The 56,152-nt window shown below is 33.3% G+C and carries 48 protein-coding genes and 2 tRNA genes (1 of these 50 running past the window's edge); 19 read left to right on the top strand and 31 right to left on the bottom strand.

Annotated elements, in window-relative coordinates:
- From ACUSJC_RS10190 to ACUSJC_RS10180, 3 genes are all read right to left on the bottom strand, one after another.
- Window positions 1-984, bottom strand: a 984-nt coding sequence (locus ACUSJC_RS10190) for a hypothetical protein (protein WP_449269469.1), incomplete at its 3' end; no start/stop codon positions are given.
- A 73-nt stretch (window positions 985-1,057) separates the two neighbouring features.
- On the bottom strand, window positions 1,058-2,098 hold the full coding sequence (rlmN, locus tag ACUSJC_RS10185) for a 23S rRNA (adenine(2503)-C(2))-methyltransferase RlmN (RefSeq protein WP_449269468.1): 1,041 nt from the start codon (window positions 2,096-2,098) through the stop codon (window positions 1,058-1,060).
- 33 nt (window positions 2,099-2,131) lie between these two features.
- The gene (locus tag ACUSJC_RS10180) at window positions 2,132-3,715 is read right to left on the bottom strand and encodes an FMN-binding glutamate synthase family protein (protein ID WP_449269467.1); all 1,584 of its coding nucleotides are present in this window, start codon (window positions 3,713-3,715) and stop codon (window positions 2,132-2,134) included.
- A 94-nt stretch (window positions 3,716-3,809) separates the two neighbouring features.
- Here ACUSJC_RS10180 and ACUSJC_RS10175 point away from each other — a divergent pair, with 94 nt between their 5' ends.
- Window positions 3,810-4,451 carry an O-methyltransferase gene (locus ACUSJC_RS10175; protein WP_449269466.1) on the top strand — a complete coding sequence of 214 codons (642 nt, stop codon included), beginning with the start codon at window positions 3,810-3,812 and terminating at the stop codon, window positions 4,449-4,451.
- On the opposite strand, the gene ACUSJC_RS10170 is transcribed toward ACUSJC_RS10175, so the two are convergent.
- From ACUSJC_RS10170 to ACUSJC_RS10145, 6 genes are all read right to left on the bottom strand, one after another.
- Window positions 4,435-5,007 (bottom strand): phosphatase PAP2 family protein, encoded by a 573-nt coding sequence (locus tag ACUSJC_RS10170; RefSeq protein WP_449269465.1) that lies wholly within the window; start codon window positions 5,005-5,007, stop codon window positions 4,435-4,437. The two genes, ACUSJC_RS10175 and ACUSJC_RS10170, sit on opposite strands and share 17 nt — an antisense overlap.
- A 3-nt stretch (window positions 5,008-5,010) precedes the next feature.
- A complete protein-coding gene (locus tag ACUSJC_RS10165) occupies window positions 5,011-5,355 on the bottom strand; it encodes a Sec-independent protein translocase subunit TatA/TatB (RefSeq protein ID WP_449269464.1) in 345 nt (114 codons plus the stop codon).
- Between the two features lie 132 nt (window positions 5,356-5,487).
- Window positions 5,488-7,752, bottom strand: a complete 2,265-nt coding sequence (locus ACUSJC_RS10160) for a M1 family metallopeptidase (RefSeq protein WP_449269463.1) — start codon at window positions 7,750-7,752, stop codon at window positions 5,488-5,490.
- A 10-nt stretch (window positions 7,753-7,762) separates the two neighbouring features.
- Window positions 7,763-8,269, bottom strand: a complete 507-nt coding sequence (locus tag ACUSJC_RS10155; RefSeq protein WP_449269462.1) for a DUF6702 family protein — start codon at window positions 8,267-8,269, stop codon at window positions 7,763-7,765.
- Entirely contained in the window at window positions 8,256-9,107 is an 852-nt protein-coding gene (locus ACUSJC_RS10150; protein WP_449269461.1) for a carboxypeptidase-like regulatory domain-containing protein, read from the bottom strand. Before ACUSJC_RS10150 ends, ACUSJC_RS10155 begins: the two co-directional genes overlap by 14 nt.
- Window positions 9,107-9,844, bottom strand: coding sequence for a carboxypeptidase-like regulatory domain-containing protein (locus ACUSJC_RS10145; protein WP_449269460.1), 738 nt, complete (start codon window positions 9,842-9,844; stop codon window positions 9,107-9,109). Before ACUSJC_RS10145 ends, ACUSJC_RS10150 begins: the two co-directional genes overlap by 1 nt.
- Before the next feature lie 109 nt (window positions 9,845-9,953).
- On the opposite strand from ACUSJC_RS10145, the gene pepE reads away from it, so the two are divergent.
- Complete coding sequence (pepE, locus tag ACUSJC_RS10140; RefSeq protein ID WP_449269459.1) at window positions 9,954-10,661, top strand: dipeptidase PepE; 708 nt, start codon at window positions 9,954-9,956, stop codon at window positions 10,659-10,661.
- 39 nt (window positions 10,662-10,700) lie between these two features.
- Here the strand turns inward: pepE and ACUSJC_RS10135 are convergent.
- Window positions 10,701-10,773, bottom strand: a tRNA-Gly gene (locus tag ACUSJC_RS10135).
- 29 nt (window positions 10,774-10,802) lie between these two features.
- Window positions 10,803-10,875: transfer RNA gene (locus ACUSJC_RS10130), tRNA-Gly, on the bottom strand.
- A 153-nt stretch (window positions 10,876-11,028) separates the two neighbouring features.
- On the opposite strand from ACUSJC_RS10130, the gene ACUSJC_RS10125 reads away from it, so the two are divergent.
- A complete protein-coding gene (locus ACUSJC_RS10125; protein ID WP_449269458.1) occupies window positions 11,029-11,469 on the top strand; it encodes a GNAT family N-acetyltransferase in 441 nt (146 codons plus the stop codon).
- A gap of 3 nt (window positions 11,470-11,472) precedes the next feature.
- Complete coding sequence (locus ACUSJC_RS10120; protein ID WP_449269457.1) at window positions 11,473-13,065, top strand: L,D-transpeptidase family protein; 1,593 nt, start codon at window positions 11,473-11,475, stop codon at window positions 13,063-13,065.
- Here the strand turns inward: ACUSJC_RS10120 and ACUSJC_RS10115 are convergent.
- Window positions 13,062-13,817, bottom strand: a complete 756-nt coding sequence (locus ACUSJC_RS10115; RefSeq protein ID WP_449269456.1) for a murein L,D-transpeptidase catalytic domain family protein — start codon at window positions 13,815-13,817, stop codon at window positions 13,062-13,064. The two genes, ACUSJC_RS10120 and ACUSJC_RS10115, sit on opposite strands and share 4 nt — an antisense overlap.
- A gap of 389 nt (window positions 13,818-14,206) precedes the next feature.
- On the opposite strand from ACUSJC_RS10115, the gene gpmI reads away from it, so the two are divergent.
- From gpmI to ACUSJC_RS10085, 6 genes are all read left to right on the top strand, one after another.
- On the top strand, window positions 14,207-15,724 hold the full coding sequence (gene gpmI, locus ACUSJC_RS10110) for a 2,3-bisphosphoglycerate-independent phosphoglycerate mutase (protein ID WP_449269455.1): 1,518 nt from the start codon (window positions 14,207-14,209) through the stop codon (window positions 15,722-15,724).
- Window positions 15,725-15,733: 9 nt separating this feature from the next.
- Complete coding sequence (locus ACUSJC_RS10105) at window positions 15,734-17,923, top strand: T9SS type B sorting domain-containing protein (RefSeq protein ID WP_449269454.1); 2,190 nt, start codon at window positions 15,734-15,736, stop codon at window positions 17,921-17,923.
- Window positions 17,924-18,043: 120 nt separating this feature from the next.
- Window positions 18,044-18,715: a TetR/AcrR family transcriptional regulator gene (locus ACUSJC_RS10100; RefSeq protein ID WP_449269453.1), complete on the top strand. Its 672-nt coding sequence runs from the start codon at window positions 18,044-18,046 to the stop codon at window positions 18,713-18,715.
- Complete coding sequence (locus ACUSJC_RS10095) at window positions 18,712-20,367, top strand: peptidase domain-containing ABC transporter (RefSeq protein WP_449269452.1); 1,656 nt, start codon at window positions 18,712-18,714, stop codon at window positions 20,365-20,367. The genes ACUSJC_RS10100 and ACUSJC_RS10095 overlap by 4 nt, the downstream gene beginning before the upstream one ends.
- A 5-nt stretch (window positions 20,368-20,372) precedes the next feature.
- Window positions 20,373-21,725 (top strand): HlyD family secretion protein, encoded by a 1,353-nt coding sequence (locus ACUSJC_RS10090; protein ID WP_449269451.1) that lies wholly within the window; start codon window positions 20,373-20,375, stop codon window positions 21,723-21,725.
- A gap of 8 nt (window positions 21,726-21,733) precedes the next feature.
- Entirely contained in the window at window positions 21,734-23,113 is a 1,380-nt protein-coding gene (locus ACUSJC_RS10085; RefSeq protein ID WP_449269450.1) for a TolC family protein, read from the top strand.
- A gap of 40 nt (window positions 23,114-23,153) precedes the next feature.
- On the opposite strand, the gene ACUSJC_RS10080 is transcribed toward ACUSJC_RS10085, so the two are convergent.
- Together ACUSJC_RS10080 and ACUSJC_RS10075 are read right to left on the bottom strand one after the other, a co-directional pair.
- Window positions 23,154-23,516 carry an RNA recognition motif domain-containing protein gene (locus ACUSJC_RS10080; RefSeq protein ID WP_449269449.1) on the bottom strand — a complete coding sequence of 121 codons (363 nt, stop codon included), beginning with the start codon at window positions 23,514-23,516 and terminating at the stop codon, window positions 23,154-23,156.
- A gap of 93 nt (window positions 23,517-23,609) precedes the next feature.
- Entirely contained in the window at window positions 23,610-24,875 is a 1,266-nt protein-coding gene (locus tag ACUSJC_RS10075) for an acetyl-CoA hydrolase/transferase family protein (RefSeq protein ID WP_449269448.1), read from the bottom strand.
- 204 nt (window positions 24,876-25,079) lie between these two features.
- Between ACUSJC_RS10075 and map the strand changes: the two genes are divergently transcribed.
- From map to ACUSJC_RS10060, 3 genes are read left to right on the top strand one after another with little or no spacing between them, the layout of a single operon-like run.
- Window positions 25,080-25,898 (top strand): type I methionyl aminopeptidase, encoded by an 819-nt coding sequence (gene map / locus ACUSJC_RS10070; RefSeq protein ID WP_449269447.1) that lies wholly within the window; start codon window positions 25,080-25,082, stop codon window positions 25,896-25,898.
- Window positions 25,899-25,942: 44 nt separating this feature from the next.
- Window positions 25,943-26,320, top strand: a complete 378-nt coding sequence (locus ACUSJC_RS10065) for a GxxExxY protein (protein ID WP_449269446.1) — start codon at window positions 25,943-25,945, stop codon at window positions 26,318-26,320.
- A 43-nt stretch (window positions 26,321-26,363) separates the two neighbouring features.
- Complete coding sequence (locus ACUSJC_RS10060; protein ID WP_449269445.1) at window positions 26,364-27,134, top strand: class I SAM-dependent methyltransferase; 771 nt, start codon at window positions 26,364-26,366, stop codon at window positions 27,132-27,134.
- Window positions 27,135-27,205: 71 nt separating this feature from the next.
- Here ACUSJC_RS10060 and ACUSJC_RS10055 read toward each other — a convergent pair whose 3' ends face one another.
- From ACUSJC_RS10055 to ACUSJC_RS10010, 10 genes are all read right to left on the bottom strand, one after another.
- Window positions 27,206-28,222: an FAD:protein FMN transferase gene (locus ACUSJC_RS10055; RefSeq protein ID WP_449269444.1), complete on the bottom strand. Its 1,017-nt coding sequence runs from the start codon at window positions 28,220-28,222 to the stop codon at window positions 27,206-27,208.
- Window positions 28,197-28,577, bottom strand: a complete 381-nt coding sequence (locus ACUSJC_RS10050) for a Na(+)-translocating NADH-quinone reductase subunit F (RefSeq protein WP_449269443.1) — start codon at window positions 28,575-28,577, stop codon at window positions 28,197-28,199. The genes ACUSJC_RS10055 and ACUSJC_RS10050 overlap by 26 nt, the downstream gene beginning before the upstream one ends.
- On the bottom strand, window positions 28,574-29,194 hold the full coding sequence (locus tag ACUSJC_RS10045; protein WP_449269442.1) for a hypothetical protein: 621 nt from the start codon (window positions 29,192-29,194) through the stop codon (window positions 28,574-28,576). Before ACUSJC_RS10045 ends, ACUSJC_RS10050 begins: the two co-directional genes overlap by 4 nt.
- 562 nt (window positions 29,195-29,756) lie before the next feature.
- Window positions 29,757-30,227: a hypothetical protein gene (locus ACUSJC_RS10040; protein ID WP_449269441.1), complete on the bottom strand. Its 471-nt coding sequence runs from the start codon at window positions 30,225-30,227 to the stop codon at window positions 29,757-29,759.
- A gap of 197 nt (window positions 30,228-30,424) precedes the next feature.
- Window positions 30,425-34,246 (bottom strand): T9SS type B sorting domain-containing protein, encoded by a 3,822-nt coding sequence (locus tag ACUSJC_RS10035; RefSeq protein WP_449269440.1) that lies wholly within the window; start codon window positions 34,244-34,246, stop codon window positions 30,425-30,427.
- Between the two features lie 18 nt (window positions 34,247-34,264).
- Window positions 34,265-35,083: a hypothetical protein gene (locus ACUSJC_RS10030; RefSeq protein ID WP_449269439.1), complete on the bottom strand. Its 819-nt coding sequence runs from the start codon at window positions 35,081-35,083 to the stop codon at window positions 34,265-34,267.
- A 21-nt stretch (window positions 35,084-35,104) separates the two neighbouring features.
- Window positions 35,105-35,377, bottom strand: coding sequence for a hypothetical protein (locus tag ACUSJC_RS10025; RefSeq protein ID WP_449269438.1), 273 nt, complete (start codon window positions 35,375-35,377; stop codon window positions 35,105-35,107).
- 309 nt (window positions 35,378-35,686) lie between these two features.
- Window positions 35,687-36,043: a hypothetical protein gene (locus tag ACUSJC_RS10020; RefSeq protein WP_449269437.1), complete on the bottom strand. Its 357-nt coding sequence runs from the start codon at window positions 36,041-36,043 to the stop codon at window positions 35,687-35,689.
- A 15-nt stretch (window positions 36,044-36,058) separates the two neighbouring features.
- Window positions 36,059-42,976 (bottom strand): FG-GAP-like repeat-containing protein, encoded by a 6,918-nt coding sequence (locus tag ACUSJC_RS10015; RefSeq protein ID WP_449269436.1) that lies wholly within the window; start codon window positions 42,974-42,976, stop codon window positions 36,059-36,061.
- A 9-nt stretch (window positions 42,977-42,985) separates the two neighbouring features.
- The gene (locus ACUSJC_RS10010) at window positions 42,986-43,411 is read right to left on the bottom strand and encodes a T9SS type A sorting domain-containing protein (RefSeq protein WP_449269435.1); all 426 of its coding nucleotides are present in this window, start codon (window positions 43,409-43,411) and stop codon (window positions 42,986-42,988) included.
- 293 nt (window positions 43,412-43,704) lie between these two features.
- Between ACUSJC_RS10010 and ACUSJC_RS10005 the strand changes: the two genes are divergently transcribed.
- Together ACUSJC_RS10005 and ACUSJC_RS10000 are read left to right on the top strand one after the other, a co-directional pair.
- Window positions 43,705-44,211: a helix-turn-helix domain-containing protein gene (locus ACUSJC_RS10005; RefSeq protein ID WP_449269434.1), complete on the top strand. Its 507-nt coding sequence runs from the start codon at window positions 43,705-43,707 to the stop codon at window positions 44,209-44,211.
- A gap of 299 nt (window positions 44,212-44,510) precedes the next feature.
- On the top strand, window positions 44,511-44,756 hold the full coding sequence (locus tag ACUSJC_RS10000; protein ID WP_449269433.1) for a hypothetical protein: 246 nt from the start codon (window positions 44,511-44,513) through the stop codon (window positions 44,754-44,756).
- 65 nt (window positions 44,757-44,821) lie between these two features.
- On the opposite strand, the gene nqrF is transcribed toward ACUSJC_RS10000, so the two are convergent.
- The 6 genes from nqrF to ACUSJC_RS09970 are packed head-to-tail and all read right to left on the bottom strand — an operon-like array spanning window position 44,822 to window position 50,872.
- On the bottom strand, window positions 44,822-46,135 hold the full coding sequence (nqrF, locus tag ACUSJC_RS09995) for an NADH:ubiquinone reductase (Na(+)-transporting) subunit F (RefSeq protein ID WP_449269432.1): 1,314 nt from the start codon (window positions 46,133-46,135) through the stop codon (window positions 44,822-44,824).
- Between the two features lie 2 nt (window positions 46,136-46,137).
- A complete protein-coding gene (nqrE, locus tag ACUSJC_RS09990; protein WP_449269431.1) occupies window positions 46,138-46,887 on the bottom strand; it encodes an NADH:ubiquinone reductase (Na(+)-transporting) subunit E in 750 nt (249 codons plus the stop codon).
- Window positions 46,888-46,890: 3 nt separating this feature from the next.
- Complete coding sequence (locus tag ACUSJC_RS09985) at window positions 46,891-47,568, bottom strand: NADH:ubiquinone reductase (Na(+)-transporting) subunit D (RefSeq protein ID WP_449269430.1); 678 nt, start codon at window positions 47,566-47,568, stop codon at window positions 46,891-46,893.
- A 3-nt stretch (window positions 47,569-47,571) separates the two neighbouring features.
- Window positions 47,572-48,297 (bottom strand): NADH:ubiquinone reductase (Na(+)-transporting) subunit C, encoded by a 726-nt coding sequence (gene nqrC, locus ACUSJC_RS09980; RefSeq protein WP_449269429.1) that lies wholly within the window; start codon window positions 48,295-48,297, stop codon window positions 47,572-47,574.
- 3 nt (window positions 48,298-48,300) lie between these two features.
- Window positions 48,301-49,497 (bottom strand): NADH:ubiquinone reductase (Na(+)-transporting) subunit B, encoded by a 1,197-nt coding sequence (locus ACUSJC_RS09975; RefSeq protein ID WP_449269428.1) that lies wholly within the window; start codon window positions 49,495-49,497, stop codon window positions 48,301-48,303.
- 28 nt (window positions 49,498-49,525) lie between these two features.
- On the bottom strand, window positions 49,526-50,872 hold the full coding sequence (locus ACUSJC_RS09970; protein WP_449269427.1) for a Na(+)-translocating NADH-quinone reductase subunit A: 1,347 nt from the start codon (window positions 50,870-50,872) through the stop codon (window positions 49,526-49,528).
- 197 nt (window positions 50,873-51,069) lie between these two features.
- Between ACUSJC_RS09970 and ACUSJC_RS09965 the strand changes: the two genes are divergently transcribed.
- From ACUSJC_RS09965 to pruA, 4 genes are all read left to right on the top strand, one after another.
- The gene (locus ACUSJC_RS09965; RefSeq protein ID WP_449269426.1) at window positions 51,070-52,326 is read left to right on the top strand and encodes a type IX secretion system plug protein; all 1,257 of its coding nucleotides are present in this window, start codon (window positions 51,070-51,072) and stop codon (window positions 52,324-52,326) included.
- Window positions 52,327-52,328: 2 nt separating this feature from the next.
- Entirely contained in the window at window positions 52,329-53,378 is a 1,050-nt protein-coding gene (locus ACUSJC_RS09960) for a DUF3667 domain-containing protein (RefSeq protein ID WP_449269425.1), read from the top strand.
- The gene (gene apaG / locus ACUSJC_RS09955; protein WP_449269424.1) at window positions 53,379-53,765 is read left to right on the top strand and encodes a Co2+/Mg2+ efflux protein ApaG; all 387 of its coding nucleotides are present in this window, start codon (window positions 53,379-53,381) and stop codon (window positions 53,763-53,765) included.
- A 101-nt stretch (window positions 53,766-53,866) separates the two neighbouring features.
- Entirely contained in the window at window positions 53,867-55,492 is a 1,626-nt protein-coding gene (gene pruA / locus ACUSJC_RS09950; RefSeq protein WP_449269423.1) for an L-glutamate gamma-semialdehyde dehydrogenase, read from the top strand.
- A gap of 43 nt (window positions 55,493-55,535) precedes the next feature.
- Here pruA and rsmG read toward each other — a convergent pair whose 3' ends face one another.
- On the bottom strand, window positions 55,536-56,152 hold the 3' portion of the coding sequence (gene rsmG, locus ACUSJC_RS09945) for a 16S rRNA (guanine(527)-N(7))-methyltransferase RsmG (RefSeq protein ID WP_449269422.1). It continues 19 nt past the right edge of the window; the window shows 617 of its 636 coding nt (coding positions 20-636); the start codon falls outside the window, past its right edge — the gene reads right to left on this strand; the stop codon is at window positions 55,536-55,538.

The following is a 56,152-nucleotide window of genomic DNA, read 5'->3' as shown; positions in this document are numbered from 1 at the left end:
CGTCGGTAAAGTCGGGATTGTTCCGCTTGAACATAGAGTCCTAGCAAAACTAAATGTTGGAGTTACACTTGGCGTAATATTAACCGTAATGGTATCAAAAACAGTATTAGAACAATTTCCTGTTCCTGTTAAAGTCAACACTACACTTCCTGTTACTGAAGAATCCAAAGTATAGTCTGAAGTATAAGATGACGCATCAGAAAATGTTCCACTAGAAGCAGACCAATTTACCGATTGAACTCCTACTCCTGAGCCATCTAACGAAATTGTAGACCCTTGACACGCAGTAACTGAACTTGTACTTCCTCCTCCTGCATCAACAGAGATGACTTCAACTGGTGCTTGACAACCATAATTTACATAAGTTGCATCGCCCGCCGGATCAAAATTAACAGTAGCACCATCTGCTGCCACATTATTTCCTGATGCATCTACCAGCATTGTTCTATCATAAGTTACGGTATCTGAACATCCTCCAAAGTTTATCGTTAATGTTCTTAAACCTGGATTATTATTATAATTCCCAAAATGCCCCGAATTAGGATTTGTTGTATGATTTTGAAAAAGGATATAGATATTCTCAGTTATGGCTCCAAAATAATTAGCAGCAACCTCAAACTGATAACTTGTAACCAAAACTACAGTTGCATTAGCAGGTAAAACACCACCAGTAGGCTGAATAATAGTTCCGCAACCTCCTGATGCAAGTACTTGGGCATTTAACTGAGCAACACTTGAAATTGTAGTTGCATTTTGAATTAATCCTTCCCATGCATTATTGGGCCATACAACTGACATGTTACTCGTATTTAAAGCTGAAGATCCAACTTTAAAGCGAACCATTTCATTAAGTCCTTCGGTACCTGGACTACTACAAGCATCAACTAAAATACTCTCAATTTGAATACATTGAGCATAACTTTTTAAACTTAATAGGGAAAGGCATAGAAAAGCCATTACCCAATTTGAGATTTTTAACTTCATAAAATAAAATTAGGGCTCCAAAAGTAATAAGATTATCTTATGAAAGTATTAAAACAACGTAATAAAATGATTATTATGCCTTATTTGCCAGCTGTCCACAAGCTGCATCGATGTCTTTCCCCCGACTTCTTCGTACTTTTACTACAATATTGTTTTGTTCCAATATTTTTATGTAGTTTTCGATGGATTCGTTAGACGCTTGTTGAAATATTCCGTCATCGATAGGATTGTATTCTATTAGATTTACTTTACAAGGAACATATTTACAGAATTTCACTAAGGCGTCAATCGATTTTTTATCGTCGTTAATTCCTTTCCATACTACATATTCGTAAGTAACTTTACTTTTTGTTTTTCTGTACCAATACTCCAAAGCCTCTTTTAAATCGGTCAACGGAAAGTTTTTGGTAAATGGCATAATTTCATTTCGAATTTCTTCTATTGCCGAATGTAAAGAAACTGCCAACTTGAATTTCACTTCATCATCAGCCATTTTTTTAATCATTTTCGAAATCCCGGAAGTGGAAACGGTAATTCGTTTTGGTGACATCCCTAAGCCTTCTGGCGAAGTAATCTTATCAATTGCTTTTATAACGTTTGGATAATTCATCAAGGGCTCACCCATTCCCATAAAGACAATGTTAGACAGCGGATGTCCGTAATACAACCGGCTTTCAGTATCAATGGCAGCCACCTGATCGTAGATTTCGTCAGGATTCAAATTACGCATTCTTTTTAATTGAGCCGTTGCGCAAAAATTACAATCCAAACTACACCCCACTTGACTAGAAACGCAAGCTGTAGTTCTGGTTTCTGTTGGAATTAAAACCGATTCTACAATTAAATCATCATGCAAGCGAACTGCATTTTTAACTGTTCCGTCAGAACTACGCTGCATCGTATCTACCTTAATATGATTGATCACAAAATTAGTTTCTAGCATAGCACGCGTTTCTTTTGAAATATTCGTCATATCTTCAAAAGTATGCGCTTTCTTTTGCCATAGCCATTCGTAAACTTGGTTGCCACGAAAGGCTTTATCACCTTGTGACACAAAAAAATCACGCAATTGCTCTTTGGTCAGTGCCCGAATGTCTTTTTTATCTGTTTGCATGCTGCAAAGTTAATAAAGTCGTTACAGATTTTATCAAAATCTTTCGGCGCTTGCTTTTTTCCAAAAATAATACAGATTATTCGGTACCGTTTGAGGATTTAGTAAACAGCCTTCTTTTATTTCCGGAAAAGTTTCTGCAAAAGTTTCTACTTTATTGCGTTCTACTCTTGTACTCAATACATCTCGTGTTACTTCATCAGGATGATGTAATCCTGCAGAAGCCATTAATTCCAAAGCGCTATGAACGGTTTCTCTTTGATAATGTGCTACACGAACACTCTTTTCTTCAGGAACTAATCCTTTTACCAAATCCGGATCTTGTGTTGCTACGCCTGTCGGACAAGTATTGGCGTGACATTCTAACGCTTGAATACAACCCAAAGCCATCATCATTCCACGAGCAGAATTACATAAATCGGCACCTAAAGACAAAGATCTTATAATATCGAAGCCGGAAACTACTTTCCCACTGGCAATAATTTTAATCTCATTTTTTAATCCAAAACCTTTTAAACAGTCGTACACAAATGCAATGGCATCGCGAAGCGGCATTCCTACATGATCTGAATATTCAGGCGGTGCTGCTCCGGTTCCTCCTTCTCCGCCATCTACCGTAATGAAATCAAAATACGTGTGAGTTTGTACCATGGCTTTACAAATCGCTATAAATTCTGATTTATTCCCAACACACAACTTCATTCCTATTGGTTTACCTCCCGATTTTTCTCTTAATAACTTCACAAAATCCATTAATTCTAACGGATTTGAAAAAGCAGAATGTGTCGGTGGCGAAATCACATCATGTCCTTTAGTTACCAATCGAATATTAGCAATTTCATCGGTCACTTTTGATTTTGGCAAAATACCACCATGTCCTGGTTTAGCACCTTGTGAAAATTTAATCTCAATCATTTTTACATTGGGTAGCTTAGCTCTTTTTTCAAATTCTTCGACAGAAAACTTTCCATCCGCTGTTCTTGTACTAAAATACCCTGTTCCAATATTCCAAACCACATCACCTCCATTCTCCAAATGATAAGGAGAAAGTCCGCCTTCTCCTGTATTGTGATAGAAAGCACCTATTTTGGCTCCGGCATTCAAGGCTTGAATAGCATTCTTGCTGAGCGAACCATAACTCATCGCACTAATATTAAACATACTCGCCAAATACGGCTGTATACATTGTGAAGAACCGATTCGTACTCTTGGATTTTCAGCCAATTTATCAAACGGAAGTGCATTCATGCTGTGGTTAATCCATTCGTAACCTACATCGTAAACATCTAATTGCGTTCCAAAAGGTTTATTTGCCGAAACACTTTTACTTCGTTGGTATATCATTCCACGTTCTAAACGGTTGAAAGGTTTTCCTGCGGTATCGGTTTCTATAAAATATTGACGCATTTCGGGTCCAATCTCTTCTAATAAATAACGAATTCGGCCTAAAAGCGGAAAGTTATTTCGAATGCTGTGTTTAGATTGGTACATATCAAATAATCCCATCAAAATTAAGGGAACAAAGATGAGCAGTAACAATAAAAACTTTAGATTAACATAGCCTAAAATAGCAATTATGGACAAAGAAGTGATTGAAAAAACAAGAAAGGCTTTTCTCATTGTGCTGAATTTTAATTGAGTTTGAGTAAAAATATTAAAACTAAATGATGTAATGAAGGGGAATTTGTAATTTTGCCTTATAAATCTATTGAAAATGCATTTTATTTCGGAAGAATTAGAAAATTATGTTGCTCTACATTCAGAAAACGAACCTGAATTATTAGCAAAATTAAATAAGGAAACACATCAAAAAATCTTACAACCTAGGATGATCAGCGGGCATTTTCAAGGTCGGTTTTTAAGTATGTTTTCGAAAATTACTCGTCCGAAGCGCATTTTAGAAATAGGAACATATACCGGTTATGCTACACTTTGTTTAGCAGAAGGACTACCAAAAGACGGCACTTTAGACACTATTGATAACAATGAAGAATTGTATGATTTCCAAAAAAAGTACTTTGACGCTTCTGATTACAAAGGTCAAATCATACAGCATTTGGGCAATGCTTTAGAAATCATTCCGACTTTGAATAAAAAATTTGACTTGGTTTTCATTGATGCTGATAAACAAAATTACATCCATTATTTTCACGCCATTGTTCCAATGATGAACCAAGGAGGTATCATTTTAAGCGATAATGTATTGTGGAGCGGAAAAATTTTGGATGAAGTAAAAGCTAATGACAAATCAACGAATATTCTTTTAGAATACAACAAATTACTAAAAGAAGATCCAAGAGTGGAGACCGTTTTGTTACCTATCCGTGATGGATTAACAATTAGTCGGGTAATTTAAATTGCGGTTTTCTTTTTTGAAATAATTGATACAGTTTAAAAAATACTATACCAAAAGTTGCACCAAAGAAATAGCTAGTTAATATATCTCCCGGGAAATGAAGCCCTAAGTAAATACGGCTATACGCAAATATCAGCGGAAACAAGAACCATAGAAATGCATATTTATAGTATTTTCTTAAAATTAATACAACAAACATTGTACTAGCCATAGAACTGGCTGCATGACCAGAGAAAAAGCTATATGAACTTCTATGCACTATGATTCGGATAAAATCTTTGATTTCCGGATCATTGCAGGGACGTAATCGCTGAAAATGATTTTTGAATAAATTAGTTGTTTGGTCAGTAAATGTGATTAAAACAGCTAAAAACAGAACAATAATCCCTATGTTTTTCCACCCTACTTTGCGTTGTAATAAATAAAACATTAGCAAAAAAACGGGTGTCCAATAGAACTGCTTAGTGATTATTTTCCAAAATGGATCGAAGGCTTCTGAACCTAATCCGTTTAAGTACACAAAGAGTTCTTTGTCAAGAGATAAAATATGTTCCAATGATTATTGTCTTTTAATAGGTCCAGTCATGTTTTCAATATCTTCCTGAGCTTGCTGAAATGGTTTTTCAAGATCCGAAGTAATATTGTTCAAAGGATTAACCGAATTAGTAATTTCATTTTTAGCTTTTTGTATTTCATCAGAAATACCGCCTGTTAGCGAATTCATATCTAAACCGCTGTCTTTTGCGCCTTTTTGAATTTCACTTTTTATTTCGTTTGTAGCGTTTTTAATTTGTGCCATTCCTTTTCCTAAAGAACGTGCAAAATCAGGAATTTTGTCTGATCCAAAAAGCATTAGCACCACAAAAATGATAAAAATAAGTTCGCTACCGCCAATTCCAAACATTTTCTTTTCTTTTTTAGTAAAACAAATGTACAAAGAATAAATAACAAAATTGTGTTAAAAAAAAGTCATTCTAAAGGATTTACGAATTGTAAAACACCTTAGAATGACTCTTTATTTTTTTAAGATAAAAGATTATTTTTTATCTAATTCATCAAATTTTGATGGTAATTCTTCTTTTGGCCACATATTGTTTGAAACATCAATATCAGCTGTTTCTAATTTTGGATCCAATTGAATTTTTACAATCTTTTTATCGGTAGCAAAAACGCGTTTAGCAGTTTCGTTGTTCTTTCTCCAAATTTGAGCAGGGAATGTATGTACTTCTGTTGAACCATCTTCAAAATGTAATTCAGCAATAATTGGCATAATCATTCCTCCCGGTTTTTCAAACTCTACTTCATAGAAATATTTCGGTGCTTTTTTCAAAGTTGCTTTTTCTTCCACAGAGAAATTTTGATCTACATAATCCGATAAAATTTGAATATCTTCTACTTTAAAATCTTTTTTAGTAGCCGGATTGAATTCCTTATGTGTTTCGTCTACTAAATAAATGAAAGGTCCCATATCACGTAAAAATCTTCCTCTACGTGTTGCATAATTTTTCATTTCTTCCGTAGGTTCTAAAGTTACATAATATTGTTTTACGTCTTTAATTCCTAAATCTACGTAATCTGTAGAATAGAACCAACCTCTCCAGAACCAATCTAAGTCAACTGCTGATGCATCTTCCATTGTTCTGAAGAAATCTTCCGGGGTTGGGTGTTTGAATTTCCAACGGTTTGCATACGTTTTAAACGCATAATCAAACAATTCGTGTCCCATAATAGTTTCACGTAAGATGTTTAAACCTGTTGCCGGTTTTCCGTAAGCATTGTTTCCGAATTGGAAAATATTTTCAGAATTAGACATAATTGGTGAAATGAAATCTTGATTTCCTTTCATATAAGGAACAATTTTATCCGCCGGACCTCTATCTAAAGGAAAATTAGGGTCGAATGATTTTTCAGCTAAAAATTCTAAGAATGTGTTTAAACCTTCATCCATCCAAGTCCATTGTCTTTCATCAGAATTCACGATCATCGGGAAGAAATTATGTCCCACTTCGTGAATAATCACGCCTAACATTCCGTATTTTACTCTATCTGTATATTTTCCGTCTTTATCAGGGCGACCGAAATTCCAACAAATCATTGGATATTCCATTCCTTGATCTTGAGCAGAAACAGAAACAGCTTTTGGATAAGGATAATCAAAAGTGTAATGAGAATACGTTTTCAACGTATGTGCTACAGCTCTTGTTGAGTATTCTCCCCAAAGCGGATTTGCTTCTTTCGGATACAATGAAATTGCCATTGGTTTTGTAGTTTCCAATTGAACAGCCATGGCATCTAAAATAAATTTTCTTGACGTTGAAAAACCAAAATCGCGGACATTTTGCGCTTTAAACTTCCATGTTTTTTTCTTGTCCGAAAAACCTTTTTCTGCTTGTTCCGCTTCCTGTTGCGTCACAATAACTACAGGTCTATCGAAAGTATTTTGAGCTTGTTCCCAACGATTTAGTTGTTCTTTCGTAAATATCTCTTTGCGGTTTTGCAATTCTCCTGTTGCTTCCATCATGTGATCTGCAGGAACTGTAATATTTACTTCAAAATCTCCGAATGGCAATGCAAATTCTCCTCTTCCCCAAAACTGCATGTTTTGCCAACCTTCCACGTCGTTATAAACGGCCATTCTCGGGTAAAACTGAGCAATCACATACAATCTGTTACCATCTTCAAACTGCTCATATCCTGAACGTCCGCCGTCAATCTGGTAATTGTTGATGTTGTACCACCATTTGATTGAGAACACCATTTTATCACCAGCCTTCAAAGGTTGTGCTAAATTAATACGCATCATTGTTTGATTGATGGTATGGCTCATTGCATTCCCTTTAGCATCTTTTACATATTCCACATGAAAACCACCTTGAAATGGCTCTTCCATGAATTGTTTTGTAAATCCTTGAGGGGTTAATGCCGGTGACATTCTTTGACTTTCTACCAATGGCGTTTTAGATTCCGGAGCACGCATATTTTGATCTAACTGTACCCACAAATACTCTAAATTTTCCGGAGAATTGTTTTGATACGTAATTGTTTCTGTTCCAAAAAGCTTCGTGTTTTTATCATCTAATTCAACACTGATTTTGTAATCTGCTTTTTGTTGGTAATACGCTGGTCCCGGAGCACCAGAAGCTGTTCTGAACATGTTTGGCGTTGCCATTTCCTCATACATTTGACGAAATTTATTTTCGTTGTAATGTCCAGGCTTTCTTTCTCCTGTTTTGGTTTCTTGAGCAACAACAAAACTTGTCACTACAACCAAAGCAGCCGAAAACAAAAAGTTCTTTTTCATGTTTTTAAAATTAATATTCTATATGGGCTGTTTTATCACTCAACGTTAGGAGGAAACTTTTTTTGGTATTATTAATATTGGTATGCACAATATTTTGTTGTTCCGAATAAGCTTCCGTTAATAAATTGTTATAAATGTCGAAATTAATTATTTTTTTAGAATAATCTACCTTTAAATAACAGATTAATACATCGTCTTCATACTCTGAACCTAAAAAAACTAACTTCTGTTCTTTCCGGTTAATGATAACCGCTAATTTTTCTGTCACATACTGATTTACAAACTCTTTGGCTTTCGGATTTTCCTTTGGCGTTGCCAAATACATTTTTTGTTTGTATTTTTTTTCCAAAACATGTTCTAAATCATCGATAAAGATTCGGGAAGAAATCTCCACGCGTTCTTTCTTTTGATTATAATCTATTTGGGTCACCGAAACATAAAATTTGTGCAGTACTGAAAAAGACATGAGCAGTATTACAGCAAAAATTGAGGTTAAAATCAGTTTACTTCTTTTCATATTCCTCATTAGTAGCTTTTTTTTCTGTTTTGTTACGGTTGTATTCTTCTGATTTTTGAACTAAATATTCGACCAACGCCATTTCGTTTTCATATTTCATCAAATAAAACATTTTTTCATTGTCAGGTCTTGCAAAATCAGCAAATAAATGAATTTCATCCTGCGGAATTTTCAAATTCTGAACCATGAAATTTTGCGAATACCGACTCAATAATAAATCGTAAAACGAATGCGACAATAACTCTCTTTGCCTCTTTTTCTCTGCTTCTTCTTTTATTAAGTCTCGCTTTTTAGAATTCCCTGGGAAAATCATATCAAAAATTGCTAAAAAATTGACACCACTCAACGGGCTAAAACCTGAATACATAGCTTCATTTTTAACCGGACTGTATTTATCATCTGCAAAAACAAGTTTAGAATAATCAATTCCTGCCATATCCGGCGTATAAACTTTTAGTCGCTTAGTATCTTCCTTTAAATTACCTGTCAAACTGTAGGGCGTAACAATCACTTCGTCTAACTCATGGATTTTATAACGCAATCGGATTTCTAATTCTTCGATCCAAAAATCACTTTCTGTCAGTACATACGCTTTGGAAACAAAATTAACTGCTTTAAAATACAAGGTGTCTTTTTCTCGAGCTTTAATTGAAAATATTCCGTCAAAATCCGTAATTGCACCAACACCTGTAGTTTTATTGACAACCGTTACGTTTTCAACTTCCGTTGAATCGGAAATAATTCGTCCTTTAAGTACAGCTCTTTCTTTTTCCTGAGCCAATATTGTCAACGTTGAAAGAATAATCCATAATGTAAGTTTGAGTAGAATTTTTATCATTATTTTAATTTTTGAAGTTCCAAATACCGCACTGCTATTTTGCTGAGTACAAATTCGCAGGTTGTTTTGTTATCAGACTTATACGCTGCAATAAACTCCCTATCCTCAATCAAATAATACAAAAATCCTTCAGTTAATTCCTCTGGAATGTGGAGTCTATTTACCAAATATTCATTTGAATAGTCTAATTTTACATCTTCAAGAAGCAATTCTTTCTTCTCTACTTCCAACTCCTTTTTTAAGTTTTTTGTTCGTCCCGAAATACCATTTAGAATCGCATCAAAAGAGACACTAGAATTCAATCCATACCGATTACTTCCGCCGGTAGCTTGTTTTAATTTTCGTTCGGCCGGCGTGTATTTACGCATTCCGAGAGGAACTATACCTATAGATTCTGTGGTAATACTTTTGTATTCCGTCATGACCACTTCGTTCAATTGGTTAACCAAAACTTCCATAGGAATAAAAAGCAATTCTTTGTATTGGTCTTGTTCCGTTACAACATGCATCGTTCCTTTTAAATTAATGGCACTAAAAATAATAGTATCGTTTACTTTAGCCTGAATAGAAAAATACCCTCCTCGCTCAGTTGCCACACCAATATCTTGAGAAACATTAACCACATTTACGCCTTCTAACTGGTGCGATTGCGACACCACTTTGCCTTTCAAAATAAAATCTTGTTGTGCATACGTGAATTGCACCAAAAAAAGAAGAAAAGGTAATTTTTGTTTCATTTGATAATTTTTCAAGGTAAAGATACCTGATGCCCCTGCCAATTTATTCCTAACAACTTGATAAACTTATGTTAAACAAAATCGTAATTTTGAAGAAAATTTAATTTGAATGAAAAACTTAATCATAGCCAGCACCTCAACTTTACACAACGGAAGCTATTTGGATTATTTACTTCCCGAACTCAAAAAACATTTTGCGGCAACTGAAACCATACTTTTTATTCCTTTTGCCCGCCCTAGCGGAATTTCACATGAAGCTTATACTGAAAAAGTGAGTCAAGCTTTTGCTAAAATTGACAAAAAAGTAAAAGGCTTACATGAATTTGAAAATCCCGTTGAAGCCATCCAACAAGCTGAAGGGATCTTTACTGGCGGAGGAAACACTTTTCTATTGGTAAGCGAACTATACCGTGCCAAAGTAATTGATGCTATAGAGGAAAAACTAAAAACCGGAACCCCTTATTTAGGCACGAGCGCCGGCAGCAATATTTGCGGTTTAACGATGGGAACAACTAACGATATGCCTATTGTTTATCCGCCAAGTTTTAGAACTTTAGGAATGGTTCCGTTTAATATTAACCCCCATTATTTAGATCCGGACACCGATTCCACTCACATGGGTGAAACCAGAGAAACCAGAATTAATGAATTTCATCAATTTAATCCGCAACCTGTTATAGGACTCCGCGAAGGGAGTTGGTTAGCAGTAAAAGGAAATGATATTGTTTTGAAAGGAAATTTAACCGCTCGTTGGTTTGAAGCTAATAAAGATGCTACTGAGATAGAGCCGGAAACAGTAATCAACACTTTACTATAAAAGTAAAAAGCCTTTCAATTTGAAAGGCTTTTTTTCTTGAGCGGGAGACGAGGTTCGAACTCGCGACATTCAGCTTGGAAGGCTGACGCTCTACCAACTGAGCTACTCCCGCAAATATTTTTTTATTCCAGTAAATTTAAGAGCGGGAGACGAGGTTCGAACTCGCGACATTCAGCTTGGAAGGCTGACGCTCTACCAACTGAGCTACTCCCGCAATTCAAAAGCTTTACTTTTGTGGGTGCAAATATACTCCAAAAGATATTTCATTTGCAAATTTTTTTTTGAAAATTTTTACGGTACTTTTAAGATCCTTTGAGTCCAAGGATATCAAACCCATTCAACTTTTTCATTTTTAACCGATTAACGCATGATAAAAATTAAGTGTATCACTACAAAAGAAACCTATCCTATTCGTCAGGAAGTATTGAGAAAAGGAAAACCTATTGAATCATGCTATTTTGCTAATGATGATGATACTTCAACTTTCCATCTGGGGTGTTTTGAAAACGAAATTTTAAAAGGAATTGTTTCAGTATATGAGACCCAAAATCTCTTATTTCCTGAAACAAAACAATTTCAATTAAGAGGCATGGCTGTTTTATCAGGCAACCAAAAACAAGGTTTTGGATCTTTATTAATAAAAGAGGCTGAAAAAATAGCTTTGGAACAGAATATTAAAATCATCTGGTTTAATGCAAGGGAAATTGCAGTAGATTTTTACAAAAGAATAAATTATGTAATTTTGGGCACGCGTTTTGAGATTGAAGATGTAGGTCCACACTTTATAATGTATAAAAAACTGAATTAATATATGCGGTTAAAAAATTACGCTATCCTTATTATTAGCCTCTTAAGTTTAAGTTGCAAACAAAATCATTCTACCGGTAATGACAGCACTTCTATTGTTTGGGAAGAACCCGAAATAGAAGAAATCCCATATGATATTGATTCTGAAATTTTAGAAGATAAAAGCGACTCTATAAAACTCTATTATAACCTATTCAACAATCAAGAAATTTGGTATAACCAAGCCAATAGAAAAGCTCTGTTGACCGCAATTGAGAATTGTGAAAGAGATGGTCTTTTTGCTAAAGATTATGAATTCAGTAAATTAGTCCAACTAGAAAAAAACCGTTCCGGTTTTGATAAAGATGAAAGCGCCGAATATGACATTCTATTAACAGAAATGTTTGAAAAATTAAGTCATCATCTATACAACGGAAAATTGAATCCAAAAAAAATATATGATGACTGGGATTTAAACCCAAAAGATCTTTTACTATCTAAACGACTTAAAAAAGCGATTAAAAACAAAAACGTAACAGCTCTTCTGGATTCATTAAAACCCCATCACTATGTTTACAAAACCATTCAGAAAAGTTTAGTTCTTCTGGAATCTTTCCCCGATGAAGAATTTCAAAAAATTGAGATTGAGAAAAAAATTGAACCTAATGATTCGTCAGAAACAATGATTGCCATCAAAAAGAGGCTAATTTATTGGAAAGATTTCGAAACCAAAGACAGTATTCTAACGCCTTTTTACGATACCGAAACACTTTCGGCTGTAAAGAAATTTCAAGCGCGACATGGATTAAGTCCGGATGGAGTTATTGGTAACGGAACTATAAAAGCTTTGAATTATTCTAAAAAAGAACGAAAAGAACAAATTTTTGCCAACTTAGAGCGCTGGAAATGGTTCCCTTCTGATTTTGGTTCTGATTATTTAATTGCCAACTTACCGGAATATAAAATTTATTATGTAGTTAACAACGACACGTTATCTGTTCATAATATTGTTATTGGCAAACCTTCCAGAAAAACACCAATTTTAACATCGAAATTATCCAATTTTGTTTTCAATCCTACTTGGACCGTTCCTCCAACAATTATTAAAGAAGACTTAACACCTTCAGCTTCAAGAAACATTCAGTATTTTGAAAGAAACCGAATTACTATTTACAATAAAACAGGAGAAGCTATAGAACCCCATGATTGGGACGCTTCTAAATCGAAAAGTTATCGCTATGTTCAAACTTCGGGTTATAACAATTCGTTAGGATTAGTAAAATTCAATTTCAACAACCGTCACATGGTGTATTTACACGATACAAATCACAGAGATTTCTTTTCACGTGAGTTTAGAGCCTTAAGTTCAGGTTGTGTTAGGGTGGAAAAACCATTGCAACTAACCGAAGATATTTTAGTTAAAGAGAATCCTAAAAAGTGGAACACTGCAGAAATTGATTCCATTATAAACAAAAAAAACAGCAGAATCGTTAACTTAAATTCCACTGTTAATGTTTTTCTATTGTATTGGACCAACTGGTCTAAAGATAGTCAACTTTACTTTTGTAATGACGTATATGATTACGACAAGAAATTGTTTGAATTATTACAGAACTAAGAAACTAGTTTTGATTTCACTACATAATTTCTTGACGGATGATAAATGAACAGACATGATTTATTTTTAATCAAATTGATTAATTTATCATGAACTTCATAAGAAACCGCCGGACAACCTTGGCTTCTCCCTAGTCTTCCATTTGCTTTTATAAAAGATTCAGAAACATAATCGGCTCCGTGAACTACTACTGCTCTGTCTCTCGCGTGATCGTTAATTCCATATTCAACACCATCTAAACGCATAGACAAACCGTGCTTACCTTGATAGGTTTCACCTGTTATGTAAAATCCTAAACTACTTTGGAATGATTCCGATTGATTTGAAAATTTAGTCGCCATTTCATCTCCTGAATTTCTTCCATGTGCTACTAATGTTTGTAAAACCACTTTTTTATTTACCATGTCAATTACCCACATTCTGTCTTCATTAGAAGACAAACTGAAATCAACAATAGTTAAATATTCGTTTTCAATTTTACCTTGATTTTTCAATTGCTCATAACCTTCAAAAGCTTTTGTAAAACTTTCATATTTCGGCAACTCAAAGGAAGCATTATCTATTGATGAATAAAAAGATTGACATTTCGCTTCAAATGTGGCTTTTTTATTTTCAGCTACCAACTTCGGGTCGGTTCCATTACCAATTATTGTAGCAACTGTATTCTTATTTTCAAAAACTGTGTTTTCATTAGAAATAGTAGAAAACGACATTAAGCTCAAAACTAGCAGGGGCAAAAATCTATAAGTCATTGTGTTCGTAGCAGTTATTTTTGATTATTATGTAGCCAAAACTATTTATTTATTTTTTGGTTTGCAACTTTTTTTTGCACTTTATCGAAGAAAAATGATTTTAATCGATTTGACAGGCGAATTTTATTGAATTAATAATTTTGCTTGATTATTTTTCGAATCTCATACTTACTCATAAGAGACTTCACCCACAATAACTTAAAAATCAATATTTTATTGTGTGAAAAATATTTTTTAACATAATATATAACATCACATTATTAAAATAATTGACATAAAATCACCTCATAAAAAATTACAGCACCAATCTATAACGATTTCGCAATTTCTAGCACCAAAAACTAAGCAATGCTCAACATTTCGCTATATTTGTATAAATTACCAAAACCATGAACAAAAAAGTTATTTTAATGATATTAGACGGTTGGGGAAAATCTCCCGACCCAAAAGTTTCTGCTATTGATAATGCTAATACGCCTTTCATTGACAGTTTATATACAAAATATCCAAATGCACAATTAAGAACCGACGGATTAAACGTTGGGTTACCCGAAGGACAAATGGGAAATTCTGAGGTAGGGCACATGAATTTAGGCGCCGGACGAATTGTGTATCAAGATTTAGCTAAGATAAATTTAGCGGTTCAAAACCAAACCATGGCTAACGAAAAAGCCCTGAATGATGCTTTTGAATTTGCTTTAGCTAATGATAAACCCATTCATTTTTTAGGATTACTTTCTGACGGCGGAGTTCACTCACATACTTCCCATTTAAGAGGTTTAATTGAAGCTGCTCAGGCAAAAGGCATTCAAAAAATGTTTGTTCACGCTTTTACAGATGGTAGAGATGTTGATCCAAAATCAGGAATTCAATATGTTGAAGATTTTGAAAAATTTACACAAAATACCAATGCAAAGTTAGCCTCAATTATTGGCCGTTACTACGCAATGGATCGCGACAAACGTTGGGAAAGAGTTAAATTAGCTTATGATTTAATTGTGAATGCCGAAGGCGAAAAATCAAGAAACGCTGTAGCGAGTATTGCAGAAAGTTATTTGAATGATGTAACTGACGAATTCATCAAACCTATCGTAATGGTGGATGAAAATAACGAACCTATTGCTAAAGTAAAAGAAGGTGATGTAGTTATTTTCTTCAACTTCAGAACCGACAGAGGTCGTGAATTAACCGAAGCTTTATCGCAAAAAGATTTCCACGAACAAAACATGCACAAATTGAATTTGTACTATGTTACCATGACCAATTATGACGAAACTTTTGCTAATGTTCATGTTATTTATGACAAAGACAACATTACCGAAACTTTAGGCGAAGTGGTTGCTAAAGCGGGAAAAAAACAAATTCGTATTGCAGAAACAGAAAAATATCCACACGTTACATTCTTCTTTTCGGGCGGACGCGAAGAACCTTTTGAAGGCGAAAATCGCATTTTAAAAAATTCGCCAAAAGTAGCTACTTATGACTTAAAACCAGAAATGAGTGCTTACGAATTAAAAGATGCTTTGGTACCTGAATTACAAAAAGGAGAAGTTGACTTTGTTTGTTTAAACTTTGCCAATGGCGATATGGTAGGCCACACCGGCGTTATGGAAGCTGCCATTAAAGCTTGTGAAGCGGTTGACCAATGTGTTAAAGAAGTTATTGAAGCAGCATTAGCCAATGGATACACCACGCTTTTAATTGCCGACCACGGAAATTGTGAAACCATGATTAATCCAGATGGAACGCCAAATACAGCACACACAACGAATCCGGTTCCGTTAATCTTAATTGATCCGGAATTAAAAGAAATTCATAACGGTGTTTTAGGAGACATTGCTCCGACAATCTTAGAACTAATGGGCATTCCGAAACCAGAAGTAATGACGTGTAAATCTTTACTTTAATCGAAAACAATGAATAATTTACTAAAATTACTGGTACTTTTCCCAGTAATTTGCTTAAAAATGTATGCGCAAGGAGGTGCTTCCTCTTGCGCAGAACTTGAAGCGAACTACCAAGCCTATCAATCTTGTGCTACTTCTATTCCTTTTTCAAGTTCTGTAGGAGGTAATAGCGAATCTTTTAACACAAGTTGTATTCCAACAGCATTTGTTGGACCTACGTGGTTTTTTATTGAAGTTAAAGATCCGGGAAATATAGTTTTACAAATTAGGCAAACCAATTCTGCTGGAAATCAGGCCGATGTAGATTTTGTACTTTGGGGACCATTTTCCACTTTATCAAACGTTTGTAGCCAATTGAATCAATCGAAAGAAAAAGATTGTAGTTATTCCCCATCAGCAATAGAAACAGTAAGTATTCCATCAAGTACCACAGGGCAATTGTATGTTTTGTTAATTGACAATTATTCCGGTCAATCTGGACAAATTTCAGTGACTCAAACTGGTGGCACGGGTACAACAAATTGCGACTTTCTTTCTAGTGTAAAAATCAATAACACTGATGGAACTCCAATAAGCAATTTAGATGCTAATTTGTGTTTTTCTGATACTAAACAAATTACGGCAACCATAGATGTAAATGATTTCACCGGAAACACTAGTGATTTACGCTTCAATTATACTTGGTATAAAGATGGTGTACAAATAGGTGCTCCTATCCTAAATGACAATAACCCCACAAACACCATTACTGCGACCAGTTCTGGAAATTACAAAGTAGAAACTACAACTTATGATATTGTAAACAATCCCAGTCAAGACAATCCAACACCTACTTTGAGTGAAGCTGAAGTCGATTTATTTTTTCATATTACACCTGATGTAGTAATAACATTGAATGGTTATAGCTGCATAAATACAAATCCAAAACTTACAGCTAATGTTCTAAATTCATCTACGATGCTTAATGGCATTGACAACTTAACTTACCAATGGTATTTGAATAATAGCCCCATTTCTGGAGCTACGAGTCTAAGTTATACGCCTACTCAAATTGGAGATTATTTTATAAAAGTAACTAATAGCCCATGTCCCGAAGTTAATTCAAACACAATTCATATCATTGAGAATCCTGTTATTATTAATGATCCAGATGATATAGAAACATGCAGTAGATCTGAATTTGCAACTTTCAACATACAAGAAAATGAAAATTTAATTACGACTTCAACAAGTTATACTATAACATCTTTTACATATTTTACAACGCAAAATGATGCAATGGCTAACTCAAATCCAATAAGTAATACTACTGATTTTGCTAACACTATTCCAAATAATCAAACCATTTATATTAGAGTTACCGTAATAGTCAATCCTGCTACGAACGAAGAATGTTTTCTGATTTTAGAACAAAAATTAGTCGTAAAAAGATACCCTGAAGATATACTTTCAAATATCCTATACACTATTTGTTATGAAGCTGAAAACAACATTACCTACCCCGTTGATATCAACACTGGTTTAAATGAAGTCGATTATGAATTTACATGGTACAATGAGTTTAATGCTGTTCCCGGCAATGAAATTATTGGCGCTACAAGTAATTCGCTAACAACAAATAATCTTGGAGCATTTTCTGTAAAAATTACTGATATTACAGGAACTCTCCCTTGTGCTTCAATTTTTAATTTTACGACACAAGCTTCGCCAATTCCTCTATCGGTTACAGCAACACCAAGTGAATTAATCGCTTTTGACACCGACAACACCATTGTTGCAACCGCTACCCCCAACTCATCTGACTATTTATATTCAATTGATGACAGTGGTGAACAAGAGAATAATATTTTTTATAATGTATCACCAGGAAAACATATATTAAAAGCAATCAACAAATATGGCTGTGGAGAGACTAAAACAGTATTCACTATTGTAGATTATCCAAAATTTTTCACCCCTAATGGTGACTCTTTCAATGATTATTGGGGCATAAGAGACACTTCACTTTTTAGTACCTATACTGTCTCAATATTCGATCGCTATGGAAAATTGATTACACAGATAAACAAAAATACTCCAGAATGGGACGGCACATTAAACGGTCAAACACTTCCTGCTTCAGATTACTGGTTTAGATTAATTTATACCATAGATAATGTAGAATATGAATACCGTAATCATTTTACGTTAAAACGTTAAAATATAATCCTGACTCGTTCAGGATTTTTTTTTACCTCAAATCTAAAACAAAAGTTAAACTTTTAATACTTAATAGTAATACTATTATATTTGTATAGTTGTGCTAAATAAATATATCACATGCAAGCTATAATTGAAAATATCAGAATTACTATTAATGACAAACTTTACTTAAAAGACCCTGAAACTTCAGAGTTGGGAAGAAAGATTGTTGGTCAAAGTATTCTATTAATTAACGAAATTGGTTTTGATGCTTTCACCTTTAAAAAATTAGGTGAAAAAATTCAATCGAATGAAAGTTCCATTTACCGTTATTTTGAAAATAAACACAAATTATTAGTTTATCTATCTAATTGGTATTGGTCATGGGTCGAATATAATTTAGTTTTTGCTACCAATAGTATTGTAGATAACCCGTTAAGGCTAGACAAAGCCATAGAAATTTTAACTCATCCCATTACAAAAGATGATACTATTGCTCATATTGACGAAGCCATTCTTAATAAAATTATAATCGCCGAATTCACCAAAACTTTCCTAACTAAAGAGGTTGATGAAGAAAACAAAGACGGCTTCTTCATTATCTATAAAAGAGTTATTAACAGAATTTACGAAATGATTTCTAAAGTAAACCCTGAATATAAATATAGTAAAAGTTTAGCTTCTTCCATTGTTCAGGGAGCACTACATCAAAATTTCCTAAAAGATCATTTTCAAAGCCTAACCAGTCTTTCCGAAAGTGATTGCCTAACCGATTTTTACAAAGATCTTATAAAAAAAGTACTTATATGACGCCAATACAACGTTTTAAAAACCTGATTGAAATCGACAAAAAAGACATTTACCAAATTATTCTCTACTCTATTTTAGCGGGAATTATCAGTCTTTCTTTGCCTTTAGGAATCCAATCTATTGTTAATTTTCTTCAAGCCGGAAAAATCAGCACTTCATGGGTTGTTTTAGTCACTATTGTTGTGATTGGCGTGGCTACGGTTGGCGTTTTACGCATCATGCAGTATCGCATCAACGAAGACCTGCAACAAAAAATCTTTGTGCGCTCTTCATTTGAATTCGCTTACCGTTTTCCAAAAATTAAATTCAATAAACTGTATAATTATTCTCCACCGGAATTAGCCAATCGATTTTTTGACACTTTAACCGTTCAAAAAGGGTTTTCCAAACTATTACTTGACATTTCCGGCGCTGCTTTGCAAATATTCTTCGGAATCATTTTGCTGTCTTTATACCATTCTTTCTTTATTTTCTTTGGAATTATTTTACTGATTCTTCTGTATTTTATTTTCAAGGCCAATTTCAATCAAGGTTTAAATACCAGCTTAGAAGAATCTAATTACAAATATAAAGTTGCCCATTGGTTACAGGAAATTGCCCGAAACCATCTCAGTTTTAAAAACGAAAGACTATTTGATTTCTCATTACACAAAAATGATGATTTGGTTAACGAATATATTTCACACCGCGAAAGCCATTTCGAAATCTTAAGAAAACAATTCATTCAATTGATCGGTTTTAAAGTCCTTATTACTGCCGGACTTTTAATCATTGGCGGAATTTTAGTTTTGAACCAGCAAATGAATATTGGTCAGTTTGTAGCAGCTGAGATTGTAATTTTAACCATTATCACAGCCGTTGAAAAATTATTTTCCGGTTTAGAATTATTTTATGATGTATTGACTTCTTTAGAAAAAATAGGAAAAGTGGTTGATATGGAAATTGAAAATTGTGACATCAATAAAAACTATCAAATTGGCAATGATGATATTTTCTTAGAAACGGAAAACCTAAGCTATAAATTTCCTGATGGTGAAACCGAAATCATTAAAAACATCAACATTAGTATTGCTCCGAAGGATAAAATTTTAATAACCGGCGAAAATGGTTCCGGTAAAACAACATTACTTCGCCTACTAAGTCGTTTGTTAGAACCTGCCAGCGGAACCATTTTCATCAACAACAACAATTACAACAAATATTCTATTAACGATTATCGTTCTCACATTGGTGTAATTACGAAAGATGACAAATTGTTTGAAGGAACCATTATGGAGAATATCAGTTGTAACAATCCTGATTTTCCGATTCATCAAATTAACGATTTAATGGAAAAACTGAAGTTGAGCAAATACATCAAATCATTACCTGATGGTTTAGATACTAAAGTATATTCAGAAGGAAAGAAAATTAATTCTTCTATTATTCAAAAAATACTTTTGGCGCGTTGTATTATTTCAGCACCAAAAATCTTGTATTTGGAAGAACCTTTAGAAAATATTGACTCACAATCGGCAAAAGAAATTATTGATTTCTTAACTGCTGAAGATCAAAACTGGACGATTGTTGTAGTTTCTAAAAATGAGTATTGGAAACAAAAATGCAGCAAACATTACAATCTTGAAAACGGTGTCATTCAACCTATAAAATAAGTACAATGCTAAATATAACCGATAATAAAATAAGCCAATACATTGATTTAAAAAAGTATAAATCAACACAAATATTTGCCGACAATCCGCATTACAATGTCATCAAAAAAATTGTTTGGGGAATTGTAATCATCATCGTTTTATTCTTGTTTTTACCATGGACCCAAAACATTTCAGGGAGTGGATTTGTAACCACTTTAAAACCTAATCAGCGCCCGCAAACGATTCACACAGCCATTGCCGGAAGAATTGAAAAATGGTATGTTCAGGAAGGTGATTTTGTACACAAAGGCGACACCATTTTGTTTATTTCCGAAATCAAAGAAGACTACCTTGATCCTGATTTAGTAGAAAATACCGGAAACCAAGTTAAGGCAAAAGAAAACGCTGTTAATTCATACGAAGAAAAAGTAAAAGCGTTAGACATTCAGATGAATGCTATTGAAAACGAAAAAGGATTAAAACTTCAACAATCGCGAAATAAGTTAAAACAAGCCTACTTAAAAGTAAAAAGTGATAGTATGGATCTACAATCTATCATCACCCAACTTAAAATTGCTGAAACCCAATACAATCGTGCGGTGAGCTTAAACAAAGAAGGCTTAAAACCTATGACGTACGTAGAAGAGAAAAAAGTAAAACTTCAGGACATGGAAGCCAAAATTATCACACAAGAAAATAAATATTTGGCAAGTCAAAACGAAGTTTTAAATGCTACTATGGAAATCAACCGCATCATGGCGGAATACACAGAAAAAAGAGCCAAAGCGAGTAGTGATAAACAAACGGCTTTAAGTACTCAATTTGACACAGAAGCACAAGTAAACAAATTGCGCAATCAGTATACTAATTACAAAATTAGAAATGGTTTGTACTACATCACAGCACCACAAGATGGTTATGTTAACCGAGCATTACAATCGGGAATCGGAGAAACCATTAAAGACGGAACTCCTATTGTGAGTATCATGCCTGCCAATTTTGAAATTGCCGTAGAAACGTATGTAGATCCATTGAATTTTCCTTTGATTAATAAAGGTGAAAAAGTTCGTGTTTGGTTTGACGGATGGCCGACTATCGTTTTCAGCGGATGGCCCGGTGTTTCTTACGGAACATTTGGTGGTATTATTGTTGCCAAAGAAAATTTTATTAGTGAAAACGGAAAATATCGTGTTTTAATTGCTCCTGATCCGGCTGAAAAAGCATGGCCAAAAGAATTGAGCATTGGTGCCGGAACCCAAACTTTAGCCCTTTTAGAAGACGTACCTATTTGGTTCGAAATTTGGAGAACACTAAACGGATTCCCACCTAATTTTTACCAACCTAATGCTGCAAAAGGCAAAACGGATAAAAAATAAAGATCGTTATGAAGCATTTCATTTACATTCTTTTCGGTTTGTTTAGCTTGACTTCTTTTAGTCAGGAAATAAGCAATGAATTTACGTATGAAGAATTTTTGGCTTATGTCAAGAAATTTCATCCGTTGACCAAACAAGCCGATTTAAAAATATCGGAAGCACAGGCTAAATTATTAAAAGCCCGCGGTGCATTTGACCCTAAAATTGAATCTACTTTCAACCAAAAGGAATATGGCGATAAAAAATACTATTCGTTATTTAATGGAAGTTTTAAAATCCCAACTTGGTATGGCATTGAGATCAAAGCTGCTTTTGACAACAACGAAGGAATTTATCTGAATTCTGAAAACACGGTTCCCAATCAAGGTTTAACATCGTTTGGAATCAGCGTTCCTGTGGGACAAGGTTTGTGGATTAACGAACGAATGGCCGAGCTTAAAAAAGCAAAGTTATACCAAAGCGTGAACGAAGCTGAGCGAAAAATCATGATTACAGAAGTTATTGTAGAAGCTTCTCAAAGTTATTTCAATTGGAAAAGAAGTCACAGCGAAGTACAACTTTATGAGAATTATTTAGAAAATTCCATAATTCGTCATCAAGGAATTATTAAATCAGTACAATTAGGCGATAAATCCAAAATCGATAGCGTTGAAGCCGGGATTTTAGTCAAATCGAGACGTTTGAATTTAGAAAATGCCAAACTGAAATTGACAAAAGCCAAACTGGAACTTTCCAAATTTTTGTGGTCAGAAGATAGTGTTCCTTTGGAAGTTGGCGATAATTTATATCCGGAAGAACAATTAAAATCAACTATTCTACACACGTTAAACTTAGCCGATTTAAACGGTTTATCTTCAGACAATCATCCTAAGTTACATGCATTGGAACAAAAAATTGCCATTCAAACTATTGACAAACGCCTTAGTGCTAATAGTCTTTTACCTAAAATTGATTTGAGTTACAATTATTTATCAGAACCTAGTGCTATTGATAATTATCGTTTTGAAGATTATAAATTTGGGGTCAATTTCTATTTTCCGTTATTCTTACGAAAAGAACGCGCCAACTTAAAACTGGCAAAAATTAAACTTCAGGATTACCAATATACTTTAGATTTTGAAAGATTAAGTATTGGCAACAAAATTGAAGCCGGAAAACAAGAAATTTTATCCTTACAAAATCAAATGGAGATCAACGGATCATTAGTAAACGATTATGAACTCATGTTAGATGGCGAAGAACGCTTGTTCGAAATGGGAGAAAGTTCTTTATTCGTCATTAATTCGCGCGAAAACTCATTGGTTTCAGCTAAAATATCCGAAATCAATTTAGAAATCTCCTATCTCAACGCCGGAATTTCTTTGTATAAAACATTAGCCAATCCATAAAAAAATCCCGCACCATGCGGGATTTCATATTTTATGAAGACTAGTAACGTCCTCCTTTATTATTGTCTCTTGAGTTATAACCTCCTCTGTTATTTTCTCTTGAATTTGAGAAACCACCTCTGTTTCCGCCATTTCTATTGAAAGGCTTTCTATCTCCTTGTGGTTTCGGTTCAGATTTGTTTACAACAATCGCACGTCCATCAATTTTAGCACCGTTAAGTTCGTCAATTGCTTTTTGAGCTGCCTCATCACTAGGCATTTCCACGAAGCCAAAACCTTTACTTTTCCCAGTAAACTTATCTGTTATTACTTTAACAGAGCTTACCTCTCCGTATTCTTCGAAATACTCTCTTAAATCTGCTTCCTCTACGTTGAAAGGAAGGCTTCCTACAAAAATGTTCATTGAATTAATTTTATTTTGGAAGTAAAGGTAATCTTTTATCCCTATCCTTTACTTTTTTTATTTAATTTATTTTCAAATATTTAAATTTCTTAACTATTTCTTATTATGAAAAGCTCTTTCTACAGCTTCTTGGTGGTTTGGATGTGCTATTTTAATCAATTCCTTTTCACGTTGTTGTAAGGTTTTGCCATACAAATCTGCAATTCCATGTTCTGTAATTACATAATGAACATGAGCACGAGTAGTCACCACTCCGGCGCCTTGCTTTAAAAAGGGAACAATTCGACTTTCCCCTTTCTTGGTTACCGAAGGTAAGGCTATAATTGCTTTTCCTCCTTCACTTAAAGAAGCTCCTCTGATAAAATCCATTTGCCCTCCAACTCCGGAATACATTCGTGTTCCAATAGAATCGGCACATACTTGTCCTGTCAAATCTACTTCAATAGCCGAATTGATAGCAACCATTTTAGGGTTTTTTCTAATAAAAGCCGTATCGTTTACAATGGATGATTCTTTCATCACTAAAAAAGGATTATCATCCACAAAATCATACAATCGTTTAGACCCCACTAAAAAGGTAGCCAAAGCTTGCCCTCGGTAAACACCTTTGTAATTGCAATTGATGACATTCTTTTCAATCAGATCAATCACACCGTCAGAAAACATTTCGGTATGCAAACCTAAATCTTTGTGATGAATCAATTTACTTAAAGCGGCATTAGGAATAGAACCAATTCCCATTTGCAATGTACTTTTGTCTTCTATTAAGGAAGCAATGTACTCCCCTATTTTCTCTTCTTCTTTACTAAAAGGGATAACATCATGCGCATGAATAGGAAGATTCACTTCTACCAAATAATCAATTTCCGTAACGTGTAAAATTCCGTCTCCAAAAGTGCGCGGCATATTCGGATTTACTTGTGCTATAATACATTTTGCATTTTCTATAGCTGCTACCGTTGCTTCTACAGAAACTCCTAAAGAACAATAGCCATGACTATCGGGTGGGGAAACGTGAATTAAAGCGACATCTATATTTAAAATTTTATTGCGAAACAAATGAGGTAGCTCACTTAAAAAAACCGGTGTATAGGAACCGTTCCCTGCCTCTATAGTGTGTCGAACATTGGCACCAATAAAAAAAGAATTAACGTGAAAACTTTCTGCCAAATCGGGATTTGAATAAGGGGCATCTCCTTCTGTATGCAAATGACAGACTTCCACATTACGTAATTCACTAGCTCTATCGGCCAATGCTTTTGTCAGGACTGTTGGTGTGGCAGCCGCAGCCTGTACATATACTCTATTACCCGACTGAACCACTTTTAAGGCTTCAGCAGCGGAAACATACTTACTCATATTTTTGTTTTTTATTTATTTTTGACAAAGGTAGTCCTAGATTTTGAGTCTAAAAATGACTTTTCTCAAGCTTTGGTTCGGTTAATTTACTATTTTTTCATTACACTTGAAAAGTGAATTCTATTTTGCTCTTTTAAAAGTCGTAAACGAAACACTATAAAAAGATTAAATGTTGTACTTTTGCACTTTAAATTTTTTCAAAAAATGATTGTTTTAAAAACCAAAGAAGAAATCGAATTGATGCGTGAAAGCGCTTTGATAGTTTCTAAAACATTAGGCATGATTGCCAAAGAAATTAAACCCGGTGTTACTACATTATATTTAGATAAATTGGCTGAAGAGTTCATCAGAGATCATGGCGCCGAGCCTGGATTTTTAGGCATGTACGGATTTCCTAATTCCTTATGTATGAGTCCAAACACTCAGATTGTTCACGGAATCCCGAATGACACTCCTTTATTAGACGGAGATATTATCTCTGTTGATTGCGGTGCATATAAAAATGGTTTTCACGGAGACCACGCCTACACTTTTGAAGTAGGTGAAGTTGCTCCTGAAACTAAAGAACTTTTAAAAGTAACTAAAGAATCATTATACGTTGGCATCAGAGAAACCAAAGTTGGAAACCGTGTTGAAGACATTGGATATGCTATTCAACAATATTGCGAAAAACACGGTTATGGTGTAGTTCGTGAATTGTGCGGACACGGCTTAGGCAGAAAAATGCACGAAGATCCGGAAGTTCCTAATTATGGAAAACGTGGTCGCGGTAAAAAATTAGTGAACGGAATGGTTTTGGCTATCGAGCCAATGATTAATTTGGGAACCAAAAACATCCGCCAACACAAAGACGGTTGGACGATTACTACTGCTGACGGAAAGCCAAGTGCACACTTTGAACATGATGTAGCCATTGTTGACGGAAAACCGGAATTACTTTCCACTTTTGCTTACATCTACGAAGCATTAGGAATTACCAGCAACGAAGAAGACGGTTTGAGACAAGTTCCTTTGGTTTTGTAATTTTCCACAGAGAAACACTAAGCAACCTCAGAGATCCACAAAGCATGGACAAACTAAACGAGCTATCTTACAGAGTAATTGGACTTGCAATTGAAGTCCATAAAAATTTAGGACCTGGACTTCTAGAATCTGCTTATGAAGAATGTCTTTATTTTGAATTAGTAAATGCTGGATTGTATGTTAAAAAACAAGTTCCGCTACCTATTGTTTATAAAGATATCAAACTAGATCATGGGTATAGGATAGACTTGTTAGTGGAAGATTGTATCGTTATTGAACTCAAAACTGTTGAGAATTTTACTAATGTTCATTCTGCTCAAATCTTAACGTATCTAAAATTAGGGAATTTTCCTTTAGGTTTACTTATGAATTTTGATTCTAAAATTTTAAAAAACAATATTAAAAGATTTATAAACACTTAGCGAATCTCTGTATTTTCTTTGCTTAACTCTGTGTAATGCTACAATGAAGAAATTATTCAAGCTTGTTTTAAACACCATCCCACGCCCTGTCTTAATTCGTTTAAGCATAGTGGTTCGACCTGTTTTAGCTTTTCTGTTAAAAGGCAATCGTTTTACCGATCCTATTGACGGAAAAAGCTTTCGTATGTTTTTACCTTACGGATACGGGACACAACGCAACAACGTGTTATCGCCAAGTACACTTTCGTTAGAAAGGCATCGTTTGTTGTGGTTGTATTTGCAAAAGGAAACTAACTTTTTCACTTCAAAAGAAAAGTTGAAAGTATTGCATTTTGCACCCGAACAAGAGTTTTATAAGCGTTTTAAAAAACAGCCGAATTTAGAATACACAACAACCGATTTGTTATCGCCGCTTGCCGATGTCAAAGCCGATATCTGTAATCTACCTTTTGAAGACAATTCGTATGATATTATCTTTTGCAATCACGTTTTGGAACATATTCCTGATGACACCAAAGCCATGCAAGAATTATATCGGGTTATGAAGCCGGACGGATGGGGCATTTTCCAAATTCCGCAAGATTTAAACCGTGCAACTACTTTTACTGACGACAGCATTACCGATCCTAAAGAGCGAGCTAAAATATTCGGGCAATATGACCATGTGCGTGTTTATGGCAGAGATTATTTTGACAAACTAAGAAGCATAGGTTTTATAGTGGATGAAGTTGATTATACTGCAAAACTTTCACCGGAAGAAGTAGACCGTTTTTGTTTAGCTAAAGGCGAAATTATTCCGGTAGTTTTTAAATAGTTTTTTAAAACACTCAAAAAACAACAATCTTTCCGATTATGTGACTTTCTCGACTTCGCTCGAAGTGACAATTATTTTATAAGCAATTTAAAATTATCCGTTTGTAGTCTTTGTAACTCATTATTTTCGTCTGCATACATAATCATTACGTACAAATCGGGGTGACTTTTTATAAATTTCTTTCCTTCTTCTAAATTCATTACCATAAAAGCAGTAGCATAACCATCAGCCATAACGCATGACGATGCCAGAACTGTTGTACTCAACACATTGCTTTTTTGCGGCTTTCCGGTTTTAGGATTGATGGTGTGTACAAATTTTTCACCGGTAATTGTATCAGTAATCACTTTTCTATAATTCCCGGAAGTAGCCATTCCTAAGTTTTCAACGGCAATCGTTGCTATTAATTTACGTTCTTCTTTTGTTTGTAGCGGATCGTCAATTCCTACTACCCAATTTTTATTTTGAATGGTATTTTTCCCCATAGCAAACAATTCGCCTCCTATTTCCACTATAGCATTTTGAATTCCTTTTGCCTTCAAATAATCGACTGTAACATCAACAGAATAGCCTTGTGCAATAGCGTTAAAATCGAAATAAGTTTGCGGAAAATCTTTATGAATGGTTTGGTTGGAATTCATTTCTACTTTAGAAAAACCAACATATTGTAATAAGCTATCTATTTGTTGCTGCGTTAAATTATGATGTTGATGACCGGGACCAAATCCATAAGCGTTGACTAAAACCCCAATAGTCGGATCAAATAGTCCATTAGTTTCTTCATAAATTTTTTGAGAAGCTTTAAAAGTATCTGTAAACCATTTATCAACTACTACTGTAGTATCTCCGTTATTAATTTTAGCAATTTTTGACGTAGGCTTATAGGTAGAAAGCGAATTATCAAAAGCATCTAATATTGAATCTATTTGCGTTTTATTGATGATTTCTTCTTTAGCGATGTATTTGATACTATAGGTACTTCCTTGTGCTTCGCCTTGGATCATAAAAAAAGTGTCTTCTTTAGGTTGTTGGCAACTTACAAAAAGAAGTCCCAATACAAGACTATAGTAAAACTTTAAATCCTTCATAATTGATGATATAATCGGAGGTTTTGTAAATAGGCAATTCGAAATCAGAAGCATTAGCAATTCCAACGCCGGCAAACAACACTTTTGCTTTTTTCTCTTGAGCGTGTTTCAGGAAGGTTTCCATAAAAATAACATCGTACTCGTTTGGATTTTCCGGATACATTACCACTTGAACCATTACAAAATGCAAGGTATTTGTTTTATCGACACAAATAAACTGAGGATGTTTTCGCAATTGACTGTTAATAGCGATGAATTCAAAACCTTTGGATTCTAAATCTTTCCCCACATGGTTCATCGCAATCTGATGTAATTCTTGTAAACTGAGTTCTTCCATGATGCAAAAATAAATCATTCCATCATTTTTAGAGGCACTTTATTCTTTGAATTAATTACACCATGATAAAATTCATAGCCGTTTTCTTTAAATGTCTTCAATTCAGAATCATCAAAGTACTTTTTTACACTTGTAGAGTCACTCCAAACTTTAACGTTTACAAAATATTTCTTTTCTTTTTTTAATTTTACACTATTATGATTATAATCATCACCGAATGGTAATATAACATAATTTTCAATGTATTTTGTTTCTCCAGGATTCAATTTAAAATTATTTACTTTGAATAATTTACTCTTTTCAATATTTAAAAATCTTTCACCTAAATTACGTTCTATATAATTATAATAATTTTCTTTACAGTCTTTATCGATATAACTTATTATTCTACTATAGACTTCTAAACTATCATTTTCTGAACTAAAAACTAAAATATCTTTTCTATTGAAATATTCTTTTCTTTTAAAGAAAAAACTTGATCCATAACCAAGATTAAATACATATTTATGATCCGAATTATTCGTAACCTTATATTTATATTTAGTTATATATTTTTTTTGATATTCCTCAGAAAAAAATTCATAATCATCCCCTGAATAACAAACAAATTCATTAGTAAGAATCTCTAATTTCACACCATTATTTTCTTCTTTACAAGAGTAAAAAAATAAAAGTAAAAAAAGCAAACTTATTTTCTTTATAACAAAAAAATAAGAATTATACTACTTATAAAACAAAAACTATTTCCAATTACCCAACAAAAATCAAACCCTTTTAAAATACAGAATCATACACACGTATAAAATTTTTTTCCACAGTTCTGACATTTTTCATTTCTTATTTCTTTTTCACTCAAAGTAATTTTACAATTTGGGCATATCCCACAAATAGTTTTACATACTGTACATTCACCCAATAAAGCCTGTTTTTTTTATTCCTAAAGAGACTAAAACTTCCCTAAAAGTATAATATTTAATTCCTCCAAAAAAGGAAAAACCTAAAAGATGAACTTTTGAACAGATGTCTTTTAAATTACACTTTGTAAAGTTTCTCTCGTAATTACAAGATTGACATTTTTTATAAACACTATCATGTCATTTTATTATTTAATATCCCTAAAAAAATAATAATTGAAATTTGTATAAACAATAAGATGTGAGGGCAATTTGTTCACTTTTAAATTTTCGAAGAATTAAATTAAAGATAGCTTCCAAAAAAAATATTTTTTTCAATATCAAATTCTTCTCCTTTTACACCAACAATCTTAAAGCAATTTCCTTTAAATTCATCAAATCCCTTCATAGGAAAATCAACCTTTACTATTTTAGTTACTTTAAAATTTAAAATCACTTCAATTTCCTTAAAAGTGTATAAAGAAAATAACTTTATAGAAAATGTTTTTATTAATATTCTATCATCAATTATAGACATCTCCTTTATAGCGCTATTCATTAATTTACAATAATTAATTTGCGTATAAATAAAGAAGATTGCTATTAGAACAATACCCAAAATTCCAAAAGCTATAGTTTCGTTTTTTTTATTAGAAGAATCTAAAATCATGCTAAAAATCAGCATTCCAAAAAATAAGAATATAAATATATGCGGAACTATTGATTTTTTTTGATGATTATCAATTTTTTCTTGAAATAAAATACTTTTCTTCATAACACAAAAATAAGAATTATGCTATTTATAATAAAAAAAACCGTTCCGATAACGGAACGGTCTTTTACTTTTATTTTGAATTGGATTACCCTCCGAAGTCATCGAAACGAACATTTTCTTTTGGCACACCCCAATCGTCACACATTTTTACAACTGCGTTGTTCATCATTGGTGGTCCACAGAAATAGAATTTCGGACTATCGCTTCAAACTAAAATGTCCTTTAACTAATCTCCCATTTTCCAACTCCATAGAATACCAATAATCAGAAGAAGGCATAAGTTTTCCGTTAAAAGTACCATCCCATCCGTTTCCTAAAGGACTTATCTGTTGGATTAATTTTCCGTATCTATCGAAAATATAAATGATCGTTTGTGCATTAAAATAAGTATTAGCTCCTTTTATATTCCAAGTATCATTGTATCCGTCTCCATTTGGTGTAAAGAAATTAGGAATTCCCAGAATTGAAACACCTTCGGTAACTGTTCCACATCCATTTTGATCACGAACATAGACTGTATATATTCCGGGTTCCAAATTATAAAAGGAATTTGATTCTTGATAATATTCATTGTCTAAACTGTAATCGTAATCTCCTACCCCGCTTACATTAACAAGTATAGAATTATTATCCGATAGTTCTACAATATCAATATTCTGAATTGCAGCAATGTTCGAAGCATTTACCTGAATTGTTCTTGTCACAGTGCAACCATCAGTACTAATAACATCAGCAGTATAAATTCCTTCTGCGTTAACTGTTAGCTCATAATTATTTTCTCCCGTTATCAATCCTCCATCCAGATACCAATTGTAATTATAATTATTTTGCAATGTTTCGTCCAATAGACCTGCATTGATCGTTTTAGTAAAAGTTGGATCATTACTACACACTAATTCTTCTCCATTAAGATCAATCCTTGGCAATGGGTATACTTCAAATGCTAATGTCGTTGTTGCAACACAGCTTGTGTTAACTGAATTTACTACTTCAACCAAAACATTTTGTGTACTCGTGATAAAAGGATCCGGTAACGGACTAGTCAATGCATTTCCGTTTTCATCATAATAATTGACCGTCATTCCTGTTTGAGTTCCCAAAATAATATTTTGAAAATTGGAAGTATCAAAAGCAAATTGCCCGTCTTGAAAATTAGGAACGGTTTCGTCGTCACAAACTTTAATTAAATTATCAGGAATGGGAAAGGCTTGTGGCAGATCATCAACAGTAAATGTTATCGTTGTGTCATAAAAACACGCAGTAGCTGTAGTATTGGTTACTCTTACTGTTAACGTTTGTGTGGCAGTAGTAAAAGGATTGGTCATAGATACTGGATTTCCTGCTGAATTAAAATAAGAAACGGTTACATTGGTTAATCCATTTAGCAATTCACTTTCTAAGTTAGTCGTATTGAAATCAAATTGTCCGTCTTGATCATCATCACAATGTGTATAATGTAGCGGTTGAACTATGGGAAGAGGCTCCACATGCAACGTCACATGATGTCCTAAACCTAAACATTCATTATTCACCTGACTATCCACACGTACATAAATATCCTGAGTCGCCGGATAACCTATATTGGTGTAGTTGGATATATCGTTTATCCTATTTTGTTCTGCCAAAGCATCAGCGAGATTTCTATAATAGGTTGTTTCCAGCAATTGCCCTGCCGGATATTGTGCCTGAATCACACTATTTACACTACTAAAATCAAAAGTAGCTATCCCATCTGTATTGGAACCGGAAACGGTATCATCGCACACATAAAAATGTTGTTGGATACTGCTTGAAATTAAAGTGGTTGAAACTACTAAATTTAAGGTAACTACCCGATAGCATCCGTTTGCGTTTTCTACTCTTACATACACCGCATCATTACTCACTATTTGATTTTCATATGCAATCGTATCCGTAATAGGGTTTGAAGCACTATCGGCTAACGGTAGTGTTTCATAGAACGTATAGGTTAACGTTGAATCATTACTAATTAGTTCAATCGCTTCAGTAAGGTTAAATTTGCTAAAACCATCATTATCGTCATCACATTGTTTTAAAACAACCGGAGTATTCACAACCGGTAAACTAAATACTTCTATCTGAAAAGACGTCGTAGCAAAACAATCTGGGTTTTGGGTATTGTAAACTTTTATATAAATGGTTTCTACATTAACTGTGTTTACATAATTAGTTGGAGTCGTGATTAGATTTGTTAATGCACTATCTGTGTAATATTCTACGGTAAAAGTGGCTGTTGATTGTCCATTCAAAATAGCATTTTGCCTTTCTGTTAAATCAAAAACAACTCTCCCATCTGCATCCGTTCCAAAACTTATATTATCACACTTTGTTATGGGTTGAATATTCGTTCCCGGAATCGGACTTTCAAAAACCTGAATTTCGAAAGTGGTTGTTGCTGTACAATTTCCATTATCCACATTATATACTTCAGCAGTTATGGTTTCTGCGGTATAAGCCGCTACATTTGGGTAACTTGTCGGAGTAGTAATTTCACTTGCGCCTGAAAAATAACGGACATTAAATTGTGTATCATCTTGTCCGCTTAGAATGGCTGCTGTTTTTGAGGTAAGATTAAAATTGTAAAAACCATCGTTATTATCATCACATTCAACTATATTTAGTGGTTGTGTTGCTGTGGGTATCTCGGAAATAATGATGTCTCTGGTTGTTACTCCTGTCCCGTAACTACTAGCAGCAGTAACAGCTACTGAATAAATTCCCGGACTAGTATAAATATGGTTTGGTATTAAATCTGTAGAACCACTACCGTCACCAAAATCCCAAGTAGCACTTGTTACAGAGGAATTACTCAACTGAAATTGAACGGACTCTCCGACGCAAGCATTTTGAAATTGGATAGCAGTAGCAAAATAAGATTGATTAAAAACCGGTAGTCCTAAAGCAGGACTTCTTCCTAACAAATCAACTTGATTAGGAACAAAATTACACCCAGTCCCTATTACATCAGGATCATTAATACAGCCTAAATAAGGGTTACTTCCCATAGCACAATATATTTTACCATCTGGCCCAAGTTGTAACGCTCTGGGATAATACGGTGTAGGGTATAAACTAGTCTGATATAAAGTAACTATCGAACTGGGGATATTTGCACTAGTCAGATCAAATTGGTATAAAAATTCGGGATTATTTGACGAAACATATAAAGCGTTTTCCGAAGGTGAAAATTCTACTCCATAAATACGACCTACAGAATAATGCATTAACGTTTGATAATTAGAGATTACTCCTGAATTTCTATTGAAATCATATAATTCCAAATAGTTTTCATCATAATAATAACTCTGAGTATAGCAAACTGCTAATTTTTGACCTGTAGGCGATATTTTCATAGCTCCTGCGGAACCATTCTTATTAGAACCATTACTTGCTAATGCAGGTACATACCCCAAACTACTTTGAATAGGAGAAGTATTTAATCCCGAACCAGTTAACAAATGACTATAGAATGTATTACTTCCAAAAGCGTGTGTAATTATCCAGAAATCAGTTTCATTAGCATGTTTTACGACGGTTAATTTCTCGCACGATGGTGTATAAATCAACATGTTTTTTGTTATAACACCTCCATAACCTCCATCTAAGTTAAGATCAATTATTGAATACCTAAAACCATTTGCATTTGACATTTGATCAAGTGTAAAAACATAGAACAGATTAGAGGAACCTGGTAAAGGAACTATGGTACCCGATTGTGTGGAAGATTCATTTCCTAACAAACCGCTACCATTTAGCATAACTTGATGATTGCGATTATAAATAGTCATTCCGTCAGTGTAAAAAAGCAACTGACCGGAGGCATCAGATAATGTTGCGCAACCTTCTAGGGTTTGCATAGCACTATCCGTTAAGGCAATAGGTACTCCGCTATTAAAAGTTACACCAGCGTTTTGTCCAAAATACCAATTATTGGCTTCTCCTTGTGCAAAAGAAGCCAATACTGATAACAACAATACTATTGTAAATTTTAATTTCATTTAGCCGTTTTTATTCAATTAATTAGGCCATTCAATAGAAACCACAAATTGTAAATTTATTTCAGGGTATGTCAAGGTAACGGTATTTGGCATAGTAGTCGTATAAGCACTAAGATTAAAATCACGATAGTCGGGTGGTCCCATCATTAAATCTTGACCAATATCTCCATCGCTATCGGCTAACCCCATTCTAATTGTCTTTTCCGGTTTAATGTACAGATTCTCGTTAGTTAAATCCCATGTCAAATCGCCTTGATTTTGTTTCACTACAGATTGATACCAATAATGATAACTATACGTTCCATAAAATGGATTGCCTATGGTAGTTTTATGAAACCCAAAGAAAACATCCGCTAAATGATCGGGATTAGTTGATGGATACTCCGGATCCCAAGTAGTGTCAATTCCATTAAAAGAAATTACCTGAAACCCTGTAATTTTAACCGCATTCCCTCTATTGACAAGAATATCTACGCTTTTTACTTGACTATATACATTGTTCTCATTCATTGCCTTAAAATAAATAGTAGTAACGCCTATTTCATCTAAGGTGAAATTTAATTCTTTAGACGTTCCGTAATTGGTATACTGTCCAAACTCTGTCATAAAGTTATCGTATGAAAACAATATGCCAGCCATATTTTCTTCACTAGTAATGGTTATCGTAAATGCTTCGTCTACATTTACAGAAGAACTCTCTACAACTGCGTTAATTATAAATGTAGGAGTTGGAACCTCCGGTTCGTTTATAGGTTGATTAACAACCTCTGCACTTGTATCGTCACCACTACATGATAATGCAATAAAAGTTATTACTATTAAAATTATTTTTTTCATATTAAAATTTTTATAGTATAATTATAATAAATTTTTTTCTACTTGTTTACTATATTTCTGTTCAGAAATAACTCCGTTTTCATATTTTTTCTGTAACTTATATAACTCTTTTCTATATAACATTCTTTTTACTCCTAAAGGTGTCATTTTTTCAAGAGTTAATAATAAAATATCGTCAATTAATATTTTAAAGTCCTCATTTGATAGCTTTAAAACTTCTATATCAAAATAATAAAATAAGAAATAGTACTTCCCTAAATTAATTTCATTAAATTTAAAAATGTAATCTCCCATTTTTGTCTCATCAACAGTATATGAAATACCTATTAAAGAGGCAAAATTTCTATTATAATTATGTTTTTTTTATTTCTAAAAGGATATCTTTTATTGTATTAAATTCAATTTTTATCATAATAAAGACTATCTAAACATTTCAAAAAAATCATCTCCATATTGCTTAATCCCATTCCACCACAAATGAACTTTAGTACTTCCTTCTAACCATCCTCTATGAATAAACCTATCAGTTTTATCAAAAGTATCATGAAACCACCTAATTGTTCTTCCATTTGAATTTACATATTTTGTAACTAAAAATAAGTACTATTTCCAAATTAGATTATATTTATTTTTCAACAAAAAACAAATAATTTTATTAATTTCCTTATTAAAAATCAGCTTTTCATTTCTATAGTTGTCTTCTACTTCAAGCATTAACCCAACCAAATTAATTGTACCCTTTTTTATATTTATTAAAGTGTAGAATTCAATATACCCTTCTCCCAAATTAATCCAATCATTTGACATAAATATTAACTTAATAATTGTAAATCTTTTTATAAATGAAAATTTATTTGATTTTAAAACCTTTACACGTCTTATCTCTTCAATTTCATCTGATGAATATTTACAACTTATATGTGAATTTATTAAAGCTAATATTGAATTTTTATTTTCCATTACAATATCATTTTATTAAGGTGAAACACTATTATATATAATTTCCCCAGCATTTGAACCAACCCAATAACCAGCTACTCCACCAACAAATCCTCCAATTACAGTTCCCCATGGTCCTACAAATGAACCGTAAAATGCTCCTGCAGCTGCACCTTCATAGGCTCCAGCCCAACCTCCAATTTCTTTTGTCAAAGCTAAACCTTTATTTTCAGCATTATAAACATTGTGAACAGACAAAATTGCAGTTAATGGAACAGCTGCACGACCACCATATTTAATTATCCGTGCTGGAAGTTTCCCTCCTCTTAAATTCCCACTTGGTTTCCACCAGTTTGAAGCGTATTGTTTTGCAGTATTTAATTGATCTGAAGAAGATTTCATTATCTCAGAAAAGGCCTTTCCAATGTCGGACAATTGTGCCCTAGTTGCTTGTTGTAAATGATATCTTGACATAGCATATTCTGCAGGATTTGTCATTTGTGAATAGATTTTAAGATTTCTATCAAAGTAATAATTCAATCTTGTACTTGCGTCGGTAGACATGTTTAATATATTACTCCATTGAGATGCCAAATAATTATTCCCACCACCTTGAAAACCACTATTCTGCCAACCATTTACACTTTGTACTTGGTTAAATTGTGGAACTCCAATGGTTTTTGCCTCTGGTTCTTTTCCAAATAGCCAATCACTTATATCATTACCTATTGAAGTTAAATTTCTATCAAACCATCCGTTTACGGATTTTAAATTATCTGTCAACCAATTTCCTGCATCTTTGAATCCATTACTTACATTATCATTAAAGAAATCTTTTATGCGCCATTTATCCCAGTTTGCTGCAAGGGTACTAATTGCTGATCCAAGAGCTGTTTGTTCCGTATTAGTCATCCCATCTTGATCAACTCCATCAACAGTCTGTTCCCCGCTAAAATCTACATATTTTAAAGGATTATTTAAAACATAGCTGTATCTGTTGTAATTTTGTGTGTTATATGGATCTTGTATATAATTATCAGGCTGTAAAAAACGGTGAACTATAGGGTCATACAATCTTCCGTTCATGTGTATAAGATTAACCCCTTGTAAATGTTCGTGCCCGGTGTATCCTCTTTCCAAAACAGTTAACTTATCTAAATCATTCCCATTTCCATCCTGAACTTTGATTATATTTCCCCAAGCATCAAAAATTCTTTTTTCTATAACATTTGCATTTTGATCAGTTATTGCAACAATACTATTTAAATAGTCTCTATGCAAATATAAATATTCTTGAGTTGTTCCGTCACTTTTTAATACAACAGGAGCAGAATATGCACTACCTCCTATATAAGTGATAAATTCTACTGTGCCATTTTGAATATTTTGTTTTATTTCCATGCTGCCATCAATAGAATAATGTTTTCTAAATGGTCGCAGTAATTTATCGGAGTCATTACTCCCATAATACATAGTAGAACGTCCATTATTCATATTATAGATAAAACTTAATTTGTCTTTCCCCTCCTCTATTATATCTATTGGGCTTTTAAAGGCGTTATATGTTACATTTAGATTATTTCTTGTTAAATAATAATCTAACGATTCACTATTCACATCTATAGACGTATTCTGATAGGGCTTCGAATTATCTGTATAATTATACGTTCCTATTTCATTTTGATCTATTCTTCCTAAAGTATCATACGTTTGGGAAGATGTTTTTACTTGAGACACTTTGACGTTATCTACAGTAAATATAATTGAAGAAGGTGTAGAAAAGTCATCTCCTGCTACAATTTTTAGATATATTTCTGAATACTGTGATACAGTATGTTGAAAAGAAAAAGCATTTTGACCAATATAAAATACTTCATTAGTATTTCCTGTTACGGGATCTCTTTCTATTATAGAATATTTTATATAATTGGATGTTAATTGTCCTCTAGGCACATTTAAAGATGCTTCTCCTTCGATTTTAAATATTTCCCCTATGTTAGCATTACTACTAATTAGTTTCTGTGTCCCTTCAAAATTAGCAGTTGTAGTTACACTTAATTTTGATGTAAAAATAGTAGTACTTAAACTTAAACTCACATCATTTGATGTTGGTAAAAATCCTTCAGTGGTTGTATCGAATGTAAAAGTACTCATCAAATCTTCTTTACTAGAGGTGATTAGCCTATCTAAATCGTCATAGGTAAAATTTTCTTCATATTCGAACATGCTATTGTAACGATTATTCAAATTGCCTCTTTCAGAATCAAATTCTGTATCTAAAGTTAATAAATTACTTAGCGAAACCCCATTAGAAATCCCATATTTGAATTGTGTAGGAAAACCGTATTGATCGTATGTGTTATTAACTTCTACATTATTCCCATAAAGTCCTTTTATAAGATGTCCTTTTGCATCAACTTTACTACTTTGCCAAAGAACTTGATTAGTTTCTGCACTATAATCAGTTCCGTTATCTAAAATTTGCCAATGAAAACCATTCTTATACGTATTTCTAACCCATCTGATAGAACTTTTATTGTCAGTAGTATTTACAGCAGCATATAGCTCTCTTTCTGGCCTTCCAAATGAATCAAAAAATGTAGCTCTTTGAAAATACGCATTAAAACCACTTTCATCTGAAAAATTTAATCTTTTATAATTATCATAACCAAATGAATACAATGTGTAAAATCCTCCTGTAAAATCATCAAACCTTGTATTTGTCAACAATTTTGTTGTTGAATTATAAGTATACGTAGTTTTTGTATTTGTGGGGTCACCATTTGACCCTATGATTGTTTTTTCAGTTAATTTTCCGAAGTCATCTAACACATAAGTTGTTTCTCCTTTTGGAGTAATCACTCTTGTGGTTTCACCAAATTCATTATATTCATAAATATATTCACCGGCACTAGGATCTATAAGTTTATTTCTTCTTCCCCATCCGTCCTGCTCTAGATTTAATGTTACATTTCCTAAAGTAGATTGCTTTAAATTACCATTTGCATAATGCTGATAATTAATTGTTCCTCCATTATCTGTCTTTGATACAATATATCCCGCAGAATTTTTTGTGATTGAAGAATTAGAAACACCATCACTGGTACTTGTTGTAAGACCATTGTATATAATAGTTGTTATCTTCCCGCCTGGTTCTGAAATCTTAATTGGTCTTTTATACAAATCATATTCTATTCCTGTATAAAGCCCGCTAAAGTCAGGTAATGCTAATTCTGGCTCATATTCTTTAACAATTTGATTATAAATATTATACTCATAAGATTTAAAAGATAAATTTGATTCCGAACTAGAGGCATCATTTATTGTTCTATAAGCTTCAATTATTTTTCTATCTGAATCATCATAATATGCCATGCTAAAAGAATCATCATCTCCAATTGCACTAACCATATAATAACCACTTTCAGCAATATTTAGCCATGAATAATTATAATTAGTCTCATTTCCTAGATAATCAGTCAGCTTAGTCATTTTCCCCCATTTATCATAAGTATAATAAGTAGTTAAAGGATATCCTGAGTTAGATGGCAATTCTTCTGATAAAAGTAAACCCGTAGAATTATCATAATTATAAGTTGTTATCAATCCTTCAAGATCCGTTGATGTCAATAAAAATCTTCCTGTAGAATCATAAGTATAATTATAAACTCTAGGTGTTAAACCTACCGCTGTAACAGTTTTTTCTTCTACATTACCAAAACTATCATAATTAAAATCTTCTGTAATATAATTTGTTAAATGCCCTTTCTTCTCAATTTTTGAAATTTGATTAAGGGGATTATAATGATATTTTATTTCACTTGTAAAGGTGTCTCCATTGTATGTTGATGAATAATTTTCATTATCAATTTTTCCAAGTACATAATATGGAGTTGTTTCTAAAGGTAAATAGTCAATAGTTGCTAATTCCTCTTTTTCTACTGTTGTTCCACTTTTATATAAAGTAGTTGCTGTTAAGAGATTATTGTATTGATCGTAAGTAGAATTAACTTCTTTTGAAGTATTATTCAATCCATTATAACTTATAGAACTATCATTTTTAATTTTATAGACTAAATTTGGTAATAATTCATCAGTATAAGTGTATATACTTTTTTGGATAAAACTTGTTGGAGAATAACTATTAAAATCAAAACCATTCGGAAATTCCCCTACAACACTATAACTTTCTCTGATGGCTCCCCTTTTATTCAAATCAAACTTTGTTACATTATTTATTTTTGTTTGATTTTCTTCGAACCAATCTGTATTTGCCATAGCCCTAAACCCCTGAAAACCTTTACCTTGAAAATTAGTAACAGCTCCAAAATATTTAAATTCTTTTGTTTTGAAGCTATTGAAACTTTCTTTTTCAATTTTAGAAACCAGCTTAAATTGAGTAGAAGTTAAAACATCAAAATTAGGAAAATCTTCTACATAGGCATTAGCTCCGTAATCAGTATCACAACTAAGATTATCCTCACATAAGGAGTTCAATGGTGAATAATATATTTTCTCTTTTACACCATTCCCAAGTGTTACATTTCTTAAAAGGATGTCTTCAGTATTACTTTTATTATACCTAAAGTTAAATATTGAACCGTTGGTAACAAAACTTAATTCTGAATTTGGATTCGCTTTATCATGATTTAAAACTACTGGAATTGCATATTGTTTTATCAAAGGTGTATAGTCTATATATGATGTTGCTCCAGAAACAAAACCATCTCCTGTATTTTTATGGTATTCTACACTTATTGCTCCATAATAATCATTGGCTCCATTATGCACTCTAACCATATCTGTTTTTCCATCACCATTAAAATCAAAAGGAATTAAATGTGAAAGGTCGACAGTGTTCCCACTACCAGGATATATTGCACTTTCGTAATAATAAAAGGAATACACTTCAGATGATTTTATAAATGAAATGCCATTTGACAAAAACTTAGAATAGTTTGTTCCATAATCATTTGGAATAATAAAATCTGTTTTCCCATCACCGTTGTAATCTCCTAACAAAATGGGTCTTGTAAGCGAAATATTTGAATTTGAATAATTTTTTAAAAGTATAAAGGTATTGTTTTCATTCAAAGTATATATTTTAACTCCACCTTCTTCAAAAATGAATAAATCAGATTTCTGATCTCCATTAAAATCTGCCACATATATTTGACTCAGATCTGTTATGCTTATATTACCAGAATAAGAAACTTGACCTGAGGTTAATCTTCTATCTAAATTTACAAAATAAGTTTTTCCTGCAGGGTAATTATAGGTATACGTTGAACAATAATTTTGATACTGAAAAGATACCCCTTTTTCTATCGCAATTAAATCAGACAACCCATCTCCATTAAAATCTCCATTTATGTATGTTTTAGGGATTTCATTTTCTATTGAAACCCATGTTGGATTAGGGTCGACTGGGTCTTCCGGGATAACAATATTAGAATCAGTATTATTTGTTTCTTTCAGTAAGCTTCCGCATGGGTACTTAAAATATGCAAAAACTGCTTTAGGAAAATCAAAATTAACGTTATATTGATAATAAATAGGATTGGTAGAGCCACTAGAATAACAATTAAAAGAAGTTGTAGCATTAGACTTTTTAATTATAACCCATCCTTGATCTGGCATTAATTTTCCATTTCCTCCATAAAGGCTCAGCCAATTTATAGGCATAATATCTATAAAAGAACCAACATTATGCTCTACTCCTATATTTAGCCCAGAAGTTGTAATATTATTAAAATAATAATATTTCTTTCTAGCATCAGTTCCCGCTGTAGGATATAAAATTATATCTTGATTCCCGTCACCATCAAAATCGCCAGTAATCGTTGAAGATGTCATATAATTAATATTACTCATGTTTAATGAAGTCCCATTTGGGTTCATCATTACTTGTTCTGATGTGTCATTATATCCAAAAACTGTCGGGTTTAAACTTTTCGAATTATCTCCTGTTTTTTCTGTTATTTTAACCAGTCTTTCATACCCTAAAGATGTTAAATTATGTTCTAAAACGTAATTTCTAAAACCTACGTTATTGGACTTAATTTTAACCTCACTTAATATTAGAGTTATTCTAACTTCCTCTCCATTTACATAAGCTTTTTCAACTCTGTTCCTATTTTTATATATGAACTCAATATCATTAATTTGAGCATTTGCCCCCTGTGCTCCATATTTTATTTTTTTTATAAACAACTTATTATCTTGATTATAATATTCATAATTAACTTTCACCTCAAGTGGATCAGTCATATAAGTTATTCCCCATTCTGACTTAGAATATGAGTTTGGAGTATTTCCGTAATAAGCTTTTGTTCCATCTGGAAATTCAACAATAAAATATTGTGGTCCATATGCTGTAGTCCCGTAAGACGTAATTTTTAAATTACTGTAATTTTCAGTTTGATACTCTACTCCATCACCCCCATAAACATCTCCTTGATTTTTCAATAATAGTCTTTGTCCGTCCAAAGCAAACCTATCTAATATGTCAAACTTAACTTCTCTATTAATACCATCGTGGTAAATTGTCGATGGAATTCTTGTTATAGATGATATACCATTAATATTCCAACCATAACCGGCAATATCATTACCTGATTGGCTATTATAACTGATTGATAATTTTGGCTCAATATTTCTTATTCCTGGAGGAACTAAAAATGGAATATCATATTTTGCTCCGCCACTTAGTGATACGGACAACTCTCCTTTGGTTACTCCGACTTCTTCAGAAGAACCTGTTGGCTGGATAGTTTCCGTATTCTGACTTTCAAGAACTTTATTAGTCGCCAAATTATTAGACTTCTCTAATTCAATACTTTCTCTTTTTATAGGAATTAAATCTTCAACAGGAATTCCTTTTCTTATATCTTCTTGGGAAAATAAAGCATTGATGCTTGTTATAAAGACGATTGTAAAAAATATTTTTTTCAAAGCTTATTTTTATTTTTTTATGATTGTTATCGAAGTATTCTCATTGTTGGAATAAATAATTAAAATGAAATAATTACCAACAGGATAATTGTTAAAAGAAATAATCTTTGAACTTTCAAGCTTACTACTTTCAATAGTATTTAGTAACTGTCCATTTGAAGAGAAGATCTTTATGCTTTTCACGTAATTATCCCCTAAAACTTTCCAATTTAAATAGAGTTGTTCTTTTACAGGATTAGGATAATACGATATTAAATCACCGGGATTAAATTTCAATAAATCATCGTCTTCTAAATCTGAAAATTCTTTAACATTTTCATTAGACTGTCTTGAGTCGTCACACCCTAGACATAAAGTCCTCAATATTTGATTCCCTGCTGAATCATATCCAAATCTAATTCTATCAGGATTTTGTGCGCTAACAGTGATTGACACCACAAAAAAAGTGAAAAATAAAATAAATCTCATAGTTTATAAATTTCCTGCAAAAGTATTTTATAAAACATTAGATTACAAATAAAATTTATTTTTTTCATAAAAAATCTATTTAATTATAATAAATAAAAAAAATAAAACATAATATAAAATTTTATGTAGAAAAAAATATATTTTGTTTAAAATGCTGCATTAGTTGTAGCAAAAAAATATTTCAAAAAAAATTGCTGCGAAAAGTGTAGCAAAATAATTTTATTTACTAATTTGCTCATACTATAATTCAAGTATACTATATGGTCAAAAATTCTATTAGCAGGACATTAGGAATTACTCAAATGGAACTGGCTCAACTACTTCATATTAGTCGTAGCCAATTATCTCTATATGAAATTGGCAAACGAGATTTACCCGTACAGGCTAAAATAAAACTAAGTGAAATGCTAAAGGCAGTCCATGATGCCTCTAAAAATACTTTGTCATTACATTCTGAAACCATAAATTCGGAAGACTACAAAAAAATAATCCATGAGCTATTGCTAGAGAACAAGAATAAACAGATTATAAATGAAAAGAAAATTCAACAAATACTCACTAAAGTAGCTAAAAATGAAGCTTTACTATATTTAATAGAATTTCTCAAAAAAGAAAAAGAGACTACTCAACCGGAGTTCATTACTATCTTAGAACACAAGAGTAAACAATTTAACCCTCGTAACACTTCTAAAATAATCCTAAAACTGAAATTAAAAATAGAAGCATTAAAACAAGAAGAGGAACAACTACTGAAAAAACTATTATAACGACACAAAACCTTGTCTTAGTATTACTTTAACCTAAGTTTAATTCTTTCTGTTAAACTTCATTTAAAGTGTGCATTTTCAATACATTATGGTATTTAAATTGTTTGTTATAAAACATAACTTAAAATATTATAAATTATGTATTCAGTAACAAACATAACAACAATTGCAGACTGCGATGTGTTGTTGACTATGGCTAAAAAGAAAAAGCTGATTTAACGTTCAAAAAACTTTCTGAAGAGCGCTTAGTAGCTAATTACAGTTCTACCGCTGTAGAAATTGATGCAATCTTACAAGGTGTGATTGCTGAAATTGACGCTGTAATTACCGTTTTAGCAGTACTTCCTGAAGGAACCACGAAAGAGTCCGAGGAAAAACGAAAAGTGCGTCTGGAGTATAAAAAGTTTTTACTTGAAAACCGCAAAGAAAGTTATGGAGCTGTCGCTTTATTAGAAAAAGAATTAGATCTTGAACGAGTGATAAAACAACTTGATGAAATAGATGTTTTTATTGCTGCTGTAACGGCACATAAAGCTATGTTATAAAAAAGTAAAAACTAAAAAAACCGTTCCGATAACGGAACGGTTTTTTACTTTTATTTTGAATTGGATTACCCTCCGAAGTCGTCGAAACGAACATTTTCTTTTGGCACACCCCAATCGTCACACATTTTTACAACTGCGTTGTTCATCATTGGTGGTCCACAGAAATAGAATTCGATATCTTCCGGCGATTCATGTAATTTCAAATGGTTGTCGATAACTACATTGTGAATGAATCCTACGAAACCGTCTCCTTCTCCGTTTGGTCCGTCTTTAACTTTCCAATTATCTTCCGGTAACGGTTCAGATAATGCAATATGGAATTTAAAGTTAGGAAAATCTTTCTCTAAAGCTCTGAAGTGATCTACATAGAATAATTCACGTTTAGAACGTCCACCGTACCAATAGGTAACTTTTCTTCCTGTTTTAACTGTACGGAACAAATGGTATAAATGAGAACGCATTGGCGCCATACCTGCACCACCACCGATGTACACCATTTCAGCATCAGACTCGTTGATGAAAAATTCACCATAAGGACCAGAAACGGTTACAGGGTCACCTGGTTTTCTTGAGAAAATATATGAAGATGCAATTCCCGGATTTACTTTCATCCATCCGTTGATATTTCTATCCCATGGCGGAGTAGCGACACGTACATTTAACATAATTTTACGACCTTCTGCAGGGTAAGAAGCCATTGAATAGGCTCTTTCTACACTCTCCGTATTTTTCATAATTAAAGGCCATAGTCCGAATTTATCCCATTCTAATTGGAATTTATCCGGTTCTCCCGGGTGTTCAATCGGGTGAGCTGAAATGTCAATATCAGTATATTTGATTTCACATGGCGGAATCTCAATTTGGATATATCCTCCCGGTTCGTAGTGCATATCATCTGGTAATTCTACTACGAATTCTTTGATAAATGATGCTACGTTGTAGTTAGAGTGAACTTTAGCTTGGAATTTTTTGATACCGAAAATTTCTTCCGGTACTTCAATTACCATATCTCCTTTTACTTTCACTTGACATCCTAAACGCCATCCTTCTGCAAGCTCCCTTCTGTTAAAATGAGGTGTTTCTGTTGGCAATGCTTCACCACCACCTGAAAGGACTTTACATTTACATTGGATACAAGTTCCACCACCACCGCAAGCTGATGGTAAGAAAATTTTTGACCCTCCTAAAGTAGATAAAAGAGAAGCTCCTGAACCTACTTCAATTTCGTTTTCTTTATTAATTGTAATTTTTACTGGTCCTGAAGGAACTAATTTTGCTTTTGCAAACAAAATAACAGCAACCAAAACCAATAATAAAACTAAAAATGCGATTACGGTTGTTGTAATTAATCCCGCAGTACTTACTTCTAATGCTATCATAATTAATTTTGTGCTATTTCAGTTAATGAATCTTTTACAGTTTCTACAACAGTAGAATCCGGAGTCACTTCAACAGGTAATTCTTCTTTAACCGGAGCAACGTTTTCTACTACCTCCTTTTTAGGAGCTTCGTCACCACCTGTTAACATACCACCAAAAGACATGAACCCGATAGCCATTAATCCGGTTAAGATAAATGTAATACCTAATCCACGGAATGCCGGCGGAACGTTTGAATATCTGATTTTTTCACGAATAGCAGCGATAGCTAAAATTGCTAAAAACCATCCGATACCTGAACCAACTCCATAAACAGTTGCTTCTACAATGTTCCCGAATTCTCTTTGTTGCATGAATAGTGAACCTCCTAAGATAGCACAGTTTACAGCAATCAACGGTAAGAAGATACCTAAAGAGTTATATAAAGCAGGTGCAAATTTTTCAACAATCATTTCTACTAACTGTACCATTGTAGCAATTGTAGCAATAAATAAAATGAAAGTTAAGAAGCTTAAATCGTATTCTGCATATTCTTCTCCTAACCAAGCTAAAGCTCCCGGACGAAGTAAATATTGATCTAATAAATAGTTTAATGGTACCGTTACTAACATAACGAAGATTACCGCAGCACCAAGACCTACAGCAGTAGATACTTTTTTAGAAACCGCTAAGTAAGAACACATTCCTAAGAATGTAGCGAATACCATATTATCAATAAAAATTGACTTTAAAAATAATTGTAATAATTCCATTTCTTAGTGTGTTTCTTCAATTAAACTTTTGTTTCTAGAACGTTGGAATCCAATAATCAATCCTAATGTAATTAAGGCCATTGGCGCTAACAACATGAAACCGTTATTTTCGTATCCAATTGCATATAAACCAGTTTTATCAACTGGATTACCTAACACTTCAAATCCGAATAATTTTCCGGAACCTAATAATTCACGGAAAAATCCAACTGTAATCAAAATCAATCCGTAACCGGCACCGTTACCAATACCATCTAGGAATGATTTCCAAGGTGTGTTTCCCAAAGCGAAAGCCTCAAAACGTCCCATGATAATACAGTTAGTAATAATCAATCCTACGAATACTGATAATTTTTTCGCTAAATCCGGAACATAAGCTTTTAACGTTAAATCCACAATAATTACCAAAGCCGCAGCAACTACTAACTGAGTAATAATACGAATTGAATTAGGAATAATATTACGCATTAATGAAATAACCATATTACCCATAGCGGTAACGAAAATTACCGACAAAGCCATGATGATAGAAGCTTTCAATTCGGCAGTAATCGCTAATGCAGAACAAATACCTAATACTTGAACTGTAATAGGGTTATTATCAAACAAAGGATCCTTTACAAGCCCTAAATTCTTTTTGGAGAACAATGGCTCTTTTTCTGTTTTTTGTGTATCTGCCATAGTTTATTTTTTTAAAGTTTCAAAATAAGGTAAGTACAGGCTAATTCCTTTTTTCAACATAGCACTTACCCCATTACTTGTAATAGTAGCACCAGAAATTGCATCCACTTCATTATCTGTCTTATCTTCATTGTTAGGGTCAGCGTTAGATTTAGAAGTAGTTACTGCTTTATAGTTTCCTTCTTTATCGTAGATCATTTCACCTTTGAAATCATCTTTAAAGAATGGCTCAGTAATATTAGCTCCTAATCCCGGAGTTTCTCCTTTGTGATCGAAGAATACACCATTGATTGACTTTAAATCATCATTCAAGGCTACATAACCCCAAATAGCATCCCATAAACCATTTCCTCTTACCGGAATGATATAAATGGTTTTACCATCTTTCTCACTAACAAACATTGGTAAACGTTGTGTTTTACCTGCTTTTGCAGCATCTTGTTCTTTTTTTACATCAATTAAGTAAGCTTCAGGATTTTCAGTAGCGGTTGTCCCTTCAATCACATATTGCTTTTTAATATACTGTGTAAACATTTCGGTAGCATTAGCACGAGTTGCTTCTACACCGATAGAACTTAAAATATCTATTTGCGTTTTAACTTTATCGTTGTTATCACGCATTTCTTTCGTTGCATTTGCAAAGAATGCCAACAACGAACCTACTACTACTACTAATATTACAGCAAATACTAGAGTATATACGTTTGAATCTGTACGTTTTGTTGACATAAATTAAGCAGTTTTAAGTTTTAAACGTTTCATTCTTCTCTTCACGTTTGCCTGAACTACATAATGATCGATAGTTGGAGCAAATACATTCATTAATAAGATTGCCATCATTACTCCTTCCGGGAATGCAGGGTTGAAAACTCTAATTAAGATTGAGAACAATCCAATTAAGAATCCGTAGATCAATTTACCTGTATTCGTTTGAGAAGCCGTTACCGGATCAGTAGCCATATATACAATACCAAAAGCGATACCTCCAACTAATAAATGTTGGTACCATGGGAAAGCCATTAAGCTATAGAATTTGGTTCCTTCTAAAATTACTCCAGAACTTACTAAACCGTTAAAAATTAATCCCATTACAGCAGCACCTACAACAGCTGAAATCATAATACGAGCACTACCGATACCCGCTAAGATCAATAACAATCCTCCGAATATAATCAATACAGTAGATGTTTCACCTACAGAACCTGGAATCAACCCCATGAACATATCGTAAGCCGAATGATGTAATTCTTTATTTTGAGCCAATTGACCTAAAATAGTTTCACCTGAAATAGCATCTACGCCATTTGCTTTTTTAACACCGTCAACCACTCCGTGAACCCAAACTTTATCTCCAGACATCCAAGCTGCCCAGTTGAAGAATAAAAAGGCACGAATTGTTAATGCCGGATTAAGGACATTCATACCCGTACCACCGAATAATTCTTTACCAATGATTACCCCAAATGCAACGGCAACCGCTAACATCCATAAAGGCAAATCAATAGGAACAATAAGCGGCACAAGCATACCTGTTACCAAGTATCCTTCTTCTACTTCATGTTTTTTTACCGTAGCGAAAATAAATTCGATCCCTAAACCTACACCATAAGAAACGATTAATAAAGGAAGAATTTTTTGTAAACCAACGATGAAATTATCTAAACTCAAGAAAGCTGTACTTTCAAAACCATTGATTTGACCGTTCATTTGATAACCGGCATTAAACATACCAAATAGCAATACCGGAACCATAGCCATGATAACCGTGTTCATCACACGCTTTAAATCGGCTGCATCTCTAACATGCGCACCAGAGTGCGTTGTAATGTTAGGCATATAAAGAAAAGTATGCAAAGCATTGAACGATTGTTCAAATTTAGTACCGCTGTACTTTTCTTTTAAATTATGTAAATTTTGTTTTAAACTCATTTTTAGTGATATTAAATTTCTTTAGAGATTAACCAACTTCTTTAATCATTAAATCCAAACCTTGTCTCACTATTCTTTGATGATCTTGTTTAGAAACATCAACAAATTCAGTTAAAGCGAAATCTTCAGGAGCTACTTCATAGATTCCTAAAGCCTCCATTTGATCGATATCTTTAACTAAAATTGCTTTTAATAGCTGCATTGGATAAATATCTAAAGGACAAACTTTCTCATATTCACCAGTTAATACAAATCCTCTGTGTTCTCCATTCGTATTTGTATTTAAATCATATTTCTTGTTTGGTGTTAAAAACGAGAACATTCCAGCTCTGTAAACACTAAATTTATTAGGGCGTGGTAAATTCCAACCAAAGAAATCATAATCATCACCTTCCGGAATAGCTGTAACTTGATTGTGATAAAATCCTAAGAAATCTTCTTTTGATTTTTTATCTCCTGTCAACACATTACCGCTAATTACACGGTACGTATTTCCTTTCAAATTTCCGTTAACTAAATCTGCCATCTGAGAACCTGCTATAGCTTTCACATAAGAAGGATTCTCAAAACCTGTTCCTGTTAAAGCAACCGTTCTTTCAAAATTAACTTTACCTGTTAAGAACAATTCTCCGATGATTGCTACATCTTCGATTTGAACTACCCAAGCACGTTCTCCTTTATTTAATGGATCAATTATTGCTATTTGAGTTGAAACTAACCCAACCGGATGTTTCCCTGAACCTTTGTGAACTTCTAATCCTTCTACTGTAGGAATAAAGTCAGCTTGGGAAGTTACTGTTAAGTGAACTTTTCCTGAAGTTAGTTTTTTAAGAGCCGTAAAACCAGCAGCCAATGCTTCTTTTTTATCCGCTAAAACAAAATTCAAATCTCCCGCTAATGGAGCAGAATTAATACCAGACACAAAAATAGCTTTTGGAGTTTCAGCCGAATTCGCAATTACGTCATAAGGACGTTGTTTTACAAATGGCCAGCATCCAGAAGCTAACAACATTTCTTTTACTTGATTACCATCTAAATCCTTAGGGTTTTTCTTACTATGCTCCACTGAGACATCTTGAGAATCGGCAGCGATTTTAACAGCTAAAATAACTCTTTTTTCGCCTCTTACAATCTCTTGAATCGTCCCGCTAACCGGTGATACAAACTTTACAGCTTCATCATTTTTTGAGTAAAAAATGACTTCACCTGCTTTCACCTTAGCTCCTTCTTTCACAACCATTTTTGGGGTTACACCATGAAAATCAGAAGGTTTGATAGCATAGACTTTCGAGCGGGTAGTTGCTGTAACGTTTTTTTCAGCTTCACCCTTCAACTTAAGGTCTAAACCTTTTTTAATTCGAATGTCTTTTGACATGTTATTGAAGATATGGTTAGTACTATATTTTTATAAAACAGGCAAATTTAATTAATTACCCTTTGCGATACCAAAAATTAAGTTGGGCTTTTTATTTATTTATACTCATTCTAAATTAACAACTTTCAATTATATAGGCTTTTAATTTGCATTACTCAGAATAGTTTGATTATTTTTACAACAAAACTGTGACACACATGAGTTTCAAGAACATTTTTTTAGCCTTTTTAACATTATTTACTCTTTCTGCTTCAGCTCAAAAAGAAGTTGAAAAAACACCACCTTTCAATATCAAAACTATTTGTTTTGTTAAAAATAGTGTAATCAGTGTACCTTTTTTTCAATTAGGCGAAGCATTTGAGTTTCAATTTGATGATTTATATGCGAATGAAGCTGATTATTATTACACTATTACACAATGCAACTATGATTGGACTCCAACTACTTTAGCCAAAAACGAATATTTACAAGGATTAGATAATCAGCGCATTATGACTTATCAAAATTCTTACAACACATTACAATCATATTCTCATTATGTTCAGGCTTTTCCAAATCGCTATAACCAAATTACCAAAACGGGAAATTACATCATCAAAATTTTTAACGATGAACAAGAATTAGTTTTTTCGCGAAAATTTGTCATTTATCAAGACAAAACAACAATAACCGGAGAAGTAAGACGCGCCAGAGATTTTGAAGGAATGAATACCAAACAAAATATCGAGATCGCTATCGATTATGGAGAGCAATATCTTCAAGATCCTATTCGAAATGTCAAGCTTTGTATTTTTCAAAATGCTAACTGGAATACTGCAATAACCAATATCAAGCCTCAATATACTTTAGGGACTCAATTGATTTACAAATACAACAAGGAGACTCAGTTTTGGGGCGGGAATGAATTTTACACCTTTGACACTTCGAATATCAGAATAATCAATAATAGTGTAGCACGTGTTACATCAGGAGACAACATTTACAACTCTTTCTTGTATACATCGCTTCCCCGCAGGAATAATGTTTATACTTATTTCCCCGATTTTGATGGCAACTTTTATGTAAAAAATGCTTCAGCAGTTGACAATAACGAAATAGAATCTGACTATTCCTGGGTTTATTTCTCTCTTGACACACCCGAATTATTTTCAAAAGAAGATATTTACATCAACGGAATGTTTAACAATTACGATTTAGGCGAAGAAAACAAAATGGCGTTTAACCCAAAAACAAATCGCTACGAAAAAGCATTATACCTAAAGCAAGGTTATGTAAATTACCAATATGTCATAGCTAATGCGTCCAAAAAAATTAATTTTGAAGATGCTATTGACGGAAACTTTTATTTAACTGAAAACACATACACTATTTTAGTTTACTACCGTAATAATACTGATCGCTATGATCGCGTTATAGGCATCGCTACCATTAATAGTGAAGACATTCGTAATTAAACATGAGCAGAAAAGACGCCAAGTACAGAAGCAGCAAATGCTTAAATTGTAATACTCCTTTAGATTTTAGCGAACGCTATTGCCATTATTGCGGACAATTAAATTCGACTAAAAAAATCACCATTTCAGATTTCATCGAAGAATTTTTTTCTAATTTCTACGCTTATGATTCTAAGTTGCGAAATTCGATACTTTCTATCTTTTCAAAGCCAGGCGTTTTATCCAAAAGATATAACGCAGGACAAAGAGCTACTTACGCTAATCCTTTTCGTTTGTTTTTAAGCGTTTCTATTTTACTGTTTTTAAGTTTTTCTATCACTGAAGACAAGGACAAAACCAAACCAAAAACTTCAGAATTAATTGAAGCTGAAACCAAAAATGACAGCATCACGGTAACCACTGACTTATTTGGCAAAAAGGAAACTCAAACCTATAAAAACTTGAGTATTGACTCTATTTACAAAGAAGAAATCTTACATAAAAACGCTAATAATCGTTTTAAGAAATTAAAATATACCTTAACTTCTTTTAGAAATTACCATATAGAACATCCCGATAAAGAAGTTAGTTTTATGCTAAAAGATTTAGGGTATGAAAACAGCAGAATGAATCGCTTTTTAGCCAGCAAAGCCAAAACCTTTAAAACAAACGATATAGAGGACGAAATTTTAGAATATTTTTACGAAAAACTTCCGTTTTTAATCTTCCTTTCTATCCCTTTCATTACAGTTATATTCTGGATGGTATTTTACAATAGAAACATCAATTATACTGAGCATCTGATTTTTGTATATACTTTCTATACTTTTATATTTATTTGTTTTATACTTTTCAATGTAATCGACATTTTTAGCTCAGCTTTTCAAAATTTTATTTCATTTGTTTGTTTCTTTTTAGTATTTCCATATTATTTATACCGGTCTTTAAGAAATTTTTATCAATTGAGCCGTTGGAAAACAATTTTTAAATTAGTACTTTTACATCCATTATTCATGATTGCATTCTTATTCGTAATATTTATTGCGTTTATTTTTGGAATATTAATAAAATAGATGGTAACCCAAATTACAAAAGGCATTAAAATCTCTGTATTGACTAGTTTTGAAGGTACTTATTTCAAAAACTACAGAATCCACTTTGCCTTTAGTTATCAAATTACCATAGAAAACCAAAGCAAAGATTCAGTTCAGTTAAACTCAAGACACTGGGAAATCTTAGACGCTTTAAACAACAAAGAATTAGTAGATGGCGAAGGCGTTGTGGGGAAAAAACCGGTTTTAAAACCAGGCGAAAAACACACCTATACTTCAGGTTGCCTTCTTTCCTCTCCTATTGGAGCCATGAAAGGTTATTTTAATATGATCAACTTTACAACGACTAAAAGCTTTAAAGTTTTCATTCCCACTTTTAAATTCAGTGCCCCTTTTGCCTTGAATTAAGTTTTTATTAACGCTTTGTCAATCACTTTTATTACTGAAGAATATTTATTTTTTAGTAAATTTGCGTACCAAAAATTTAATAATTCCTAAACAACAATATCATGTCAAAAGGATTTTTCAATGTTCCGAAGGCAGTAAACGAACCTGTAAAATCGTATGCCCCCGGAACCCCAGAAAGAGAGCAGGTTTTAGCTGCCTACAAAAAAATGTGGAATGAAACTGTAGATGTTCCATTATATATTGGCAAAGAAGAGATCAGAACCGGAAACACCAGAAATTTAACAGCTCCTCACGACCACCAACACGTTGTAGGGACATACCATTTAGCTGAAAAAGAGCATGTGGAAAAAGCTATTGCTACTGCTTTAGAAGCTCGTAAAAAATGGGCTAACACTTCTTGGGAATCCAGAGCTGCTATTTTCTTAAAAGCTGCTGAATTAGTTGCCGGACCGTACCGTGCCAGAATCAACGCAGCAACGATGATTGCTCAATCAAAAACTGTTCATCAAGCAGAAATTGACTCGGCTTGTGAATTAACAGATTTCTTGCGTTTTAATGTGGAATACATGACGCAAATCTATAAAGAACAACCTATTTCAGATTCTTCGGTTTGGAATCGTGTAGAACACCGCCCGCTAGAAGGTTTTGTTTATGCTATTACTCCTTTCAACTTTACCGCTATTGCTGCTAATTTACCGGCAAGTGCTGCTATGATGGGTAATGTGGTTGTTTGGAAACCAAGTGATAGTCAAATTTTCTCTGCAAAAGTAATCATTGATATTTTCAAAGAAGCCGGCGTTCCGGATGGCGTAATCAACGTAGTTTACGGAGATCCGGTAATGATTACCGATACCTTATTAGCTAGTCCTGATTTTGCAGGTATTCACTTCACAGGATCAACTCATGTATTTAAAGATTTATGGGCTAAAGTAGGTGCTAACATTCACAACTATAAAACGTATCCAAGAATTGTTGGCGAAACAGGCGGTAAAGATTTTATCGTAGCACACCCTTCTGCAAATGTAAAACAAGTAGTAACAGGAATTGTTCGTGGTGCTTTTGAATTCCAAGGACAAAAATGTAGTGCTGCTTCAAGAGTTTACATTCCGCAAAGTTTATGGTCAGCAGTGAAAGACCAATTAACAGCAGACGTTCAATCGATTAAAATGGGTTCACCAGAAGATTTATCGAACTTCTTTACAGCGGTAATTCACGAAGGTTCGTTCAATAAATTAGTTTCTTACATTGAACAAGCAAAACAAGATAGCGATGCTGAAGTTATTTTAGGCGGCGGTTATGACAACTCAAAAGGATGGTTTGTGGAACCAACCGTTATTTTGACTACAAATCCTAAATACAAAACTATGGAAACGGAACTTTTCGGACCTGTAGTAACTATTTATGTATACGAAGACGCAAAATGGGCTGAAACTTTAGAATTAGTTGACGCTACTTCAGAATACGCTTTAACAGGAGCTATTTTCAGTCAGGATCGTTATGCTATTGAAGAAGCAACTCTTGCTTTACAAAATGCTGCCGGAAACTTCTACATCAACGATAAACCAACAGGTGCAGTTGTAGGAAATCAACCTTTTGGTGGCGCCAGAGCATCAGGAACTAACGATAAAGCAGGTTCTATTCTGAACTTATTGCGTTGGGTTTCACCAAGAACCATCAAAGAAACGCTTATTGTTCCGGAAGATTACAGATATCCATTTTTAGGATAAGACAGATCATAAAAAAGTCCCGCAATTGCGGGACTTTCTATTTTTAGTTTTTCTTGTTATACTTCATAGGAAGATACACTACTTTTTTGGTTTCAAAGAATTCATCATCAAAAATTTCAGCCAAATCAAAAAGCTGTACATTTTGGTACACTGCTAATTCTTCTGACAAATCACCTCCTTTTAGATAGAGAATTCCGTTTTTCATTTCGTGAACCGAATCTTTAGCGATTTTTCCTTTTACCCATTTTACAAAATCAGGCATATTGGTCACCGCACGACTTACCACAAAATCAAATTCTTCTTTAACTAATTCGGCACGCTTTTGCTCTGCTTTTACATTTTTCAATCCAAGAGCATTCGCTACTTCGGTTACTACTTTTATTTTTTTAGCAATAACATCAATCAAATAAAAATCCACATTGGGATACAAAATTGCCAATGGAATTCCAGGAAAACCTCCACCGGTTCCAACGTCCATAATTTTAGCTCCATCTTTAAACGGAAGCACTTTGGCAATCCCTAAAGAATGAAGTACATGACGCGTATATAATTCGTCAATATCCTTGCGTGAAATTACGTTAATTTTAGCATTCCATTCGTTATACAAATCCTGTAACATTTTAAACTGTTCTATCTGTTTTTCAGACAAATCAGGAAAGT

This window comes from Flavobacterium sp. U410 (assembly GCF_053570605.1).
Note: the sequence above shows the minus strand (reverse complement) of the source record. Positions and strands in the feature narration are given on the sequence as shown.

Excerpts from the sequence above, each read along its gene's own strand:
- pruA (WP_449269423.1), top strand. The coding sequence starts at position 53,867 with ATGTCAAAAGGATTTTTCAATGTTCCGAAGGCAGTAAACGAACCTGTA.
- ACUSJC_RS09975 (WP_449269428.1), bottom strand. The coding sequence starts at position 49,497 with ATGAGTTTAAAACAAAATTTACATAATTTAAAAGAAAAGTACAGCGGT.
- ACUSJC_RS09985 (WP_449269430.1), bottom strand. The coding sequence starts at position 47,568 with ATGGCAGATACACAAAAAACAGAAAAAGAGCCATTGTTCTCCAAAAAG.
- ACUSJC_RS10150 (WP_449269461.1), bottom strand. The coding sequence starts at position 9,107 with ATGATAAAAATTCTACTCAAACTTACATTATGGATTATTCTTTCAACG.
- ACUSJC_RS10090 (WP_449269451.1), top strand. The coding sequence starts at position 20,373 with ATGCTAAATATAACCGATAATAAAATAAGCCAATACATTGATTTAAAA.
- nqrE (WP_449269431.1), bottom strand. The coding sequence starts at position 46,887 with ATGGAATTATTACAATTATTTTTAAAGTCAATTTTTATTGATAATATG.
- ACUSJC_RS10125 (WP_449269458.1), top strand. The coding sequence starts at position 11,029 with ATGATAAAAATTAAGTGTATCACTACAAAAGAAACCTATCCTATTCGT.
- ACUSJC_RS10075 (WP_449269448.1), bottom strand. The coding sequence starts at position 24,875 with ATGAGTAAGTATGTTTCCGCTGCTGAAGCCTTAAAAGTGGTTCAGTCG.
- ACUSJC_RS10035 (WP_449269440.1), bottom strand. The coding sequence starts at position 34,246 with ATGAAATTAAAATTTACAATAGTATTGTTGTTATCAGTATTGGCTTCT.
- gpmI (WP_449269455.1), top strand. The coding sequence starts at position 14,207 with ATGAACAAAAAAGTTATTTTAATGATATTAGACGGTTGGGGAAAATCT.
- ACUSJC_RS10180 (WP_449269467.1), bottom strand. The coding sequence starts at position 3,715 with ATGAGAAAAGCCTTTCTTGTTTTTTCAATCACTTCTTTGTCCATAATT.
- ACUSJC_RS10030 (WP_449269439.1), bottom strand. The coding sequence starts at position 35,083 with ATGAAAAAAATAATTTTAATAGTAATAACTTTTATTGCATTATCATGT.
- ACUSJC_RS10055 (WP_449269444.1), bottom strand. The coding sequence starts at position 28,222 with ATGAAGGATTTAAAGTTTTACTATAGTCTTGTATTGGGACTTCTTTTT.
- ACUSJC_RS10040 (WP_449269441.1), bottom strand. The coding sequence starts at position 30,227 with ATGAAGAAAAGTATTTTATTTCAAGAAAAAATTGATAATCATCAAAAA.
- apaG (WP_449269424.1), top strand. The coding sequence starts at position 53,379 with ATGGTAACCCAAATTACAAAAGGCATTAAAATCTCTGTATTGACTAGT.
- ACUSJC_RS10145 (WP_449269460.1), bottom strand. The coding sequence starts at position 9,844 with ATGAAACAAAAATTACCTTTTCTTCTTTTTTTGGTGCAATTCACGTAT.
- ACUSJC_RS10085 (WP_449269450.1), top strand. The coding sequence starts at position 21,734 with ATGAAGCATTTCATTTACATTCTTTTCGGTTTGTTTAGCTTGACTTCT.
- ACUSJC_RS10100 (WP_449269453.1), top strand. The coding sequence starts at position 18,044 with ATGCAAGCTATAATTGAAAATATCAGAATTACTATTAATGACAAACTT.
- ACUSJC_RS09960 (WP_449269425.1), top strand. The coding sequence starts at position 52,329 with ATGAGCAGAAAAGACGCCAAGTACAGAAGCAGCAAATGCTTAAATTGT.
- ACUSJC_RS10175 (WP_449269466.1), top strand. The coding sequence starts at position 3,810 with ATGCATTTTATTTCGGAAGAATTAGAAAATTATGTTGCTCTACATTCA.
- rlmN (WP_449269468.1), bottom strand. The coding sequence starts at position 2,098 with ATGCAAACAGATAAAAAAGACATTCGGGCACTGACCAAAGAGCAATTG.
- ACUSJC_RS10080 (WP_449269449.1), bottom strand. The coding sequence starts at position 23,516 with ATGAACATTTTTGTAGGAAGCCTTCCTTTCAACGTAGAGGAAGCAGAT.
- ACUSJC_RS10155 (WP_449269462.1), bottom strand. The coding sequence starts at position 8,269 with ATGAAAAGAAGTAAACTGATTTTAACCTCAATTTTTGCTGTAATACTG.
- ACUSJC_RS10165 (WP_449269464.1), bottom strand. The coding sequence starts at position 5,355 with ATGTTTGGAATTGGCGGTAGCGAACTTATTTTTATCATTTTTGTGGTG.
- ACUSJC_RS10105 (WP_449269454.1), top strand. The coding sequence starts at position 15,734 with ATGAATAATTTACTAAAATTACTGGTACTTTTCCCAGTAATTTGCTTA.
- ACUSJC_RS10005 (WP_449269434.1), top strand. The coding sequence starts at position 43,705 with ATGGTCAAAAATTCTATTAGCAGGACATTAGGAATTACTCAAATGGAA.
- ACUSJC_RS09965 (WP_449269426.1), top strand. The coding sequence starts at position 51,070 with ATGAGTTTCAAGAACATTTTTTTAGCCTTTTTAACATTATTTACTCTT.
- ACUSJC_RS09970 (WP_449269427.1), bottom strand. The coding sequence starts at position 50,872 with ATGTCAAAAGACATTCGAATTAAAAAAGGTTTAGACCTTAAGTTGAAG.
- ACUSJC_RS10060 (WP_449269445.1), top strand. The coding sequence starts at position 26,364 with ATGAAGAAATTATTCAAGCTTGTTTTAAACACCATCCCACGCCCTGTC.
- ACUSJC_RS10160 (WP_449269463.1), bottom strand. The coding sequence starts at position 7,752 with ATGAAAAAGAACTTTTTGTTTTCGGCTGCTTTGGTTGTAGTGACAAGT.
- ACUSJC_RS10065 (WP_449269446.1), top strand. The coding sequence starts at position 25,943 with ATGGACAAACTAAACGAGCTATCTTACAGAGTAATTGGACTTGCAATT.
- ACUSJC_RS10120 (WP_449269457.1), top strand. The coding sequence starts at position 11,473 with ATGCGGTTAAAAAATTACGCTATCCTTATTATTAGCCTCTTAAGTTTA.
- ACUSJC_RS10025 (WP_449269438.1), bottom strand. The coding sequence starts at position 35,377 with ATGGGAGATTACATTTTTAAATTTAATGAAATTAATTTAGGGAAGTAC.
- nqrC (WP_449269429.1), bottom strand. The coding sequence starts at position 48,297 with ATGTCAACAAAACGTACAGATTCAAACGTATATACTCTAGTATTTGCT.
- ACUSJC_RS10020 (WP_449269437.1), bottom strand. The coding sequence starts at position 36,043 with ATGGAAAATAAAAATTCAATATTAGCTTTAATAAATTCACATATAAGT.
- ACUSJC_RS10050 (WP_449269443.1), bottom strand. The coding sequence starts at position 28,577 with ATGATTTATTTTTGCATCATGGAAGAACTCAGTTTACAAGAATTACAT.
- pepE (WP_449269459.1), top strand. The coding sequence starts at position 9,954 with ATGAAAAACTTAATCATAGCCAGCACCTCAACTTTACACAACGGAAGC.
- ACUSJC_RS10095 (WP_449269452.1), top strand. The coding sequence starts at position 18,712 with ATGACGCCAATACAACGTTTTAAAAACCTGATTGAAATCGACAAAAAA.
- ACUSJC_RS10115 (WP_449269456.1), bottom strand. The coding sequence starts at position 13,817 with ATGACTTATAGATTTTTGCCCCTGCTAGTTTTGAGCTTAATGTCGTTT.
- nqrF (WP_449269432.1), bottom strand. The coding sequence starts at position 46,135 with ATGATAGCATTAGAAGTAAGTACTGCGGGATTAATTACAACAACCGTA.
- map (WP_449269447.1), top strand. The coding sequence starts at position 25,080 with ATGATTGTTTTAAAAACCAAAGAAGAAATCGAATTGATGCGTGAAAGC.